The following is a 56752-nucleotide window of genomic DNA, read 5'->3' as shown; positions in this document are numbered from 1 at the left end:
GCACCCTGATCGAGCCGCTGTCCTGCGCCGTACGCGGCTTCGACGTGCTGCCGCGCCGCCTCGGTGACCACTACCTGATCTACGGCGCGGGCACCATGGGCCTGATGATGCTTCAGCTCGCCAAGGCGGCGGGCGCCGCTTCGCTGTCCGTCGTCGACATCAACAAGGACCGGCTGCGGATCGCCGAGCGGCTCGGCGCGGACGCCACCGGCGCGGACGCCGACGCCCTGGACCGGCCGCAGGGCTGGGAGACCGTGATCGACTGCACCGGCGTCATCCCGGTCATCGAGGACGGACTGACCCGGGTGCGCCGCGGCGGAACCTTCCAGCAGTTCGGCGTCGCCCCCTCGGCCGCGAAGGCGTCCTTCTCCCCGTTCAGCGTCTACAACGACGAGATCACCATCGTCGGTTCGATGGCCGTCCTGCACAGTTTCGGCCGTGCGGTGGACCTGATGGCGAAGGGCGTCATCGACGCCGACACCATGATCACGCACAGCTTCGGACTGGACGAGTTCCCCGCCGCGCTGCAGGCGTTCCGTGACGGCTCCGGCCGCAAGATCCAGATCCGCCCCGCCGGCTGAGACCGGCGCTCCCTCCCCCCACTCCCCTCCCCCGTCCCGTCGTACGGAAGCGAAAACCCTCATGCCGACAGTTGCCGGAGTGGACTCCTCGACCCAGTCCTGCAAGGTCGTCGTCTGCGACGCCGCCACCGGGAAGGTCCTGCACCAGGGCCGGGCGGCCCACCCCGACGGCACCGAAGTCGACCCCGAGTCCTGGTGGCGTGCGCTCCTCGAAGCGGGCGCCGGCCTGCTGGAGCATGTCGACGCGATCTCGGTCGCCGGCCAGCAGCACGGCCTGGTGGCACTCGACGCGGCCGGGCAGCCGGTCCGCGACGCCCTGCTGTGGAACGACACCCGCTCGGCGCAGGCCGCCGCCGACCTCGTCACCGAACTCGGCGGTGCGGAGAAGTGGGCGCGGGCCGTCGGCACCGTCCCGGTCGCGGCCATCACGGTCAGCAAGTTGCGCTGGCTGGCCGAGCACGAGCCCGCCGTCGCGGACCGCACCGACCGGGTGCTGCTGCCGCACGACTGGCTGACCTGGAGGCTGTGCGGTGGTTCGGCGGCCGGTGCCGAACCGGTCACCGACCGGGGAGACGCCTCCGGTACCGGCTACTGGTCACCGGCCGACGGCGCCTACCGCCATGACCTGCTGTCCCTCGCCTTCGGTGGCCGCACCCCCGAACTGCCGCGCGTCCTGGGCCCGTACGAGGCCGCGGGCCGCACCCCGGACGGGGTCCTGGTGGCCGCCGGGACCGGTGACAACATGGGCGCCGCACTCGGTCTCGGCATCGAGCCGGGCGACGTGGTCATCTCGCTGGGCACCAGCGGCACGGCCTTCGCACTGTCCGAGCACCCGGTGGGCGACGCCACCGGGGCCGTCGCCGGATTCGCCGACGCCACCGGCCGCTTTCTGCCGCTGGTGTGCACCCTGAACGCCGCCCGCGTCCTCAGCTCCACGGCACGCCTGCTCGGCACCGGACTCGCCGATATCGACCGGCTCGCGCGCGAGTCCGAGCCCGGCGCCGGCGGCCTGGTGTTCCTGCCGTATCTGGGCGGTGAGCGGACGCCCAACCTGCCGGAGGCCGCCGGCAGTCTGATGGGGATGCGCAAGACCAATATGCATCCGCCGCAGCTCGCACGGGCCGCGGTGGAAGGCATGCTGTGCAATATGGCGGACGCGCTCGACGAGCTGCGGGCGCAGGGCATCAGCGCCCGACGCGTCCTGATCATCGGCGGCGCGGCCAAGGCTCCGGTGGTCGGCGAGATCGCCGCCGAGATCTTCGGCACTCCGGTCACCGTGCCGGAGCCCGATGAGTACGTCGCGCTCGGCGCGGCCCGCCAGGCCGCCTGGGCGCTGGCCGGCACCCCGGAACCGCCCCAGTGGCCGGTCGCCTCGGCGGCCCGGCACGTTCCCGTCTCCGCCGACCACTCGGCCGGCCGCCGCATCCGCGCGGCGTACGCGGACGCGCGGGGTGCGGTGTACGGGGGCGCGTAGACGGCGGCTCACTGGTCGACCGGGGCTGGCCGGCGGTGGTCAGCCCGGGTAACTGCCGGGCGCGATCAGGGTGTTGTCGGGGTGTTGTAAGGCGACGCATCCTCCCGGGAGACGATGCTCAAGGTAACCAACGCACAAAAAAGTGCGTACTTGATCATGGTGCGTGGGCATACGAGCCTGGTCGGCATGGACATCACCACCACATCCAAGTCCCCCGTCACCCTCCTCGGTCTCGGCGCCATGGGCACCGCTCTCGCCCGCGCCTGGCTCGCCGCGGGACATCCGCTGACCGTCTGGAACCGCACACCGGAGAAGGCCGCACCGCTGGTGGGCGAGGGAGCCCGAGCGGCTGCCACCCCGGCCGAGGCGGTCGCCTCGGCCACCGGCCCCGTCGTCCTGTGCCTGCTGGACGATGCCTCCGTGGGTGAGGCGTTGGACGGCACGGACCTGAAGGGCAGGGCCGTGGTCAACCTGACCACGGCCACCCCCGCCCAGGCCCGGCGGCGCGCCCGCTGGGTCGAGGAGCGCGGGGCTCGTTTCCTGGACGGCGGGATCATGGCCGTTCCCCCGATGATCGGCCGACCGGAGACCGGCGGCTACACCTTCTACAGCGGTGACCGCGTCCTGTTCGAACGCCACCGCGAGGTGCTGGAAGCTGCCACCGGGGTGAAGTTCGTCGGTGAGGACCACGGTCATGCGGCGCTGCACGACATCGCCCTGCTGAGTGCGATGACCGGCATGTTCGCCGGCATCGCCCACGCCTTCGCACTGGTGCGCCCGGAACGGGACCTCGACGAGGCGGGGTTCGCCGCCCTGCTCGCGGACTGGCTCGGCGCCATGGCCGGCATGACCCATGGCATGGCCGCCCAACTGGTGAGCGGCGACTACACCGAGGGCGTCACCTCCAACCTCGCCATGATGGCGGCGGGCAACGACGCGCTCCTGGCCACGGCGGCGGAACAGTCCGTCGACCCTCGGCTGCTCACTCCCTACATGGAACTGATGCGCCGCCGGGTGGCACAGGGCCATGGCGACGAGGGCCTGGCGGGCACGGTCGACCTGCTCACCGGTGGGTGAGGGTCCGCACGGCGTGCGGCCGGCCTCCCCTGTCCTCCGTCGGAACTGAGGTGACACCGTCAGGAACTGAGGTGGTACTGCGCCCAGGGCTGCGCCGCGACGGGGGCCGGTACCGGCTCCTCGTAGGGAGGCGCGAAGTGCCCCCATGCGGCCAGCGCCTGATCCCAGTCCGTCGGCATCGCCGTCATTTCCGCCATGGACTCCGCCGTGGGATACCAGGCCGAGGGCACGGTCTGCGCCGACGACACCGCGCCCCAACTCCCCGGCTGCTGGGCGGGGATGGAGCACTCCGCCTCATGCGTCTCGTGGGTGCTCCGCCGGTGACGCCCCCCGTACCCCTCCTGCACCGGACCGGAGGGCAACCGTCCCTGAGCCGACAACTGCTGCGCACGCGTCACCAGCCGTGTCAGGTCGAGACCCAACTCCGCGGCCAGCTCCCGCAGATCCACGCCCGTCTGCCAACTCCCCACCAGGACCGCGTCCACCGCGGCGGACACCCCCTGCGGTTCGCCCGCGCCGACAGAAGCGCCGCCCGATGCCCCGGGTGCCGCCGACGCCGCCTCCGCCACGCACTCCGGCTCGCCGGTCTCCTCCTCGTCGGCGGACGTCTCTACGGACGCGGAGGCCGTCGCGGCGGCCAACAGATCATCCGCCACCGCCCGCGCGTCCTCCTTCCCCACCGTCCGACGCGCCACCCGCACCTCACGCTCACTCAACCCAAACAAATCAGCAACCGCCCCCGTACTCCCCACCGTCACCGCAAAAGCCGCCAACACCCGCAACCGATCCGCCTGCGCCTCATCCAACCGCGCCTGCGCCTCCCTCACCCGCTCATCCCCCACACAAAACGCCTCCGCCAAAACCGCATGACGACCCCACAACTCTCTCGGCTCCATACCCACACAACACCCCCCACCCCCCACACGAAACCCAGCCACCCACCAAACACCACGAACGCACCCATCCACCCACAACCCGACAATCACCCAACAACACCAATGGCCGCCACACCCGCACCACACCGCCCACCCACCACACGCCGGCGGTTCCGCACTCAAATATCCGATCGGGGGTCAAAAGCCCTTGCTGGTGAGGGAGTTGCGACCGATCAGAGCAAGGCGGCAGCGGACATGGCCGTCGTCAGCCGACCGTCGCCGGCTGTGCCTCCGGAGCGTGGACGAGGCTGGTCGGCAGGGCGACATACGCGGTGACCCCGGCGGTCTCGTCCGGCCCCTGGGTGGGGCAGAGTTCGACCTGGGCGCCGAGCCGGGTTGCCAGGGTGCCGACGACGTAGTGGCCGAGGGTGGGAGCGACCAGGAAGGGCTCGCGGCCCGCGAGCCGGGCGTTGGAGCGGGCCAGTTCCTCCGCGGTCATGCCGGAGCCGCGGTCCACGACGGCCAGGCAGTACTCGCCGCCGTCGCGCCAGCCGTAGATCTCGACCGGGCGCGAGGGCGGCGAGAAGACCAGCGCGTTCTCGATGAGTTCGGCGAGCAGATGGGAGAGTTCGGCGACGGCCTGGCCGCGGATCCGACCCTCCTGGACGTCGACCACGGCGACCCGCTGGTACTGCTCGACCTCGGCGATCGCCGACTGCACCACCTCGGCGGCCGTCACCAGGCCCGGCCAGGTGCGCGGCGACAGCTCCTCCCCCGCCAGCACGAGCAGCGATTCGGCGTTGCGGCGCATACGGGTGGCCAGGTGGTCCAGTTCGAAGAGCTCGCCGAGCGCGTCCGGGTCGATCTCCTGGCTCTCCAGGGTGGTGATCAGGCCGAGCTGGCGGGAGAGCAGCGCCTGGTTGCGGCGGCCGAGGCTGGCGAGCGACTCGGTGCTGTTGCGGCGGAGTACGGCCTGCTCGGCCGCCAGGCCGATCGCGGTGTTCTCGACGTTGTGCAGGGCGGTGGCCAGGCGGGTGAACTCGCGGGCGCCGTCCGGGATCCGGCGGGATGTTCCGGGCCCTGGGCCGAGTTCGTCGCCCGGGTCGGCCTCCTGGATCCGGGCCACCGCGGCGGGCAGACCGGCACGGGCCACCGAGTCGGCCTCGTCGGCGAGTGCCACGAGGGGCCGGGTGATGGAGCGGGAGGAGAGCACGGCGAGCGCGGTGGCGACGGCGAGAATCAGCACGCCGAGGCCGATGAAGCCGCCCAGCTGGCCGGTGGCCGCATCCCCGGCACGGTCCGCGCGGAGCCGTACGTCGCTGCCGATCTCCCTTTGCACATCGTGGAGTTGGTCGACGAGTGCGGTCATCGACGACCACCAGCCGCGGGGGTCCACGGTGAGCCGGCTGCCGTCGGCGCCGCGCTCGGCCTGCTTCTCGTACTGGGTCGCGCGCCGGGCTTCGGGGGTGGCGAAGGCGGCGCCCAGCGCGGACTGCTGGGCCGGGGTGGCGAGTTGGGTGTACTGGCGCAGGAAGGCGAGCCGGTCGGCCCGTACTTCGGTGAAGTCGAGGAACTCGTGTCCCTTGAAGCGGCCGGCCGCGAAGACCCCGTTGAGGGAGCCGCGTTCCAGGGCGACCGCCTCGGTGACACGGGCGAGGGCTTGCAGGGTGCCGAGCGCATCGGCGAGGGCGTGGTCGCCGCCCGCGGGTTCGGCGGCCGCGGCGTCGATCAGCCCGTTGATCGCCTTGGTGTACGCGGCCAGGGTCGGGATGCGCTGAGCGGAGCCGGCGTCCACCTGACGGCGTTCGACGGCCAGCGCGGTGACCGGGGTCAGCGCGGCTTCCAGAGCGGCAGCGGCGTCCGATTCCGCGCCGTCCGCGCCGAGCAGAGCGTCGAAGCCGGTACGGGCGGCGTCGGTGCGTGCGCGCTGGGCGGCGACGTCGTCGCGGTATGCCGTGGCGCCGCCGAGCAGCCCGTTGGTGAGGCCGCGCTCGCGCTGGAGCTCGCGCACCAGGTCCTGGGCCTTGAGGACCAGCTCGACCCGGTCGGCGGTCTCGCGCCCGGCGGACCAGTCGGCGGCCCGGTCGGCGACGCCGAGGCCGGTCACGACCAGCAGCAGACAGGTGGGGACGGCGAGCACGATGGCCATCCGGCCGCGGATGCTGTGCCAGCCGGGGAACGTGAGCGGATGCGGCAAAAGGCGTCGTTGGGTGCGCGTCACGCCAGATGACGATACGAACCGCCATGCCCGGCGCGGTTTCCCGCCGGTAAGGGGCGGGTTGCTCCCGGCTCACAGCGCACCGGGCGGGGTCGCGCAGCGCACGCCATATTTCCGTAACGCGGCGGACAGGGGCAGGGATCGGGACGGGGAAAGGGGGCGCGGTGGGAGCGGCGGCGGGTACTCCCAATGGCACCCCCTCGATGGACCGCCCCGGCGGGTTCCGGCAGCGTGGCCTGCGTCATGTTCTGACCATTTCGGGGCCCGGCGAGGAGCGGTCATGCGAGAACGCCTGGAGCTGAGACCACTGCCTGCGGCCGCCTTCGTGCAGCCCCACTGGCGGGCGTCCGGCCCCCTGCCATGGGTGACGGCGATCGCCCTCGCCTTCGCGGTCGTCCAGCTGGTCGTCGTCGTACCGGGGTCCGGTCTCAGCTGGGACGAGACGATCTACGTCAGCCAGGTCGGCGGCCACACGCCCCCGGCGTTCTTCAGCGCACCCCGCGCCCGCGGCATCTCCTACCTGGTCGCACCGGTGGTCGCCCTCACCAGCTCCACGACCGCACTGCGGATCTATCTCGCCGTGTTGTCCGCGGCGGCCCTCTTCGTCGCCTTGTGGATCTGGCGGAAGGTGCTTCCCACACCGGTTCTCGCCTGGTCGGGCGCGTTGTTCGCCGGACTGTGGCCCACCGTGTTCTACGGCCCGGCGGCGATGCCGAACCTCTGGTGCGCCCTGGGAGCCCTGGCCGCCGTCGGCTGCTTCGTGCGCGCCGTCCATGGGGCCGGCGACCGGGCGGCGGTGGCCGGGGTGGGCGTCGCCGTGGCCCTGGTCGCCGCGCTGCGCCCCGCCGACGGCGTCTGGCTGACGCTGCCGTTGCTGCTCGCGGTCGTCCTGGTGCCGCGCTGGCGCCGTCCCGCGGTGTTCGCCGTGCTGGTGGCCGGGCTGCTGGTCGGTGGTGCGCCGTGGATCGTCGAGGCGTACGCGCACCACGGGGGCCTGCTCGCCCGGCTGCACCGGGCCAGTGAGATCCAGGGCGGACTGGGCTGGCACATAGCCGTCGACGACCAGGCGAGGGCGCTGGCGGGGCGCACGCTGTGCCGGCCGTGCGGGAATCCGTGGCGGGTCCCGGCCACCGCGGCGTGGTGGGCCGCGGTGCCCGTTCTCGTCTTCGGCGGCATCGCGGTGGCACACCGCAGGCACCGGGGCGGCACCGTCCTCCTCACGGCCATGACCGCGATGTCGCTGGCCGTGCCGTATCTCTTTCTGATCGACTACGCCGCGCCCCGGTTCCTCCTCCCCGCCTACGCGCTGCTCGCCGTGCCCGTGGCCGACTGCATCGTCCATCTGCTCACCGGCGTACGCCGCGCGTTGCGGCTGGTCAGCGCGGTCGTGGTAACCCTGGCCGTGGTGGGCCACGTTGGCGTCCAGTACCAGATCCTGAGCCGGGTGACGGCCAACAGCCGCATCACGACCGCGCGCTACACAGAGATGGCCGGCGCACTGCACCGGCTCGGTGTGCGCCCGCCGTGCGTGGTCAGCGGTGACCGGGCCGTCCCGATCGCGTTCTACGCCGGGTGCGCCTCGCGCCAGACCGGGGGGCACGACGCCAGCAGTACCCCCGAAGTCTTCCAGGCGGGCATACGCCGGATGCCGACCGCCGTCATCGTGGCCGGCCGCAACCGGCCGCCCGGTTTCGCGCGTGACTGGCGATCCGTTCCCCTGCCGCATACGCACGGCGGCGAACCTCACCGGGTGTATCTGCCGCGCCGCTCCCACCCATCGGGCGCGCCCTGAGGCCGGGGCCACCGCCCACATCGCCCCAAGGAGTTCCCGATGGCCGCCGCCTTCCGTTACGACGACCTCAGCGCCCTGTTCATCAACTGCACGCTCAAGCGCTCCCCCGAAACCAGCAACACCGAGGGGCTCATCGACAAGAGCCGGGGCCTCATGGAGGGCAACGGAGTCGGCACCGAGCTCATCCGCGCCATCGACCACGACATCGCCACCGGGGTCTGGCCCGACATGACGGAGCACGGCTGGGCGTCCGACGCCTGGCCGGAGCTGTACGCGAAGGTGCGGGCCGCGGACATTCTCGTGCTCTGCGGCCCGATCTGGCTGGGCGACAACAGTTCCGTGATGAAGCAGGTCATCGAGCGGCTCTACGCCTGCTCCAGCATCCTCAACGACCGTGGCCAGTACGCCTATTACGGCAGGGCGGGCGGCTGTCTCATCACCGGTAACGAGGACGGCATCAAGCACTGCTCGATGAACGTGCTCTACAGCCTGCAGCACCTCGGGTACACCATCCCGCCGCAGGCCGACGCCGGCTGGATCGGCGAGGCCGGACCCGGGCCGTCGTACCTGGACCCGGGCTCGGGTGGTCCGGAGAACGACTTCACCAACCGCAACACGGCCTTCATGACCTGGAACCTGATGCATATCGCGGCCATGCTCAAGCAGGCGGGCGGCATCCCGGCGCACGGCAACCAGCGCACCGCGTGGGACGCCGGCTGCCGCTCGGACGCCGACAACCCCGAGCACCGCTGAGCGTCCCGCCGGGCCCGGGGCGCCGGCCTACGCGCCGAACGCGCCCTCCCCCGCCAAGGACTGCTCCGTCCAGATCACCTTGCCGCCGGCCATGTACCGCGTCCCCCAGCGCTCCGCCAGCTGCGCGACCAGGAACAGGCCCCGGCCGCCCTCGTCCGTCGTGGCGGCCTGCCTCAGGTGCGGTGACGTACTGCTGCGGTCGGAGACCTCGCAGATCAGCGAGCGGTCGCGGATCAGGCGTACGCGGATGGGGCCGGTGGCGTAGCGGATGGCGTTGGTGACCAGTTCGCTGAGGATGAGCTCGGTGGTGAACGCCTCGTCGGCCAGGTCCCACTCGCCGAGCTTGGCGACCGCCGCGGCTCGTATGTGGGCGACGGACGACGGGTCGGGCGGTACGTCCCAGTCGGCGACATGGGTGCTGTCCAGGACGCGGGTGCGGGCGACGAGCAGGGCGATGTCGTCGGCCGGGCGCTCGGGCAGCAGTGCGCCGAGCGCCTCCTCGCAGGTCTCGTCGGGTGTCCGGTCGGTGTGTCCGGCCAGTGTGCGGATCAGCAGGGCCATGCCCTCGTCGATGTCCCGGTCCCGGTCTTCGACCAGGCCGTCCGTGTAGAGCACCAGACGGCTGTCCTCGGGCAGGCTCATGTCCCAGGTCTCGAAGGGCAGACCGCCCAGCCCGAGGGGCGGGCCGCCGGGCACGTCGATGAAATCCGCGGTGCCGTCCGGCAGCTGCAGCACCGGCTGGATGTGGCCGGCGCGCGCCATGGTGCAGTGCCCGGACGCCGGATCGTAGATGGCGTAGAGGCAGGTGGCGCCGGTGACGCCACCCTCGGTGCCGCCGGCGGCCTCGTCCTGGTCCATGCGGGTGACCAGCTCGTCGAGGTGCCACAGCAGCTCGTCGGGCGGCAGGTCCAGGTTGGCGAAGTTGTGGACTGCGGTGCGCAGCCGTCCCATGGTGGCGGCGGCGTGCAGGCCGTGGCCGACGACATCGCCGACCACGAGTGCCACGCGGGCCCCGGGCAACGGGATGATGTCGAACCAGTCCCCGCCGACGCCGCCGAGCCCGCCGAGCCCGGCCTGCGCGGGCAGATAGCGGTACGCGGCTTCGACGGCGTTCTGCGCCGGCAGGCCGCGCGGCAGCAGGCTGCGCTGCAGGGTGACGGCCATGGTGTGCTCGCGCGTGTAGCGGCGGGCGTTGTCGACGCTGACCGCGGCGCGGGCGACCAGCTCCTCGGCGAGGGAGAGGTCCTCCTCCTCGAAGGGCTCGGGGGTGGCAGCGGAGCGCCAGAAGATCGCGACGCCGAGAATGACGCCGCGGGCGCGCAGCGGCACCGCGATCATGGAGTGCAGGCCGTCCGCGACCAGCCGCCTGGCCCGCTGGGGATCCTGCCGCTGCCAGCCGGAGAACGCCGCCAGATCCGTCTCCAGGACCGCTTGGCCCTCGGCGATTCCGGAGCCCACGGCGGTGGACGGCTCGAAGCGGATCAGTTTTCCGAGCGGGTAGAGGGCGAGGTGTTCCTGGTCTCCGGCGACGGCTGTGCGCCGCATCTCGATACCCGCGGTGGTCGGTTCCTCACCACGCAGCACCGCCTCGGACAGGTCGACGGAGACGATGTCGGCGAAGCGGGCAGCGGCGAACTGGGCGAGTTCCTCGCAGGTGCGCACCACGTCGAGGGTGGTGCCGATCTCCGTACCGGCGTCGTACAGCAGCTTCAGCCGGCCGCGCGCCACTGTGGCGCGGCCGGTGACGGCCTGCAGCTCGGTGGTGTCCCGGAGCGTGGTGACGCTGCCGGGCGGCCCGCCGTCCCGATCGGTCGACCGCTGGTTGACGGCGAGCAGCCGTTCGCCGACCGGGTGCACCTCGTCGGTGACCATCCGCCCGGAGATCAGCAGCCGGGCGGTCACCGGGTCGAGCCCGAGGTCGGCGACGGGGCGTCCTTCCACGTCGGCCGGGAGGTCGAGCAGCCTGCGCGCCTCGTCGTTGGCGAGCAGCAGCCGCTGGTCGTCGCCGACGATGATCACGCCCTCGCGTACGGCGTGCAGAACCGCGTCGTGATGCTCGTACATCCGGGTCATCTCGGCGGGGCCGAGGCCGTGGGTCTGGCGGCGCAGCCTTCTGCTGACCACCGCGGTTCCGCCGGTGGTGAGGAGCAGCACTCCGGCGGCGGCGCCGAACAGCAGCGGGAACTGGTCGTCGACGACGCCGCTCACCCGGGCGATGGTGATACCGGCGGAGACCAGCCCGATGACGTGGCCTTTGTTGTCGAAGACGGGGACGACGGCCTGGACCAGGGGTCCGATGGTGCCGACGATCTTCTCGGTGACGATTCCGCCGGCCAGTGCGGGGGCGGTGTTGCCGACGAACTTCTTGCCGATGCGGTCGGGCTTGGGGTGGGTGTAGCGGATGCCCTCGGTGTTCATCACGACGATGAAGTCGACCCCGGAGCGTTTGCGGGCGGCTTCGGCCAGCGGCTGCAGGATCACGGTCGGGTGCGGGCTCTTGAGAGCCCGCTCCATGCCGGGGGCGTTGGCGAACGTCTCGGCCACGGCGACCGATCTGTTGGTGGCCTCGCGTTCCGCGTCGGTCCGGGACTGCAGCACGAGCGCGGTCATCGCGGCGGCGACGAGCAGGACCACGATCGCCACCTGCAGGAGAAAGACCTGACCTGCGACAGTTCGCATCCTCAGAACCGAACGCGGGCGGCCGTAGCGTCCGGCCATGTCCTCTTTCTACACCTCCCGCATACGGTGGGCGAGCCGCACGATGCGGAGCGCGGCGGCCGCCGGGAACCCAGGTCGATCTACGGTTCGATGGTCCCGTAGTCCTGGCCAGGACACCAGAGGGCGGACAGACCCGCGGGTAGGTTCTGTGGCCGTGTGCGGGGTCGGTGCCGTCGCGTCGTTCCTGACTGCGCCGCCATGGCGTGTCCCATACGTACAGCCTGCGACGTATTCAGGCTATTCGGGGCCGGTGATGCGGGCATGGGCGCGTGTAACTCTTGCCACAGGTTTAAAAGCCGTGATGACGGACGGCAGCTGATCGAGGGAATGCGGCCTCCGGCTCAATGTTCCTGGTCAGGCCGTTGCGGCGGCGGATCGGAGGCGGCGCGGGGGCGGCGGCGGGGCGGCGGATGGGGGCCAGCGGGCCGACGAGCCGATATGAGACGTTCGTGGGATGCACGTGATGCACGTATCGGATGAGATCCGCCCCGAGGAGATCCGCGCCCAGGCGGCCGCGCTCATCGACCAGCACGCGCTCGGGGTATGGACGCCGAACGGTGCCGACCGGCGTGCCGCCGTGGCGCTGTTCGACTTCCTGGAAACGGGCCGGCCGCTCTCGGCCGAGCAGATACGGTCCGCTCTCTCCCCCGCGGCGTCGGTGTCCGGCGCGAACGCGGACCTGCTCCGGCTGCTGCACGGGACCGCCGGTCTCCTGGACGCGCCGCAGGCCGCCGACAGCCGCGACGGACGGGACGCCGTCGACCATGTCTGCCTGCTGCTGGACGCTCTCGCGCTGTCCCGGCCTGCCGCCGAGTAGTCGGGACGCGCGACATGCAACGGCACGGGGCCCGTCTCTCGATGAGACGGGCCCCGTGCCGTTGCGTTCCGGCGGGCGTCAGGCGGAAGCCGTCGCCACCTCGGCGGCGGGCTCGGCCTCGGGGGCCTGCTCGTCCTCGGGAACCGAGATCACCCAGTGCGTCTGCTGCCGGGGGCGGAGGTAGCCCGCCCAGTACCCGGCGGCCACCGCGACGATGACGCCGGTGATGACCAGGCTCTTGGTGCTCTGCTGGGAGAGCACCCAGGCCAGCGCCACGACGAGCAGCGCCGGGACCGCCGGCCACAGCGGCATCCGCCAGGCCAGGCGGTGCTTGTGGGCCCCGCGGCGCGAGACCAGCGCACCCAGCGCGACGAAGACGTACATCGCGGCGACGGCGACGCCGGTGACCTCGCTGAGCGTGTCGAGGTTGACGAAGCACAGCACCGCGCCGGGGACGCCGACGGCCAGGGTGGCCGCCCAGGGGGAGCCGAAGCGCCGGCCGACATGGGACAGGACGCGGTTGACGGGGGTCGGCCAGGCGGCGTCGCGTGCCGAGGCGAAGAGCACGCGGGAGTTCTGGATCACCATGACGATCGCGGCGTTGATGATCGCCAGGGCGATGCAGAGGCTGACGAAGGTGCCGACGGCGGAGTTGCTCCACGCCTGGACCATGCCGGCGACGTCACCGGCGCCGAGCGTCGCCAGGTCCGGTGCGCCGAGGGTGATCGCGATCACCGGGACGAGGACGACGGCGGCGCCGATGCCCAGCGTCCACAGCACGGTGCGGGAGACGTTGCGGCGCGGGTTGTCCATCTCCTCGGCGAGGTACACGGCCGTCGAGAAGCCCTGGAGGATGAAGAGCGCGGTGGCCAGTCCGGTCACGATCAGCCCGGCGGTGATGGCCGTGGTGTGGCCGTGCCCGGCGTCCATCACGGGGTGGACGAGCACGGAGGCGGACCGGTTGGTGTGGCTGAAGCCGAGGAAGGTGACGACGGCGCAGGCCACAACCTCAAGCACCAGGAAGATGCCGGTGATCCAGGCGTTGGCACGCAGGTCGAGCAGGCCCATGGCGGTGGCCAGCAGCATGACCGCGGCGGCGGTGTACTGCGGGTCGAGTTGCAGGATCGGGGTCAGATAGTCGGCGGTGCCGAGGGCGATGATCGGCGGGACGATCATGACGACGATCAGCGAGAGGATGAAGACCAGCCATCCGGCGAGCCGTCCCATGAGCGTGCCGACCATGGCGTATTCGCCGCCGGAGCTCGGTATGAGCGTGCCGAGTTCCGAGTAGGTGAAGGCGACGCCGATACAGAGCAGGGCCGCCACCGCGATGGTGAGCGCCGTTCCGGTGCCCAGGCTGGCGAACGAGTCCGGCACGATCACGAACAGGGACGATGCCGGGGTCAGGCAGGACAGCGTGAGCAGCGTTCCTCCGACGACACCGATCGAACGCGTGAGTTTGGGGGCGTCCCCCTCCGTCGCGCTGCGGGTCTCCCGCTCAGGAGCTGCGGAGGTAACGGTCGTGTCGGGCATATCAGTTATCCATGTCCCATCGGTGCTGGCGGGCAGGAAGGGGGCACCTTCGAGGTGAATGCCGTAAGGCGGTGCAGACCGATGGACGTTCGGCGCCGCTTCGGTGACCGAATACAACCCCCGCCCAAGACCCCCGTCAAGAACCCGTCAACACTTTGAGACAACGAAATCCGTCGCGAGATGGACGATGCTTGGCGCTATCCATCTCATCGTGGCCAGCGATTACGCGGATTTCGCGGTCTCGCGAGAGGTGCGGATTCTTCCGTCGGCCGACACGGAAAACGGTCACTCCACCGGCACCGGATCAGTGGATCAGCGGCTCAGGTCGGGCCCGGAGTCCGGTCAGGCGTCGTCGGCGCTGACCCGGGCGATGAGCAGCGCAACATCGTCGTGGCCGTGCGGTGAGCGCAGCGCGCTCAGGAGCCGGTCGCAGAGCTCCTCCAGCGGCCTCTCGGGCTCGGCGAGCAGGCTGAGCAGGGAGTCCAGGCGGGTGTCGATGGGCTGGTCGCGGGTCTCGATCAGCCCGTCGGTGTAGAGCACCAGCTGGTCGCCGTCGCGCAGCGGCACCGTGGTCTGCTCGAAGCGCACGCCGCCGACCCCGAGGGGCGCGCCGGTGGGCAGATCGAGCAGTTCGGGAGCCTTGCCCGGCCGGACGACGACGGGCGGCATATGGCCGGCGACGGCGATCCGGCACTCCTCGCGGTGCGGGTCGTACACCGCGTACAGGCAGGTGGCGAAGGCCGGGTCGAGGCCCGCGGCGATGTGGTCGAGGTGCCGGAGGACCTCGTCGGGATCCAGGTCGAGTTCGGCCAGGGCGCGGGTGGTGGTGCGCAGCTGGCCCATGGTGGCGGCCGCGTTGATGCCGCTGCCCATGACGTCGCCCACCACCAGGGCAGTCTTGTCACCGGCCACCGGGATGGCGTCGAACCAGTCGCCGCCGACCTCGCTGGCCGCCAGCGCGGGCTGGTAGCGGTAGGCGATCTCCATGCCGGTGGGCTGGCGCGGCCGGTGGTTCATCAGGTGGCGCTGGAGGGTCAGGGCGGTGCGGCGTTCGCTCTGGTACGAGCGGGCGTTGTCGATGCACACCGCGGCGCGGGCGGCCAGCTCGACGGCGAGCGCGACATCGTCCTCGTCGAACGGCAGCGGATTGCGTACGCGGTACAGCGACAGGGCACCGAGGACCTCACCGCGGGCGATCAGCGGCACCGCCAGATAGGAGTGCAGTCCGGCCCGCCCGAGCAGCGCGGCACCGTCCGGATCGGCGGCGATACGCGGCAGGTCCTTGTCGGTCACATGGGCCACCAGGACCGGGCGGGCGTCGGTCACACACCGGGTGATCAGCCGGTCGGCGTCGTACGAGGCGATCTGCCCGGTGGGGTCGGCGGCGCGCACGGCGTCGGTGGCGTAGGCGGCGGAGACGGCCAGCGCCCGGAAGCGGGCCGGTCCGCCGGGGACGCGGGGAGCGGGACGCCGGCCCTCCAGGACGGCGTCGAGCACATCCACCGCGGCCAGGTCGGCCAGCTCGGGCACGATCACGTCGGCGAGTTCGTGGGCCGTCTGGTCGACGTCGAGAGTGGTGCCGACAGTCGCGGAGGCGTCGGCGATGACGGCGAGGCGCCGGCGGGCACGGGCGGCTTCGGTGGCGGCCCGGTGCTGCTCGGTGACGTCGACGACGGAGGTCGCCAGGCCCAGGACCCGGGCGTTGGCGTCCTCCAGACGGTAGTACGACACCGACCAGGCGTGATCGGTGTGGGGGTCGTCGGCGGTGCGGCCGACGGTGAACTGGGCGAGCCGCGGCGTTCCGCTGGCGAGGACGTCGCGCATCGTGGCCACGATGGTCTCGGTGTCCAGGAACTGCAGGGCGTCGGCGACATGGCGGCCGATGTGCTGTTCGGCGGGCATGTCGTTGATGCGTTCCAGCGCCGGGTTGACCATGACGAAGCGCAGGTCGGTGTCGAGGACGGCGAGCCCGATCGGCGACTGGGCCACCAGCCGCACCGACAGCGCCAGATCCCGCTCCACCCGGCGCAGAACCGCCTGGTCGGTGGCGATGCCCAGGGCGAAGGAGTCGCCGTGCTCGTCCTGGAGCCGCATATTGCGGAACTCCACCAGACGGGTGCTGCCGTCCTTGTGCACGACGGGAAAGACCCCGGCCCAGCTCTTGCCGCTCGCCATCACCTGGGCGAACAGCTGGAAAATCAGCTCCAGGTTCTCCGGTGCCACGAGCAGGTGCGCGGCGGACTGGCCCAGCGCCTCCTCGGCGGTCCAGCCGAACAGTTCCTCGGCCTGCGGGCTCCACAGCGTGATCCGCCCGCGCGCGTCGAGCATCACCGCGGCGACGCCCAACACGTCCAGCAGGCCGCCAGGCTCGGAGGGGCCCGCCCCGACCGCGGCGACGTCGTCCGGGAACGCGTCGGTCGCACCCATCCAGCACTCCTTCCGCCGGCCACCTGGACCGGCAGCCGTGGTGCTTCCGTGCACCGGCCGTCTCTCGCCGTGCTTCAGCTGCCCTCCATCATCTCTCCAGACGGGACGGGCCCGCAGGGAGAGCCGGATCCCCAGGAGATCAATTCCCGGGGCGGGAGCTTGAAAAATGAAGGATTTCACGACGGGCGCCAGCCGTCACGCCATATGACGGAGCGAGGGCGGTACGACGCAGCGCGCCCGCGCTGTGAAGGCGATGGGCGAGCAGAGGGAAGAGCGGAGGGAGGGGCTCTGATCGGCGATCCCTGATCGCCGAGACCGCGGACGACAAGCCCCGCCTCGGACCGGCCCTAGTCTCCCCACTCCTCCGGCCCGCCGCCGAGCCAGTCGATGAGGTCGGTCTCCTCGACCTCCACCTCGTCCAGCGGCACATGCTCCGTCAGCCGGGTGTGCCGCAGGAACTTCACCAGGTCCTCGATCCGGTGGGCGACTCCCAGGGTCCGGTCGCCGACCGTCACGCGCCGCGCCCCGTCCGGGTCCGGCGGGTGCACGGTCACCCGTGGTGGCTTCTCGTCCATTCCCCCAGGTTGCGGCCGGGAACGACGGGGCGCATATCGCGGGCCGCTTCACGCCGCGTCGGCCCACCCGGCCGCCCGGTTCCGTCCCACCCAGCCGAACATCAGCAGCGCGGCCACCGCGGCGAAGGCGCACCAGGTGGAGAGGAACTCCAGCCGCCACAGCGATGCGCAGATCACCGCCCCCGCGCCGACCAGGCCGCCCAGCAGCCGGAGCAGCGGATCGCCGCCGAGCAGCAGGGCTCCGACGGTGGCGGCGAGATAGCCGGCGACGAGCGGCGGCGCGTACGGCAGCGCAAGCAGGTAACCGACGGTGTGGCCCCGGATTTCGGCCGTCGCGGGGCGGTCGGCCAGGCCGTACGCGAGGGCCGCCGCGGTGGCGAGACCCGCGGCGGCGGGGATCAGCAGCCGGCGCCGGGCGGCCGGTGGGGCCGCGAGGAGCACGCCCAGGGGCACCCATACGGCGAGCAGGGGCAGGGCGACGACCGCCCAGGCCGTGGTGGCCGGACCGGTGCCGCCGCCGGTACGCCAGACGGCGGACTCGATGATCTGGTGGATCCCGAGGAGCAGCGGCAGCGCGGCCAGCGGCAGATCGGATACGCGGCGCAGTCGTACGAGGCAGGCCACTCCGACGGCGGCGATTCCGGCGCCCGCCGCCAGGTCCGCCGTCGCGCTCCAGCACATCACGTCCCCCAGAGGCAGGCCGGACAACCAGCACGCCGGGCAAGCAGCACGCCGGACGGCCAGCGGGCCGGCCAGCAGCAGTCCGGGCAAGCGACGACGGGCCGCCGCGGATGGTGCGCCGCGGCGGCCCGTCTCAACTACTGGCTGTTAGAAGCCGAAAAGGCCACCGCCCCAGCCGAAGGGCCAGCCCCAGCCCCATCCACCGCCGCCCCAGCCCCAGCCGTGACCGTGACCGTGACCCCAGCCGCCGTGGCCCCAGTGGCCGTGGTGACGGTGGTGACGGCCGTGACCGTGACCGTGACCATGGCCATGACGGCCGTGGCCGTCGTCGGCCACGACGACCTTGGCCGTCGGCGCGACGGGTGCGGCCTGGGCCGCGCCGCCGAGCGGGACGATGGCGACGGCGGCAAGCGCCACGGTGGCCAGCGAACGTCCTATGATCTTGCGCATTGCGTTCTCTCCTGGTTGGCAGGGATCGGACATGGGATCGATACCGCGGAAACCAGGGCATTTTGCAGCCAATAGGGATATTCGCTCTTCCGTGCTGATATTGCTCCGACCGCAGCAGCCGCGCAGGACAGGGACGCCCGCCCGTGCCGTTCCGCAGCCCGCCGCCGAACCGGAGATTCCGCTGGTCAGAGGCGGATGATGACCAGCGCCGTGTCATCGGTGGCGCCGCCGGGCGGGATCAGCTCCGACAGCAGCGCATCGGCGAGCGCTTCGGGCGCGGCGCCCTGGTGCCGGGTGAGGGAATCCGCGAGGCGGGCCAGCCCGACGTCGATGTCCTCGCGGCGGCGTTCGATCAGCCCGTCCGTGTAGAGGACCAGGACGGTGCCGTCGGTGAACGGGGTGTGCGCCTCGGGCCGGGCCACATGATCGGGCCGGGCGCCCAGCGGCGGGTCGGTCGCCCGGTCCAGGAACTCCACGCTGCCACCCGGGCGCAGCAGGGCCGGCGGCGGATGGCCGGCGCTGCTGTAGGTGAGGGTGTGCGCGGCCCAGTCGATGACCACCTGCACGGCGGTGGTGGATTCGGCGCCGTCCACGGAGCCGGCGTACCGGCCGAGCACTTCCAGCGCTCGGGCGGGCCCACCGACGACGAGGGTCGCGGCGCTCAGCGCACTGCGGAGCTGGCCCATGACGCAGGCGGCCGCCAGCCCATGCCCGACGACGTCGCCGACGGCCACCGCCATCCGGTCCCCGGGCAGGTCGTCCAGTGCGTACCAGTCACCGCAGACGTTCAGCGCCCCGACGGCGGGCTGGTAGCGGACCGCCGCCCGGTGGTGCCCCACGGGCCGGGGCGCGGGCAGCATCGCGTCCTGGAGGGCCAGCGCCACCTGACGTTCCCTGGCATGGGCGGCGCGCAGCCGTTCGTTGACCGCCTGGAGCTCCTGGGCCCGGGTGTAGAGCTCGGCCTCCAGCCGCTCGCGGTTGCCGCCGGCCTCGCGGCGCGCCCTGATGAGCTCGGTGACCTCCTCGACCCGGTGGATGACCAGCTGCACCTTCCCGTCGGGGCCGAGCACGGGGGCGTTGACCGGGCTCCAGTAGCGCTCCTCGAACACGCCCGGCCGGCCGGGCGGCTCCACGTCGTAACGCTGGAGCGCCATGGTGTCGGTCGTGCCGGTGGACACCACCCGCCGGAGGGAGGCGAGGAGGTTGCGGGAGCCGGTCGCCTCCGGATCGCCGGGATTGTCGGGGAAGACGTCGATGAGATAGCGGCCGACCAGATGCTCCCGCTCGCGCCCGGAAACCCGCAGGAGCGCCTCGTTGACGTCGACGATCACGAACTGCGGGGTGAGCAGCAGCACGGCTCCCGGCAGGTCCTGGAAGACCGCCGCGTAGTCGATCCGGGGTTCGCTCACGGCAAGCTGCCTGCCTCGACGTCGGCGCCCTGGTCCGGTGCGCCGCATGCCGGCGGCCGGTCCGGGCCGGTCCCTTGACCAGGCGGTACGGGCGCGGCCGCGCGGCCGGCCCTGCGGTCAGTATGCGGCCTCCGAGCGGCCGCCGCCGCGCCCTGCCGGGCGCCCGCGGCGTTCGTCTGGCCGTGCCGCTCAGCGTTTGCGGGCCCGGCTCGGCTGGACCCTGGACGGCTCCCCCGGCATCTTCGGATGGTCGGGCGGGTACGGCAGATCGCCCAGTCCTTCGTCCGCCGCCTGCCGGTCGGCGAGTTCGAGGACGGATTCCAGACCGAAGGCGTGCTCGCCCATGTCCGCGTGCACATCGCCGAGTTCGGCGAACCGCGGCGGGACGGTGCGCAGGTCGAAGTCCTCGGGCGCGGCGTCGGACAGCTCCTCCCAGCGCAGCGGGGTGGAGACGGTGGCACGGGGCCGGGCGCGCAGCGAGTAGGCCGAGGCGATGGTCCGGTCCCGGGCCATCTGGTTGTAGTCCACAAAGACCTTGGCGCCGCGCTCCTCCTTCCACCAGGCCGAGGTCACCAGCTCCGGCATCCGGCGTTCCATGGCCCTGGCCAGCGCGATCGCGGCCCGTCTGACCTCGGTGAACGTCCATTGGGGCCGGATCGGGACGTAGATGTGCACCCCGCGGCCGCCGGACGTCTTGGGCCAGCCGCTCAGCCCGTGCTCGGCCAGCAGCTCGCGCAGCGCCTGCGCGACCGTGACGGCGTCGGCGAAATCCGTGCCGGGCTGCGGGTCGAGGTCGATCCGCAGTTCGTCGGGGTGTTCGGTATCGCCCCGCCGGACCGGCCAGGGGTGGAAGGTCAGACAGCCGAGGTTGGCCGCCCAGATGACCGCGGCCGGTTCGGTGGGGCATATCTCGTCGGCGAAACGTCCGCTGGGGAAGGCGATACGGGCGGTGGGCAGCCAGTCCGGCAGCCCCTTCGGCGCGCGCTTCTGATAGAAGAACTCGCCCTCCACCCCGTCGGGAAAGCGCTGCATGGTGGTGGGCCGGTCCCGCAGACCACGCAGCACCCCGTCCGCCACGGCGAGGTAGTACTCGGCGACGTCCAGCTTGGTGAATCCGCGCTCCGGGTAGTACGTCTTGTCCGGATGCGACACCCGCACCGTGCGCCCGGCGACGTCCAGCTCGACAGCTCCTGCGGCCATGCGTCCACGCTAGGTTCGGTGGGGCTCCGGCGCGCGGCGGGGAGCGACAGGGGCGGACCCTCGGGGTCTTCGAACCCCGGGCACACCAAGCCCCTGGCGCGCGCGAAGCGCCGCGAGCGCGCAGGATCGGGAGCATGGATCTGCCTGTCATGCCACCGGTCTCCCCCATGCTCGCCAAGCTGGTGACCGACATCCCCGCGGGCATGCAGTACGAGGCCAAGTGGGACGGGTTCCGGGTGATCGTCTTCCGGGACGGCGAGGACATCGAGATCGGCAGCCGTACGACGAAGTCCCTCACCCGCTACTTTCCCGAGGTGGTCGCCGCCGCGCGCGCCCAGCTGCCGCCGCGGTGCGTCGTCGACGGCGAGATCGTCATCGCCCATGACGGGCGGCTGCACTTCGAGGAGCTGCTGGAACGCATTCATCCGGCGGACTCCCGGGTCCGGATGCTCGCCGAGCGGACGCCCGCCTCGCTGATCGCCTTCGATCTGCTGGCCCTCGGCTCCGAATCGCTGATGGACGCGCCGCAGTCGGCCCGGCGGGAAGCGCTGGTGGAGGCGCTCCGCGCGGCCCGGGCCCCGGTTTACACCGCGCCCGCCACCACCGATCAGGAGCTGGCCCGGACCTGGTTCACACAGTTCGAGGGGGCGGGCCTGGACGGCGTGGTCGCCAAGCCACTGGATCTGCCCTACCGGCTCGGCGACCGGGCGATGTTCAAGATCAAGCACGCTCGCACGGCGGACTGTGTCGTCGCGGGCTACCGGCTGCACAAGAGCGGACCGGTCGTCGGATCCCTGCTCCTCGGGCTGCACGACAGTGCCGGGCAACTCCAGCATGTCGGGGTGTGCGCCTCGTTCCCCATGGCGAAGCGGCGCAAGCTCGTCGAGGAACTGGAGCCGCTGCGGATGGACGATGTCTCGGACCACCCCTGGGGCGACTGGACCGACGAGGCGGCACACGCGTCGCAGCGGATGCCCGGGGGGCCCAGCCGGTGGAGCGGCGGCAAGGACCTGTCGTGGGTGCCGCTGCGCCCGGAGTGGGTGTGCGAGGTCGCCTACGACCACATGGAGGGCAGCAGATTCCGTCATACGGCCCAGTTCCGCCACTGGCGCCCGGACCGGTCACCGGAGAGCTGCACCTACGCCCAGCTGGAGGAGCCGGTCGGCTACGACCTGGGAGAACTGCTCGGCGGCTGACGGCGCGCACCGCCGCATCACCGCGCCTCGCCCTCCTCGGGCGGCCAGCGGCGCCGGCTCTCCCCCGGCGCGAGGCGGTCCACCACCTCGGCCAGTTCCAGGCACGCCTGCTCGATCCGCCGCCGGATGGTGTTCTGCTCGGTGACGATGGCCGACAGCAGCAGCGCGGTCAGTGCCGCGGACCCGTTCAGGGCCTGGAGGTTGACCATGGCGGAGAGGAGGGACTGGCCTCCGAACGGCCCGCTCTGCTCGGTCGCCGCGGTGATCGCGAAGAGGGACAGCACCAGCACACAGGGCGCCGCGCCGATGAGCTGGAAGCGCAGTGCCGCCCACACGATCAGCGGAAAGACCAGGAACAGCACGGAAAGCTCGCTCCTGGTCACCAGCAGCGAGACCACGACACAGGCGGCCGCCAGCGCCGCCGCCTCCAACCACCGGGAGGGACGGACGTCCTGCGGCCACCGCACCGTACGGAGCGCGAGCAGCAGCGGGGCGACCACCAGCACGCCCATCGCGTCGCCCACCCACCACGCCGCCCAGGTCGGCCAGAAACCGCCCGGCGGCAGGTGGCCGGTGATCCACAGGGTGCAGCTGGCCACCGTGGCGCTGATCAGCATTCCGCCGAAGGCGCCGAGGGCCACCAGCGCCACACCGTCGCGCAGCCGGTCCATCTCGACGCGGAAGCCGACCCGGCGCAGCATCAGGTAGGAGAGCACCGGCGCGAGGGTGTTCCCCGCCATGATCCCCAGGGCGCCGGGGTCGACCGGGCTGAGCGAGGCGATGACCAGGAGCGTGCCGACGACGATTCCCGGCCAGGTCCAGAAGCCCACGAGGAACAGGCAGCTCAGCGCGATGCCGGTCGGCGGCCACAGAGGCGTGACCACCGCACCCCCGATCACCACGTGCTGCAGCAGGCCGACCCGTGCGGACGCGAAGTAGACGGCGGCGAAGGCGAGGATCGTGAGCCCTGCTGTAGCGAGACGCCGGAACTCCTCGGTGCGCACCACATCAGCCATCAGACAACGCCGATGTCCCGGTGCCGTTCACGACACGCGCGCCCGCGTCCGCGCTTCACCCGTGCCTGTCCTCCGCGGCGTCGTGGCACAGCACGATCACCGCGGCGTCGTCCTGGTGGCCGGTGAACTCGGCGACGCTCATCACCCCGGCGGCCACGTCGGCCGGTTCTGCGCCGACGGTGTCACTGACCAGCCGGGCCACCTTCGCCAGGCCCACCTCGATCGGGAACGACGGGCCTTCGACCACCCCGTCGGTGAGCAGCACGAACACCCCGGCCTTGGTGAGCCTGCGGCGGGTCACCGGGTACGACTCCGCCGGCATGATGCCCAGCGGCAGGCCGCCGGCGTCCTCGGCGAGGCCGAACCGGCCGTCGGCGGTGGCCCAGAGCCCGGGTACGTGGCCGGCGCGGGCGCTGGTCAGCTCCCAGGTGACCGGGTCGAAGCGGAGGAACGTACAGGTCGCGAAGAGGCCGCAGTCCACGGAGAGGAGCAGGTCGTTGGCCCTGCTGAGCACCTCGCCCGGGTCGGCGGCGCCGGTGGCCACGGCGCGCAGGGCGAGCCGGATCTGCCCCATGAAGGCGGCCGCCTCGACGTCGTGGCCCTGGACATCGCCGATGCAGTACGCGAGCGAGCCGTCCGCCAGCGGGAAGCCGTCGAACCAGTCGCCGCCGATGTCCAGACCGTGCCGGGCGGGTGCGTAGGTCGCGGCGGCCCGCAGTCCGGGCGCTTCCGGCAGGGTCGCGGGAAGCATCTCGCGCTGCAACGCCTCGGCGAGTTCCACCCGTGCCTGCTGGAGCTCAGCTCCTTCCCTCGCTTGAGCGGTCAACCGCCCGAGCGTGGACAGCAGGTCGTCTGCGCTCGCCGACCGCGGGGGACGACGCCGAAGCATGGACCGCTCCAAAGTGCATCGGTTCATGGGCCACTGCGGGGTACGCTCCGCGCGGCATTCCGTCCTGGCCTCCTGACCTGGGCATCCGGCCCTTTTCCGCATTCATCATATTTCCGCGGTTTGCCTTTCGCTTGATGAAGGCAAGCGCTTGATGAAGGCAAGCGGACCGCCCCGCTCAGGCGCAGCTCCAGCAGCCGGACCAACATGCGGTGCGGACCGGGTGGCCCCTCATGTCGTGCACGGCGCGATGCTTGCGGCGGTGGTCGGTGGCGGCGCTTGCCCGGAAGAGGTGCGCGGCGCACAGGATGACGGTGAGCGCGGCGAGTTCCTCGGGCTCGGCGCTGCCCCGGTCGATACGCAGCGGGACACCCGGCGGGTCGGGAGAGGCGGAGGTGCTCATGTGTGGGGTCCATGGGCTTGTCGGGCGGGGGCGGGTCCTCGCGGGGAGGGTGACGGGGGCTCAGGACGGGCGGCCTCGCCGGTGTTCGCGCAGGCCACAGGGCCGACGATAGGAGCGCGGCCGGGCGGTGTCGCGTGCTGCCGGGTCCGCCTGGGCCATCCGTGGCGGGGCCCGGGGCCGATCGGCGGACCTCTCGGCGCACTCACGCGTGACATCGGGCCGCGGGGCGCCGTGTCGGCCCCGGCCAATGCCGTACGTACGTAAACCATCCCTCAGGTATGTGCGACGCAGCCCAGGTATGTGCGACGAACGGCTACCGGATGACACAGCTAGGGATGGCAGGACGATGACACGTGATCGGACCGGCGGGAGCCGAGATCTCACGGGGGACGCAGGGCGCAGGGGATTCCTCAGGTGCGCGGCGGGCATCGCGGGGGTGGCGGCCGCGGGTGGGGTCGGCGGGGACGCGTACGCCGCTCAGCCGGAAACGAGCGGCGACAGAAGGCGGGACGACGGAAAGGTCCGGCCCAAGCGGGTCCCCTTCCACGGGGAGCATCAGGCCGGCGTCGTGACGAAGCAGCAGCGCCACGCCTCCTTCCTCTCGTTCGATGTACTGGCGGAGGACCGCAAGGAGCTCAAGGAGCTGTTCAAGGAGATCACGTCGCGGTCCCGCAAGATGGTGAGCGGCGTGGCCAAGTCCAGGCACCAGGAGGACGGGCCCACCACCGACCTGCTCACCATCACGCTGGGCGTGGGGGCGTCGCTCTTCGACGACCGCTTCGACCTCTCCGCGCACCGGCCCCGGCACCTGAAGGCGATGCCGCAGTTCCCCAACGACCGGCTGACTCCTTCGCTCTGCCACGGCGACCTGTCGCTGCAGATCTGCGCGAACTATCCGGACGCCGTGGTGCATGTCGTCCGCGACCTGGCGCGGACGACCGACGGCATGCTCCGGCCGCGCTGGCGACGGAACGCTTACATCAATCCGTCGCGGCCCTCGGGGCCGGGACGGGTCTTCCTCGGCTTCAAGGACGGGCTCCAGAACCCGGACACCGGCTCGTCCGAGGAGATGGACCGGCTGATGTGGGTGACGCCGCCGTGCGGGGAGCCGAAGTGGGCGCTGGGCGGCTGCTATCAGGTGGTGCGGCTGATCCGGTTCGACGTCGAGAAGTGGGACCAGCTCCCGATCTCCGACCAGGAGAAGATCTTCGGGCGGCACAAGTCGAGCGGGGCGCCCCTGAGCGGCACGAAGGAATCGGACACGCCGGACTTCAGCAACGACCCGCACGGGGAGAAGATCCCGCTCAACGCGCATATCCGCCTCGCCAACCCGCGCACCCAAGAGACCGACAACTCCCGCCTCTACCGGCGGAGTTACAACTTCGACAACGGGTTCGACGAAGAGGGGCGGATGAACCTGGGGCTGGTGTTCTGCGCCTACCAGCAGGACGTGGAGCGGCAGTTCGCCACCGTGCAGCGGCGGCTGGAGGACGAGCCGCTGTCCGAATTCGTCACACCGTTCGGCGGCGGCTATTTCTACGTACTGCCCGGGGTGGAGGACGAGCACGACTATCTCGGGAGGTCGCTGCTGCGGAAGCGGTGACCTGAGGCGGCGGGGGTTCGCGTCCCCTAGGGGTTGTTCGAACAGATCCCCTAGGGGACGCGAAGGCCCCTTGCAGGCCACAACGCGGGGGCGCTGGGCGATATTCCCGCTGGCGATATGCCCGCCGGATGATCCGTCTCCGGGTGAGCCGTCTCAGGCGAGACGTCTCCGGGCGAGCCGTCTCCAGTGAGATGTCTCCGGGTGAGCCGTCCCCGGTGATCCGTCTCCGCGTGACTGCGTCTCCGGGTGATCCGACCGCGCAAGTCGGGTCACGGACGCGGCCGGTGGCGCGTGGTCTGTGCCACGCGCCACCGGCCAGAGGGATACGCGGTCGCTCCCCGGGGCGCCGGGGTGTCTCACCGGGCGGGTGCGGCCGCCGGTCGGTCGGTGGGTTTGCCCACGGGTTCGGTGGATGTCCTGCCGACGGGGGCGAAGCGGGCGGCGTCGGGCGGTGCACCGTGCTCCTGCGGGGGCGCGGTCCAGCGGCCGAGCACCATCTCCGCGGTGATCCCCGGGCCGAACCCGGCGATCAGGCCGGTGCCCGGGGCGGAGATCTTGCCCTCCTCGAAGAGCCGGTTCAGCGCGTCGAAGACCACCGCACTGGCGATATTGCCGTTTTCGGTGAGCGTCGCCCGGCTGAACCGGAAGGTCTCCGGTGGGAGGGACAGGAACCGGGAGAGGTCGTCGAGGATGCGCGGCCCGCCGGCGTGCACGATGTAGAAGTCCAGGTCCGTGACGTCCCAGCGGTGCTGTTCGGCGAGTGTGCGCAGGGCCGGGGCGAGCATTTCCATCGTGCCGGGCACGCGTTTGTCCAGAAGGAAGTGGAAGCCGGTGTCGCGGACCGCGTAGGAGATCCAGTCCTCGGTGTCCGGCACCAGATGGGAGCCGTTGCGCTCCAGCCATATGCCGCTGCCGCCCTTGCCGCGCACCACGGCCGCGGCTATCGCATCGCCGAACAGCCCGTTGGACAGCAGCGATCCCACGCCCAGGTCGGTGGGCTGGTAGCACAGCGAACAGAACTCGCAGGCCACGATGAGCACATTGGCCTCGGGGTAGGCGCGGCAGAAGTCATGCGCCCGGTTGATCGCGGCGCCGCCCGCGGCGCAGCCGAGCTGGGCGATCGGCAGTTGCCGGGTGTCGGTGCGGAAGCCCAGCTCGTTGATCATCCATGCGGTCATCGACGGCATCATGAAGCCGGTGCAGGAGACGTAGATCAGCAGATCGATCTCCTCGGCGGTGACTTCGCCGTGTGCCAGCGCTCTGCGCACCACGTCCGGCACCCGCTCCTTGGCCTCCGCGGTGTAGAGGGCGTTGCGTTTCTCGAAGCCGGGGTGGCGCAGCGTCGCGTCGATGGGCTGGACGAGATGGCGGGTGCGCACTCCGGTGTTCTCGATGAGCCGCAGAACCAGGCCGAGTTGCTGGTGTTGCCCATGCAGCGAGCGAGCGAGTTCCAGCGTCTCTTCGAGGGTGATGATGTGTTCGGGCACGGCGATGGCCGGTCTGCACAACGTTGTCATGGCTGGTTCCCTCCAAGGGTCCAGTCGGCGTACGTCGTCGGATGCGCAGGCCTCACCAGGCAACAGGCAGGGCCAGCGGATAGCGCCAGATCGAGCCGGTGTTCCAGTCGATCTCGTCCTCGGGTACGGCGAGGCGCAGCCGCGGGAAGCGGTCGAGGAGCGTGCCGATGGCGACCTGGAGTTCCATCCGGGCCAGGTGGGAGCCGAGGCAGTGATGGGTGCCGTAGCCGAACGTCATGTGGTGCGGGCTGCCGCGTTCGAGGTCCAGTTCGCCGGGCCGCTCCCACATCTGGGGGTCGCGGTTGGCGGCGAGGTAGGAAACGTGGATCACGTCTCCCTCCCGGACGGTCACGCCGTCGATCTCGACGTCCTCGGTGGCCACCCGGGCGATGCCCACGCCCTGCCGGAAGGGGATGTAGCGCAGCAGCTCTTCGAGAGCGGTGGGGAGCAGTTCGGGGTCGGTGCGCAGCTTGGCGAGCTGTTCCGGGTGCGTCAGCAGCGTGTAGGTGATGTTGCTGAGCTGGTAGGTGGTGGTGTCGTGGCCCGTGACGAGCAGCACCATGCCCAGGACGGCCAGCTCCTGCGGGTCGAGGAGCTCGTCGCCGTCCCTGGCGGTGGCCAGGCTGCTCAGCAGGTCCTCGCCCGGATCGCGCCGCCGCCGGGCGGTGAGATCGGTGAAGTAGGCGCGGAGCTGTTTCTTGGCCTCGTCGGCCGCTTCGCGGTCCGGTACGCCGATCGCCATCATGTCCATGGCCCAGCCGCGCAACTGCCGACGGTCGTTCGGCGGGATGTCCAGCAGCTCACAGATGGTGGTGAGGGGCAGCCGCGAGGAGAGGAACTGGATGAGGTCGGCGGGGGCGCCGTGCTCGGTCATCTCGTCGAAGAAGCCGTCCACGATTCTCTGGGTGGTGGCGCGCAACTGCTCCACCTGGCGGTTGGTGAAGCCCTTGGCCACGAGGCGGCGCAGCCGGTTGTGTTCCGGTGGGTCCATGAGATTGATCGCCTCCACCTGGGCGATCGGGGCGGGTGTCATCCGGGGTAGGTCACGTCCGATGCCCGCGGCACGGCTGAACCGGCGGTCCGTGGTGACGAACCGGACGTCGTCGTACCTGGTCACCAGCCATGCTTCGCCCTCGCCGTGCGGCATGCGGATACGGGCGATGGGCGCCTCGTCCAGCAGCCGCTGTAGCAGCGGGTCGAATTCCAGGGCGTTGGTGTGGGCGAAGGGGCACTGCCAGACCTTGGTGTCAGGGCTCACGGGCATACTCCAACCTCAGGGGGACATGGAGATGTAGACCCCGAGACGGGTACGCCATGCGCGGCGCGCCGCGTTTTCGCCCGACTGGACCCTCGATCGAACCCGAATGGCCCCGTTTGGCGTGCGCGGAGCCCCGGGTCACCTCGTCGGTCGAGGCGGCCCGGGGCTCCGGCCTGTGCGCGGTGTGCGGTCGGTTCGGTCCCTTCGGTCGCGCGGTCCGTGCTGTCGGCTCAGTCCCTTCGGGTCGCGCGGTCAGTGCTGTCGGTTCAGCCGCAGTTTCCGTTCGCCGGCTTTTCGGCGAAACGGTCGGCGAGCCAGTTGGCTGCCGGCACGGAGCCCGCTATCGCGCCGGCGACGTGTTCACCGAGCGGGAGCGAGGTCCACCGGACGTCGGCGCCGATGCCGCACCAGTCGGCGCGCAGCTGCTTGCCGACCGAGTAGGGGATCAGTTCGTCGGCGGTCCCGTGGTAGAGGTACACCGGCGCGTCGGGCTTGCGGGTGCCGAGGTGGGAGGCGCGCAGCTGCTGCTGCCAGTCCGCCTCGTGGAGCGGGTTCCTGACCGTGACGTCGGAGATCTTCTGGAAGGCTCCCGCGACGCCGTCGATGGCCACGCAGTTCGTCTTCATGAATCCGACGAAGCGGCGGCCCTTGTCGTTGAGGTACTTGTCCAGGTCCAGTTCGGGGAAGGCCGCGTTCTGGCCGATGGCGGCCATCAGGATCAGGCCCGCGCCCGCGTTGCCGTTGTTGAAGTCGGCGGTCTTCAGCAGGTCGGCGGGGACGCCGCCGGTCGCGGTGCCCTTGACCTTGAGCTCGGGGGCGTACGCCGCGTGCAGCTCGGCAGCCCAGCTGCTGGCCTGGCCGCCCTGGGAGTAGCCCATGATGCCGACCGGGGAGTCCTCGGTGACGCCGGCCGCGGCGGCTTCGGGCAGCCGCTGCGCGGCGCGGGCGGCGTCCAGGACGGCCTGCCCCTCGGCGCGTCCCACGGTGTAGGTGTGGTCTCCGGGGGTGCCCAGCCCTTCGTAGTCGGTGACCGCGACCGCCCAGCCGCGGTTGGTGAGCTGCTGGATGAGGTTGGCTTCCATCGTCGTGCCCTTGGGGAAGCCGGCCGAGGGCGCGCAGGAGTCGCCGAGGCCGACCGTTCCGACGGCGTAGGTGATCAGGGGGCGCGGTCCCCGCTTGCCGTCCTTGGGGACGATGACCGTTCCGGAGACGGTGTTGGGGGTGCCTTTGGCGGTGGTGGAGCGGTAGGTGATGTGCCAGGCGCGGGTGTTGGTGGGCTGGCCCGGGAGCGGGTGGAAGGACGTCGGGGCGGACGTCACGATGTCGCCGGGGCTGCCGTGCGCGGTCGGCCCGGCCGGCGCGGCGCCCGCGCGGGTGAGGCCGAGCGACAGGGACAGGGCGGCGACGGCGGTGAGTGCGGTGATTGCGGCGGAGCGACGGTGCATGCGGCTCTCCCAACTGACGCATGTGCTGGGGTGGTTGGGGCGACCGTAGTGACTCGCGAGTAAGGAAGGGGCTGACCGGGACGCTCAGCTTTGTTGACCCGGTGTCTCATTGCCCCGCGGTCTCATCGGCCCGCGGTCTCATCGGCCCGACGGCTCATGGCGGTCGTCGACGCCGTTCCCGGTCAGCCGGTACGCGCCCGGCGTCGTCCCCGTCCAGCGGCGGAAGGCCCGGTGGAAGGCGGTGTCCTCGGAGAAGCCGATCCGCGCCGCCAGTTCGGCGATCGGCTCCTGCCCCGCGGCCAGCGAGGAGATCGCCGCGTCCCGGCGTACCGTGTCCTTCAGCCGCTGGTACGAGGTGCCCTCGGCCTGCAGCCGGCGCCGTAGCGTCGCCGGGCTCACCGCCAGCCGGGCCGCGACCTCGGCCACCTCCGGCAGCCGCGCCGGCGGCTCCGCCCGCAGCGCCTGCACGAGGGCGCGCCGCACCTGCTCGGCGACGGTCGTGCCGTAGTCGCGCCGGCTCAACAGATCCGCCGGTGCCCGCCACAGCATCGCGGTCAGCGCGGCCTCGTCCCGTACGACCGGCGCGGCCAGCCAGCGCGCGTCCCAGCCTGCGGCGGTGCGCTCCGCGCCGAAGTGCACCGGGCAGCCGAAGAGGACGTCGTACTCGTGGGCGTGGGCCGGCGCCGGGTAGGCGAAGCGGGCCCAGCGCAGCGGGATGCGCCGTCCGATCAGCCAGCTGGAGAGCCGGTGCCAGATGATCAGGATGCACTCGGAGAGGAAGTTCCCCTCGTCGTACGGACGCAGATCGTTGCGCACCGAGAAGACCGCCTCGTCGGAGCCGTCCTCGGCGGCGACGGTGTCGAGCGCCATCTCGGGGCCGCCGGGAAACAGTCCGTAGAAGCGCGCCGCCCGGTGGAGCGCCGCTCCCAGGTCCTGGCAGCCGAGGCAGGCGTGGCACATCATCGCGAACGTGCCGCGGCGGCTGGGTGTGGGGCCGAGGCCCAGGAATTCGTCGTCGGTGGCGTGGTGGAGGGCCTTGACCAGGCGGGTGAACTGCTCGGGGGTGACCCGCGCGCGGTCGTCGCCGAGCAGCAGCGGCGGGATCCGCGCGGTCTGGAGCAGCGGCACGGTGTCGATCCCGAGCCGCCGCGCACCGCTCAGCGCGGCCCGCACATGGTGCATCGCGATCGTCAGCCGATTCATGCCCCGACACGGTAGCCGCCGTGAGCGAAGAGGTCAGCGAGGGTGACGGTTCTCGTCATCCTCGGGGGTCAGGGTGTGTCTCTAGCGTCGTACGGGCAAGTACGGGCGGGTACGGGCGACAGGCCTTCCAGGGCCGGCCCGCGATCCGTCGAACGCACCCCGTTCTTGGCATTCCGTGACAGTTCTTGGCAGCCGTTGGCTCTCCGGGAGGCACGATGCACAACAGGCCCGACACCCTCGCCGTGTTCACCGAATGGACGGCGGAGCGGTTCCACGATCTTCCCGCGTTGCGCTTCCGAGAGGGCGAGGGGTGGGGCGACCGCACGTACGGCCAACTCCGGGACGCTGTAAGGGCGGTGGGGCGCGGGCTGATCGGCGGGCTGGGGGTGCGGGCGGGCGACCGGGTGGCGATTCTCTCCGAGACCCGCCCGGAGTGGACGTATGCGCACTTCGGGGTGCTCGCGACGGGCGCTGCCGTGGTGCCGGTCTATCCGACGGCGGGGGACGGGGAACTCGCCTGGGTGCTGGCGGACTCCGGCGCGTGTGCCGTCATCTGCGAGGGGCGGGAGCAGGCGGCCCGGGTCGCGCGCATCCGCTCCGAGCTGCCCGCCCTGCGGCATATCGCCCTGCTGACCGAGACGGGGAACGGGGCGGAGCAGGCGGACGGGGCCGGGGACGGGTACCTCGCGCTGGACGCCCTCCCCTCCCCCGCCGCGCTGCCGGAACTCCGGGCCCGCTCGGCGGCGGTCACCGGCGCCGATCTCGCGGCCATCGTCTACACCTCGGGCACCACCGGCCCGCCCAAGGGCTGCCGGCTCACCCACGGCAACTTCGCCGCCGTGCAGGACAGCACCGCGCACCTCATCGCGGGCGGCCCCGGCGATGTCACCTATCTCTATCTCCCGCTCGCCCATCTCCTCGCCCAGCTCATCGAGTTGAAGGCGCTGCTGCTCGGCGGCACGCTCTGCTACTTCGGCGGGAAGATCGAGAACGTGGTCGCCGAGCTGGCGGAGGCCCGTCCGACACATCTGCCGTCCGTGCCCCGCCTCTTCGAGAAGGTGTATGCCACGGTCCGCTCGCTGGCCGAGTCGCAGGAGGGCGGCCTGGACCGCTTCGAGGCGGCAGTACGGACCGGCGTCGAGGTCGCCGAGCTGCGAGACCGCGGCGAGGAGCCGGGCGGGGAGCTGCTGGAGCGCTGGCGGGCCGCCGACGGGACGCTGTTCTCGCTGGTCCGGGCGGCTTTCGGGGGACGGCTGAGGTGGGCACTGACCGGCGCGGCGCCGATCGCCCCGCAGACCCTGGACTTTCTGCGGGCCTGCGGTATCGCCGTCCATGAGGGGTACGGCATGACGGAGTCGGCGGGTGTCATCTCGCTCAACCATCCGGGCGCGGTGCGGTACGGGACGGTGGGGCGGCCGGTCGCGGGCTGCGAGGTACGGATCGCGGAGGACGGTGAGGTGCTGGCCCGCGGCACCAACATCTTCGCCGGCTACCACGCGAACCCGGCAGCGGACGCGGAGGCGCTGGACGCCGACGGCTGGCTGCACACCGGCGACCTGGGCGCGCTCGACGCCGACGGTTTCCTGTCCATCACCGGCCGCAAGAAGGAGCTGATCATCACCTCCAGCGGCAAGAACCTCACTCCGTCGACGGTGGAGTTCGCCATCCAGCAGTCGCGCTATGTCTCCCGCGCGGTGATGATCGGTGACCGCCGCCCGTACCCGGTCGCGCTGATCACCCTGGACCCCGAGGAGATCGCGACGTGGGCCGCCCGCACGGGCACGCGGCTCGGCGACGTCCCGGCCCGCCACCCGGCGGTCCGCGCGCTGGTGCAGGAGGCGGTGGATGCGGCCAACGAGCGGGCGGCCCGCCCGGCCCGGATCCGCGCCTTCGCGATTCTGGCGGAGGATCTCGCGGTCGAATCCGGGGAGCTCACACCGACGCTGAAGGTGCGACGGGCGGCGGTGGCGGAGCGCTACGCGAAGGAGATCGAGGCGCTGTATTCCTCATGAGCACTGCGCACCATGGGGTTGCTCGCCGTGGGAGGCGGCCTCAGCAGATCCGCGGCAGTTGCTCTCCCATCGGCAGGTCCACCACCCGGGTGCCGCCGAGCGGAGTGCGCGCCACCACCATCCCCGGGTGGTCCCCGACGACCTCGCCGATCGCCGCGGCCCCGGCGCCCAGGGGGTGGGCGCGCATCGCGTCCAGCACGGCGTCGGCGTGGTCGCGGGGCACGAAGGCGACGAGTTTGCCCTCGTTGGCGACGTACATCGGGTCCAGGCCGAGGATGGCGCAGGCGTTGGCGACGGTGGGCGGGACGGGGACGGCACGTTCCTGGATGACGACGCCGGTGCCGGAGGCGGTCGCGATCTCGTTGAGGGCGGCGGCGAGGCCACCCCGGGTGGGGTCGCGCAGTACGTGCAGGTCGGGGGTGACGGCGAGCAGGGTTTCGACGAGGCCGCCGAGCGCCGCGCAGTCGCTCTCGATCTCCACGCCGAATTCCAGGCCCTCCCGCACACTCATGATCGCCACGCCGTGGACGCCGATGGGGCCGCTGACGAGCACCACATCGCCGGGGGCCACGCGCTGCGGGCGCAGATCGACCCCGTCCGGAATCAGGCCGATGCCCGCGGTGTTGATGTAGATGCCGTCGCCGTGGCCGGCCTCCACCACTTTGGTGTCGCCGGTCGCCACCTCGACGCCGGCGGTTCGCGCGGCCGCGCCCATCGCCTCGGCGACCGCGGCGACCACCGGCATCTCGACGCCCTCCTCCAGGATGAATCCGCAGGAGAGGTAGGCGGCCCGTGCGCCGCTCATGGCGAGGTCGTTCACGGTGCCGTTGACCGCGAGGTCGCCGATGCTGCCGCCGGGGAAGAACAGCGGCCGGACGACGAAGGAGTCGGTGGAGAAGGCGAGGCGCGCGCCGCCGAGGGAGAGTGCCGCGGAGTCTCCGAGCTGGGCGAGGAGTTCGCCGCCGAAGGCGGGGGCGAAGATCTGCTGGACGAGTTCGGCGGAGAGCGCGCCGCCTCCGCCGTGTCCCATGACCACCCGGGGCTGGTCGCGCAGCGGGGCGGGGCAGGTCCAGCCGGAGATGTCCAGGGGCGCGCCAGGGGATGGGACGGTGGTGTCAGGCAACGGGGCTCGCCTCCAGCGGGGTGGGTGTGACGCCGAGTCGGCGGTAGAGGTAGTAGGCGGCGCAGGCGCCCTCGCTGGAGACCATGGTGGCGCCGAGCGGGGTGCGCGGGGTGCAGGTGGTGCCGAACGCCTCGCACTCGTGGGGCTTGAGGAGTCCCTGGAGGACTTCTCCGCTGCGGCAGGCGGCGGGCTCGCGGGTGGTGATGCCGTCCACCGAGAAGCGGTGTTCGGCGTCGTAGTCGCGGTAGCGGGGGGACAGCCGCCAGCCGCTGGCGGGGATGGTGCCGATGCCGCGCCAGGAGCGGTCGGTGACCTCGAAGACGTCCTGGAGCATGGCCTGGGCCGCGGGGTTGCCCTCGGCGCGTACGGCGCGCGGATAGGCGTTGTCCACGGTGTGGTCGCCGCGTTCCAGCTGGCGGACGGCGCGGCGGATGCCCTCCAGGATGTCCAGCGGTTCGAAGCCGGTGACGACGATCGGGACCTGGAAGCGTTCGGCCAGTGCGGGGTACTCCCCCGTGCCCATCACGCTGCACACGTGTCCGGCGGCGAGGAACCCCTGCACCCGGCAGCTCGGCGAGCTCATGATCGCCTCGATGGCCGGCGGTACGCGGACGTGCGAGACCAGCAGGCTGAAGTTGGGGATGCCCAGCCTGCGGGCCTGATAGACCGTCATGGCGTTGGGTGGTGCGGTGGTTTCGAAGCCGATGCCGAAGAACACGACCTCGCGGTGCGGGTTCTGCTGGGCGATCTTCAGCGCGTCGAGCGGGGAGTAGACGACGCGTACGTCGCCGCCTTCGCTGCGTACCCGGAACAGGTCGCGGTCGCTGCCGGGGACGCGGAGCATGTCGCCGAAGGAACAGAAGATCACGTCGGGCCGGGCGGCGATCTCCAGGGCCTTGTCGATGACTTCGAGCGGTGTCACACAGACCGGGCAGCCGGGGCCATGGATCAACTCGACCTGTTCCGGGAGGAGTTGGTCGATGCCGTGCCGGATGATGGTGTGGGTCTGGCCGCCGCAGACCTCCATCAGGGCCCAGGGCCGGGTCACCGTCGCCCGGATGTCGTCGAGCAGGCGGCGGGCCAGCTCGGGGTCCTGGAATTCGTCGATGTACTTCACTGCCGCGCCTCCCGCGCTCCGTCGCTCTCCCCCACTCTCAACTTCGTTCGAGCGGGGGCACCCCCATCGGCTTCCGGTGTGCCGTTCGCCTCCGCGGCCGCCGCCCAGGGGTCGCCGAACTCCTCCTGGAGCAGGCCGAGTTCCTCGAAGAGGGCGAGGGTCTGCCGGGCCGATTCCTCGTCCAGCCGTTGCAGCGCGAAGCCCACATGGACGATCGCGTACTCGCCCACCGCCAGGTCGGGGACGTATTCCAGGCAGACGTCCTTGACCACGCCGCCGAAGTCGACGGTGGCCATACGGGTGCCGTCCCGTTCCTCGATCTCCAGAACCTTGCCGGGTACCGCCAGGCACATGGGCCTCTCCTCATCGTGGGTGCGTTGCGTCGCCTCGCCGTGCCGGCCGACGTCACTGTCGCTCAGGGCGCGGCTCCCGCCCGGCGCGCCGCCACCACGATCTGGCCGAGCGCCAGTCCCCCGTCGTTGGGCGGGACCCGGCGGTGGCGCAGCACGGTGTGGCCGTCCTCCCGCAGCAGGCGGGCGGTGTCCCGGGCCAGCAGGGTGTTGGCGAAGACGCCGCCGGTCAGGGCGACGGTGCGCAGGCCGGTGCGCTCCCTGGCCCGGGCACAGAGCCGTCGGACGAGGCCGGCGACCGCGGTGTGGAAGCGGGCCGCGATCAGGGCCGGGTCGGTGCCCGTGCGGAGGTCCGCCACGATGGCGGCGAGCACCGGGGCCGGGTCGGCGACGAGGTCGGCGGTCCCCGTGGCGGGCGGTGCGGACCGCAGGGCGAAGGTGTAGCCGGGGCCGGGGTCGGGGCCCGCGGTGAGCGCCGCGGCTTCGAGGGCGAGTGCGGCCTGCGCCTCGTATCCGGCGTGGTGGCAGATCCCGGCGAGCGAGGAGACGGCGTCGAAGAGGCGGCCCATGCTGGAGGTGGGGACGCAGTGCAGGCCGCGGTCCAACTGCCGTGCCAGCAGCCGCTGTTCGTCCGGCCGGCAGGCCGCCGTCGGGGGCAGGTCGTCGGCCCAGTCGAGGCCGGCGGCGCGCAGCTGCGCGAGCGCCATCCGGTAGGGGCGCCGGACCGTGGTGTCGCCGCCGGGCAGCGGGACGTAGGCGAGCTGGCCGAAGCGGTGGTAGCCGGTGTAGTCGGCGAGCAGGATCTCACCGCCCCAGACTGCGCCGTCGTCCCCGTATCCGGTGCCGTCGAAGGCGACGCCGATGACCGGGCGGGCGCCGTCCAGGCCGTGTTCGGCCATGGCGGCGGCGATATGCGCATGGTGGTGCTGGACCCGGACGAGCGGTCTGCCGTCCGTGTGGCGCTGCGCCCACCGGCCGGAGTGGTAGCCGGGATGCCGGTCGGCGGCGAGGAGTCGGGGGCGTACTCCGGTGACCGTCTCCAGATGTGCCTCGGCCCGCTCGAAGGCGGTCTGGGTGGCCAGGTCGTCCATGTCGCCGATGTGCGCGGACAGCCAGGCGCGGTGGCCTTCGGCCAGGCAGAGCACGTTCTTCAGGTCGCCGCCGACCGCGAGTGCGGGCCGTACCGGCACCGGGAGCGGGACCGGGAACGGGGCGTAGCCGCGGGACCTGCGCACGAACAGCGGCTCCCCGTCGCAGATACGGACCACGGAGTCGTCGCACGGCACCTGGATCCGGCGATCGTGGGCGAGCCACGCGTCGGCCAGGTGCGCCAGGCGCCGCAGGGCTTCGTCGTCATCGGTGACGATCGGTTCGCCCGCGACATTGCCGCTGGTCATGACGAGCAGTCGGGGGCCACGGGGGTCTCCGGGCAGCCCGAGCAGCAGGTGGTGCAGCGGGGTGTACGGGAGCATGACGCCGAGGTCGGGGCTGCCGGGGGCGACGGCGGGGGACGGTTCCGGCGCTCCATGGGCCGGGGCGGGGTGCGGCTTACGGCGCAGCAGGACGATGGGCCGTACCGCACCGGTGAGCAGCGCACGTTCCTCGGGGCTGATGTCCACCAGGTGCTGAACATCAGTGAGGTGACGGGCCATCAGAGCGAAGGGTTTGTCGCCGCGGCCCTTGCGGCGGCGCAGCAGAGCGACAGCGGCGTCGTCGGAGGCGTCGCAGACGAGGTGGTAGCCGCCGAGGCCCTTGACGGCCACGATCGCTCCGGCGGCGAGCAGCCGGCGGGTCTCGGCGACGGGATCGGGGCCGGTCACCGGACGCGGCGGGCGGGTGCGGTCGGCCGGGTCCGCGGTGAGCAGGCGCAGCCGGGGGCCGCAGTCGTGGCAGGCGATGGGCTGGGCGTGGAACCGCCGGTCGGTCGGGTCGGCGTACTCCCGGGCGCAGTCGGGGCACATCGGGAAGCGCGCCATGGTCGTCTGGGCGCGGTCGTAGGGCAGCCCGGTGACGAGGGTGAAGCGCGGCCCGCAGTGCGTACAGGTGAGGAACGGGTGCCGGTGGCGGCGGTCGGCCGGGTCGGTCAGCTCGGCCAGGCAGGCGTCACAGGTGGCGGCATCCGGGGCGACCAGGGTGCGGGCCGGGCCGTCGGCCCGGGAGGGCAGGATGGTGAAGCCGCGGCCGCCCGTGGCGGCGATGTCCTGCGCCTCGACGGCCTCCACCACGGCCAGCGGTGGCGCGTCCCCGCTGATCCGGGCGCGGAAGCGGGCCAGAGCCGCGGGCGTGCCCTCGACCTCGGCGCTGACTCCCTCGGCGGTGTTGGTGACATGGCCGGTCAGGCCCAGTTCGGTGGCCAGGGCATGCACGAACGGGCGGAATCCCACGCCCTGGACGACCCCGCGCACGGTGAACCGGCAACGCGCGGCGGCCGTCGCGGGAGCGGGGGCGGTGCCGGTACCGGGGGCCGTGTCGACCTGCCCGGTGGTCATGAGCTGCTCGACGCCACGGTGCCGGGGTGCGGGTGGCTGTGACCGGTGCCGTGTCCGTGGTCCGCGTCGTGGCCATGGCCCGCGTCGCCGCCGTGACCATGACCGTCGTGGGACTGCCTGGCCATGACCGGGACATGACGCGGAGCGCCGTCGCGGGCCGCCAGTGCCCGGTCCAGCAGGACGCCGTCCCCCTCGCCCCGGCGCGCCGAGGTGCGGACGATCTCCACGCCGGGGTTGACCCGTTCGACGTTGGCGCGGAACGCCTCGGCGTCGAAACCGACGGCCTCCGCGATATCGGTCTTCGTCACCACGACCAGATGGGCCAGCCCGAAGGCGGTCGGGTACTTCAGCGGTTTGTCCTCCCCCTCGGTCACCGAGGCGAGCACGATCCGCAGTGTCTCCCCCAGGTCGTAGGAGGCCGGGCAGACGAGATTGCCCACGTTCTCGACGAACAGCAGCCGGGTGTCCGGCGGGAGCCAGCCGTCGAGGTGCCCGCCCAGCATGTGCGCTTCGAGGTGGCACAGTCCGTCGGTGAGGACCTGCTTGACGGGCGCACCGGAGCGGGCGAGCCGTACCGCGTCGTTCTCGGTGGCGAGGTCGGCGGTCAGCGCCGCCACCGGCACGCCCCGGCGCCGGGCGAGCGTGAGTTCCCGCTCCAGCAGGGCGGTCTTGCCACTGCCCGGACTGGACAGCAGGTTGATGACGGCGGTGCCGCGGGCCGCCAGATCCTCGCGGAGCGCATGGGCGCAGGCGTCGTTCTTGGCGAGGACCGCCTGTTGCAGGTCGACGACGCGGCACATGGTTCAGCGCTCCTCGGTGCTCGGTACGGGCGTGGGTGCGGGTCTCGTCGCGGGCTTTGCGGGCTTGGGAGACCGGCGTGCGGGTGCCGGGTTGTCGTGCCAGCACACGCTGGCGATCTGCAGTTCACGGCCGGACAGCAGCTCCGCCGTCGCACCGCCGCACCGCGGGCAGCTCAGCTGTGGCGGCATGCCCACCTGCCAGGTGTCGGCGCAGGGGCCGCAGCGGGCGCGGGCCGGGACGGGTTCGGTGATGAGTTCGGCGCCCTCCAACAGCGTTCCCGCGCAGGCGAGTTCGAAGGAGAAGGCCAGGGCTTCGGGGACCACTCCGGCCAGTTCGCCGACCTGGAGCCGGACGCTGCTGACCGCCGTCGCCCCGGGGGGCGGGGCCGCGCGTTCGACCTGGTCCACGACCGCCAGCGCGATGGACATCTCGTGCATCGGTCTCCGTCCGGGTGGGGGTTGGCCGGGTACCGCCCGGTTTCCCGAACCGGGTGCCGCTCGCTTCGTCGGACGGGTTCATTAGACTGCGCGCCCGTAGGGCACCCGGGGTGCCTCGCCGGGGCGGCGGCGCCGCGTACACCGTTCGGTGCAGCGTCGCCCCCTCCCAGCGGTCACATGGCCCGCATACGGAGGTAGCGCCTCAGGTCGGGCAGCAGGGACTTGAGGGTGAGGGCGAGGGCGGCGGTGGCCGCCCCGCCCAGGGCGAGTTTCAGCATGATGTGGGGTTCCTCTCGGTGGTGTGCGACCGGGCGTCGGCGCCCTGCGCCGGCGCCGCTTCGAGCAGTTCCAGGATCATCCGTACGGCTTCGTCGACCGCGGCGCCGACCGGCTCGCTCAGCCCGATGCCCTCCTCGACATCGGCGGGTTCGCAGCCGACGACCAGTACCCGCTCCGGGCGGCTGCCGCCGGTGCCCGCGCTGAGCGTGTCGAGCAGGGCGAGCACGGTGTCCGGGGTCATGTGGTGGCCGTCGAGCGGGGGGCTCTGCGGGCAGGCGGGGGCGGCCGGCTCGGTGGCGTCGAGGAGGTACACGGTGCCCGGTTCGCCGCCCCGCGCGGAGGCGTCGACCAGCAGCACCGTGTGGTAGCCGTCGAGCATCTGGTACGCGAGGTGCACTCCGCGTACGCCGACGTCGACGATCTCGGTTCCGGGCGGCACGGGCAGGTCGGCGAGCCGGCGGACGACTTCGACGCCGAAGCCGTCGTCGCCGAGGAAGACATTGCCGACACCGGCGATCAGCGTCCTGGCGGGCGGCCTGACGGGCGCTTCGCCGTGCCGCTCGTCGCACTGCTCGTCGTACGGTTCGGCGGGCCGTCCGGGGTCGGCTAGGGGGGCGTCGGTGCTCACACGTCCTCCAGGGGGGCGACTTCGTCGGGTTGGAAGTACAGGAACCGGCCCTGTTCGCGCCGGATGTCGGCGCCCGGATCGCCCTCCACGGTCACCGCGAGGTGCACCCCGCCGTCCACGTCGTGCAGTACGGCCTCGACCTGGGCGCTGCGCCCCTGGAGGAAGAGGTCCTGGGCGTCCGTACGGCGCCGGCCCGGCCGCAGCAGGACCCGGCTGCCGGCGCCCACCGTCCGGCCGTCCACCGTGACGCGGTCGTGCACGGGATCCACGCTGCGGTCGCTTTCGGGGTCCCACCAGGGTGTTTCCGGGCGGAAGCCGGGCACTTCGGGGGCGTCCGCACCGGCCGGCGCGGTCGGCCCGGTGACCTCGCGCAGCGCCCGTACCGCGCCGTGCAGCCGCTCCAGCACTTCGGGCGGCATCGAGTCGGCGAGGTCGATGACCTCGGCGGCCCGCGGGTCGGTGCCGCGGGCCTCGCGCTTCTCCTGGTCGGTGAGGGCCGCGGTGCGCAGGGCGAGGATCTCGTCGATCTCCAGGGCGTCGTAGAGCGCGCCGGGGCTCTCGGGGGCGATGGCCGGGTGGTCCTCCAGGATGATCGGGGAGGACAGCAGGACATCGGCGCGGCCCGACTCGCCGGCGAGGACCGGCCAGGCGTGCTCGTTGCGGCAGCCCGCGACGGCGCCCCTGGCCCACTCGGGCGGGTCGGTCATGGACAGGAACGCGCCGGTGTCGAGCCCGAGGAGGAGGTGCGCGGCGACCAGGGCACGGGGCAGCGCGGCGTCCCGGTCGGCGGTGGCGTCCGGTGTCCAGGTGCTGGTGTTCTCGACGGTGGCGGTCAGCCGCATCGCCGCGTAGGGGCCGTCGAGTTCGCTCGCGGTCAGCCGTACCAGGCCGTTGATCTCCTCGCGGCGGCGCACCAGCCGGCCGACGGGCCGGCCGTCCGTGTCGTGCACCGGCTCGGTCTCCTCCCGCGCGGGCCGGGAGAACGGGACGGTGACCCCGTCGCCGCACAGCTCCGCCACCTCGGCGACGAACGTGACCCGCTCCTCGGTCCCCTCGTCCCACGGGACGAGCACCCGGTCGGGCAGTTCGAGCTCCTCGACGTTCTCGAACCCGCCGTCGGGACCGAGGCGTTGGACGGTGCGCCGCTGGGCGTGCAGAAACCGCAGCTCGACGGAGAGCCGGGCGCCCGATCTGGGCTCCATGAGGCATTCGGTGCGCTGGAAGGAGTGCTCCGCGCTCTCCGCGCCCCAGCGGGGCGGTACCAGCACTCCGAACTGCCAGCGCAGTCGGTTCTTGGCCGCGGACGCCCGGTACGGGTAGAGCACATAGCCCTCGAACAGCACGGCGTCCGCCACCTGCCGGGCGGTGGCGAACCGCGCTGCCATCTCGTCGGGCAGGACGGAGGTGGTCATGGCGCGGTCCTCTCGCCGACGGCCATGGGAGTGCGTTCCGAGGCGGCCAGCAGTTCCTCCACGGTGGCTTCCCAGGACGGCAGCGCGCGCCGGGAGCGGAAGGCCAGCAGCGCGTCGAGGGTCTCGCGCGGCAGCCGGACCCAGCCGCAGCCCGGGAAGTGCGTTTCGGTCATCTCCCGCCAGACGGCCACCGGCATGCGGAAGGGCGCCTCCTTGTCCCAGGGCACCGGTGCGACGCGGAAGCCGCCGGGGCCCGCGAACACGGTGCCGGAGAACAGCAGGAGCAGCGGTACCTCGCCGTCGCGCAGCGCGTGGAAGTAGCGGCTTGCGGCGACTTCCATGTCGTAGGTGCAGGGGACGGGGAGGTCCACCTCCGTCTCGCCGGTGAATCCGGGGACGACGAGCGAGACCTCGGCGAACTGGAGGGGATGGAGGGTGCTGCCCCAGCGGGAGCGTTCACCGAAGAGGTCGGTGAGGGCCGCGGCCTCCTCGGGCGCATAGCCGCGGCGGGCCGGTTCGATGCGGAGCTGGCAGCGCAGCGCGAGGGCGTGCACCCGGGCGGCGTCGGCGGCCGTGATGCGCAGCCGGAAGACGAGGGTGGGCCCGGCGGCGTAGCGGTCGGCGCGTACACCGGTGCAGGTGAAGGAGAGTTCGGTCATGGCCGGTCGTCCTCCTTCGGCGCGCGGGCCCGCCGGTCGATCCCGGCGAAGAAGTCGGCGAGCGCGGCGCGGGCCTCGGCGCCGCCGTCGAACCCCTGCCACAACTGGCGCATCCGGCCGACCAGTTCGTAGCAGAGGTCGACGGGCACCAGGTAGCAGTCGATACGGCCCTCGGAACGGCGCAGCAGCAGCGCTTCCACGTCGGGTTCGAGGAGGCCGGCGAGGCGGCTGGCGCCGAGGACGGACTGCCAGGCCGCCGGGTCGAGTTCGCTCTCGGTGGCGCCGGCCGGGCTGGGGTAGAGCGCGACCAGGCGGTCCTGGGCGGTGTCGCGGAGGAAGAAGGCGACGCCGACGGGGATCTGGAGGAGGTCCCAGGCCGCGTCGTCGAGGGTGTGGCGGGGGTCGGTGAGACAGCGGTCGGGGACGGTGCGGTACTGCCCGGCGCCGGGCTGGTCGAAGAGCAGCGCGCAGGGGGTGCAGGCGCAGGTCAGTGTGCGTTGGGCGGTGTCGACGAGGTGGCGGTGGTTGCGTTCGGTGAGTACCGCGCCGCAGAGTTCGCAGCGCTCGGGGGCCGGTGGCCGTGGTGTGCGGAATCGGCGCAGGCCGCGCGGGGCGGCATGGGGGTCCTCCCTGGTCGAGCTGAGTCGAGAGCTTGGGGGAGGTCCGGTGCGCGCGGGCGCCGTCTGACGGCCCGTCACGGGTGGCCGGCGGCGGTCGGCGGGCGGCTGGAGATCTGCAGCAGCGCCGGTTCGGACTTCGCTCCCCCGGACTCCATCCGCACCGAGGTGACCTCGGGCGCGAAGCAGGACAGGGCGGCCTCGACGGCCTGTTGGGCGGCCTGCGCCGTGCTCGGACAGCCGCAGCCGCCCGATCCGGAGGGTCGCAGTTGGAGCACTCCGGACTTCTCGTCGAACCCCGTCATCTCCACGGGGTGCTGACGCCGGATGCTCTCCAGGGCGCGGGCGACGCGGGCCGTGGTGTTCTCGGGATGCAGATCGTGCAGGAGCAGCAGGCTCGCCACCAGCTCGTCGCCGAGGAGCGCCGCGCGCGGGCCGTCGTCGCCCGCGTGGGCCGTACCGCGGTCGAGGAGGCGCATGATCCGGCCGAGGCCCGCACCGTAGAAGTCCATCAGGGCGCGGACGAGTTCCTCGGCGGCCAGGGCGGATTCGGTGTCGCCGCGCCCGCCGAGCCGGTCCAGGACGTCCTCGACACGCCGGCCGGTGGCCTCGGCGTTCGGCGCGGCGGTGTCCACCGGGGCGCTCATCCGCCCAGTCCGCTCAGTCCGGTGGGCACATGCATCTTCTGTACGGATTTGCCGCCGACGTACATGTGGACGCCGCAGGGCAGGCAGGGGTCGAAGCTGCGGACGGTGCGCATGATGTCGATGCCCTTGAAGTTGTCCGGGGTGTTCTCCTCGAAGATCGGGGTGTTCTGGACCGCGTCCTCGTACGGGCCCGGCGTGCCGTAGGAGTCGCGGGTGGAGGCGTTCCACGGCGTCGGCGGGTACGGATGGTAGTTGGCGATCTTCCCGTCCCTGATGACCATGTGGTGCGAGAGGACGCCGCGTACCGCCTCGGTGAAACCGCAGCCGATGGACTCGTCCGGGACCTCGAACTTCTCCCAGGTCTGGGTGCGTCCCGCGCGGACCTCTTCGAGTCCCTGCTCGGCGAAATGCAGCGCCATGGCGGCCGCGTACGCCTGGAAGTAGGTGCGGGCGCGGTTGCGCTCCAGCGCGTTGCTCCACTTCGGGATCTGCCATTCGAAGCGGGTCTCGGGCTTGGTCATGCTGCGCGGCAGGTCGATGACGACGCTCCGGCCGGTGGCCTTGACGTAGGGCGTGTCGACGAGTCCCGACAGGGCGGTGGACCACAGGCGGGCGATCGGGCCGCCGCCGGTGTCCAGGGCCAGGTGCTCCTTGCCGTCGAACCAGCGCGGGGACATCACCCAGCTGTACTTGTCGTTGAAGTCCCGCTTCTGCGGGGCGGGGATGGTGTGCTGGTTCCAGGGGTGGCGCGGGTCGACGGGGTTGCCGAGCGGGTCGTGGCTGACGAACTGCTCCTGGCCCTCCCAGTCGTCGTAGTAGGAGCTGCCGAGCAGGATCCGGATGCCGAGGTTGATCTGGGTGAGGTCGTTGGTGAGCAGTTCGCCGTCGACGACGATGCCGGGGGTGACGAACATCTTCCGCCCCCAGTCCGTCATGTTGCGATAGGTGAAGTCGCAGTGGTCCGGGTCGTTGAGCGCACCCCAGCAGCCGAGCAGGACACGCCGGCGGCCGACCTCCTCGTAGCCGGGCAGCGCCTCGTAGAAGAAGTCGAAGAGGTCGTCGTGGAGCGGGACGACGCGCTTCATGAACTCGACGTAGCGCATCAGCCGGGTGAGGTAGTCGGTGAACAGCTGGACGCTGGCGACGGTGCCGACGCCGCCCGGGTAGAGGGTGGAGGGGTGCACATGGCGGCCCTCCATGAGACAGAACATCTCCCGCGTGTAGCGGCTGACCTGGAGCGCCTCGCGGTAGAACTCGCCCTCGATGGGGTTGAGGGCGGTCATGATGTCGGCGATGGTGCGGTAGCCGTGGTCGCCGGCGTGCGGCGCTTCGGTGCGCTGCGCCTGTTCCCAGACACCGGGGTTGGTCTCGCGGACCATCTTCTCGCAGTAGTCGACCCCGACCAGGTTCTCCTGGAAGATGTTGTGGTCGAACATGTACTCGGCGGACTCGCCGAGGTTGATGATCCACTCCCCCAGGTGCGGGGGCTTCACGCCGTACGCCATGTTCTGCGCGTACACCGAGCAGGTGGCGTGGTTGTCGCCGCAGATGCCGCAGATGCGGCTGGTGATGAAGTGTGCGTCGCGCGGGTCCTTGCCACGCATGAAGACGCTGTAGCCGCGGAAGACCGAGGAGGTGCTGTAGCACTCCGCGACCCGCTTCTGCTTGAAGTCGATCTTTGTGTGGATGCCGAGGCTGCCCACGATCCGGGTGATCGGATCCCAGGACATCTCCGTCAGACCGCTGCCGTCACCGGCCGCCTTCGTCTTCGGTGCCATCGTGTGTGCCGTTGCCCTTCATTGCGCGCGTGGGGGGTGGGGTGGGTCACCAGGGGGACGGATAACCGGACGTCAGCTGCTCGCCGCGGTGGCGCCATTTGGGCTCGTGGTCCACGGTCCTCGCCGTGATCCCCCGCAGCCGGCGGATGACCTTGCCGTAGGTGGCGCTGGCGGTGACGGAGACCTTCGCGCCGGGCGGCTCGTCCATGAACGGCATGAACTTGTCGGGGAAGCCGGGCATGGTGCAGGCGATACAGATACCGCCGACGTTCGGACAGCCGCCGATGCCGTTCATCCAGCCCCGCTTGGGCACATTGCATTTGACCACGGGACCCCAGCATCCGAGCTTCACCGAGCAGGTGGGCGCGTCGTAGGTGGTCGCGAACTGGCCCTGTTCGTAGAAGCCGGCCCGGTCGCAGCCCTCGTGCACGGTGCTCCCGAACAGCCAGGTCGGCCGCAGCTGGTCATCGAGCGGGATCATCGGAGCCGCGCCCACCGCTTGGTAGAGCAGATAGGTGAGGGTCTCCGCGAAGTTGTCAGGCTTGATCGGGCAGCCGGGCACACACACGATGGGGATGTCGGCCTTGGACGTCCAGTCCCAGCCCAGATAGTCGGGCACGCCCATCGCACCGGTCGGATTGCCGGCCATCGCGTGGATGCCGCCGTACGTGGCACAGGTGCCGATCGCGACGACGGCGAGCGCCTTGTCGGCGAGGCGGTCGATCCACTCGCTGGTGGTGATCGGCTGTCCGGTCTCGGGATCGTCCCCGAAACCGCACCAGTAGCCTTCCGGTTTGATCGCCTCGTTGGGGATGGACCCCTCGATGACCAGCACGAACGGGTCGAGCTCGCCGCGTTCGCCTTTGAAGAACCACTCGATGAACGTGTCCGCGCCCTGTACCGGTCCGCTGTCGAAGTCGATCAGCGGCCAGTGGATGGCGACCTTGGGCAGCCCCGGCAGCGCGCTGGTCGCGATCTCCTCGATGCTCGGCTGACTCGCGGCGGTGAGCGAGACAGAGTCGCCGTCGCAGCTCAGGCCCGCATTGATCCAGAGGACATGGATCGGGGACTCGTCCCCGGCTGACGGCGCGTCGGCGGCACCCCGGCTGCCGGTCTCGGTCGTCGGTGCTGCACCCATAGGGAGGTCTCCTCGGGGAGGTATGTAACGAAGGCACACATCACGGCTTTCGTTTCCCCTTGGTAGCACCCTTACGAACGGCCGACGCCGTCAGCGAGGGCCGAACCGGTGACGAACTGTGGCAGCGGGGTCAGGGCACCACCGCGGTGCGCCCGCCCCGAACCCCCGCCGCCGGCCCCGCATACGTCAGCCCAGCGAGCCGGCCTCCACCGTCGTCACCGTGAACCGGCCGCCGCACACCCGAAGTCCCCGGCTGCCGGTGGTCATCGCGTCCTTCGAACCGGGCGGGTAGACGTAGACGAGCTGGGACGCGGTCCAGCACGGGGTGTCGGAGACGCCGTCATTGACCGTGTGCAGTACGGCGTGCGCGCTCTGGCCGGGCTTCAGACGGATGGCGCCGCCGGCCGCGCCCTCGCGGGTGGCGGGCTTCCCGATGGTCGAGCCGTCACGCTGGATCAGCGACACGCCGGGGAAGCCGCGCAGCGAACAGGCCGTCTTGCCCTTGTTGGTGAACACCAGCGGGTAGCGGATGTTGCCGGCACCGATGTCCTCCGGGCCCAGACGCAGCGACATATTGGCGGCCGTACAGCGGTCCGACGCCGTCATCGGTGACGTGTTGGCCTCGGCGGAACTCGGCCGACTGGGGCTGGCCTTGCCGCCGTTGGGCCTCGCCCCGCCCGTGGACGGCTGCCCGGCGCCTTCGGAGGCGGGCCCCCCGCCGCCGCTTGGGTGGGTCTTGCTCTCGGGCGACTTCGGGCCGTGGCTGCCGCCTTCCCCTGACGTGGCGGAGGCGTTGGCCGACGAGGGGCCGGAGGCACTGCCCGGTCCGTCCTGGCAGGCGGTGAGCGTGAGCGCCGCGACGGCGATCAGCGATCCGGCGGCGACACGCCCCCAGCTAACGCTGGGAGGTGCCCCCTGACCGCGCTGTCCAAGGGTCTTGATGGTGAGCGACATGAGTCTCCCCCTCGTCTGGTGGGTGGTGCGTACTCCTTCCGTGGGTACGCACGGTCCGTCCGTTTGCTCTTCCAGCGTGACCCAGGGCACTGCTGGTCCGCTAACGGGGCGCTAACGCACTACTAACGAGCCGCGGCACCGGGCCTGAGGGTGGCCTCGGCCGTCTGCGGGCCGCCTTCCTGACCAGCCGGTACTCCGGGCGCGCCGTCAGAATCGCAGAATTTCCGGTGTTCCGGACGCACCACGACGGGGTTCGGCCGTCCGGCCCATCCGCCCCAGTAGCCCCAACAGCCTCAGCGGCTGCCGTCCCCGCCCCTGGTGGGCGCCGATGTCCGGCCGTCGGGAACGTCGGTGCGGATGGTGTTGTTGTGCACCACAGTGCTGTTGTGAACCAAGGTGTTGGTGGCGGCCCCACACACGGCCGAGATCACGCCATACGGCGCGGACTTGTTCCGGTCATCGACGGCGCTCCGGCGTGTCGCACCGACCCGCCACGATCGCTACGACACACCGCGATCGGCACGACATCCCCGCGGTCAGATGCGACACGCCTGCGGTCAACGCTGTCCTCGCTCGAAGTACGCCCGCAGGTCGTCGTCGAGCGGCGGTACGTCGAAGGGGCGGCCGCCGGAGCGCAGCGAGCGGGTGGCCGCCTCGCCCGCCGCCACACTCATCCGGGCCGAGACCGGGGAGGTGTCCGTGGCGCCGCCCTCGCGTACGAACCGGACGAACTCCTCGACGATCCGTGTGTCGCTGCCGCCGTGCGAACCGGCCGCGCCCGGCACCCGGTGGTTCGCGTCGCCGTCCGGCCGGTATCCGGAGGGGCCGGTGTTCCACACCCGGACGGTGTCGCCGGGGCCGTCACCGAAGTTCTCCAGCCGCCCTTCGGTGCCGATCACCGTGTAGTTGCGCCAGTAGTCGGGCGTGAAGTGGCACTGCTGGTAGGCGGCGATCACCCCGTTGTCGAGCTGCATGTTCATCACGGAGGCGTCCTCGACGTCCACCACGTCGTGCAGCTCGCGGCGGGCGGTGGGCGGCCACTCGAACTCGCGCAACCAGCCGTCCGGGCGCGGGGTGCCCGGGGCGCGGCGCGGCAGGTCACCGTAGACGAGAAGGTCGCCGAGGGCGTTGACACGCCGGGTGTGGCCGCCGGCCAGCAGATGGATCACGTCGATGTCGTGTGCGGCCTTCTGCAGCAGGAGACCGGTGGTGCGGCGGCGGTCCGCGTGCCAGTCCTTGAAGTAGTAGTCGCCGCCGTACGACACGAAGTGACGGGCCCACACCATCCTCGGCTCGCCGATGTCGCCACGCGCGATGAGCCGGTGCATCAGCCGGACCACGCCCATGTGCCGCATGTTGTGGCCGACGTACAGGCGGGTGCCGGTCTTGTGCGCGGTACGCAGGATGGTGTCGCAGCTCTCGGCGGTGATGCCGAGCGGCTTTTCGACGTAGACGGGCTTGCCCGCCCGCAGGGCGTCGCAGGCGATCGCCTCGTGCGTGTCGTCCGGCGTGGCGACGAGGACCGCGTCGATCGTGTCGTCCTCCAGCAGGCGCTGGTAGGTGCCGGTGGCGAGCCGCGCGCCGAACCGTTCGGCTTCCCGGTGGCGGACTTCGGGATCGAGGTCGGCGACGGCCACGACGGCGGAGCCGCGGCCGGGCCGGTGGGCGGCGGTGGCCAGGTTGCGGCGCAGCCCGAGCCCGATGACGCCGATGTTGAGATCGTCTTCCACGGTGTCTCCTGCCGTCATGGCCGATGGCGGGCACATCCTTGAGCACACGGGGGCGGCCGGCAAGGCTTGTGGGAACAAGTGCAAGCGCTCTCCACGAAAGTGCAACGGGTGAGGGCGCGGCCACCACCCCGATTACCGCCGCTCCCCCGCATTCGACAGGATGGGCGGCATGACCGAGATCCACACTCCCCGTCTCCTCCTCCGCCGCTGGCACGACGACGACCTCGCCCCCATGGCGGACATCAACGCGGACCCACTGGTGATGCGCTGGGTCGGCGATGGCTCCGTGCTCGACCTGGACCAGACCGCGGAGGCCATCGAGGGGTGGGAGGAGGAGTGGGACGACGAGGGCTTCGGCCGCTTCGCCGTCGAACTCCTCGCCTCGGGCGAACTGGCCGGGTTCGTGGGCCTCTCCGTACCCGCCGACTTGCCGGAGGCCCAGCACGAGGTGGAGATCAGCTGGCGGCTCGGCCGCCAGTACTGGGGCCAGGGCTACGCCTCCGAAGCCGCGCAGGCGGTGCTGGAGTTCGCGTTGCAGGACCGCGGCCTCGACCGGGTCATCGCCATCAACCGGCTGGGCAACGAGGCGTCGGAGAACGTGCTGCGCAAGCTCGGTATGGACGTCGAGCGGGAGACGACCCACCCGGAGCACGGCTATGCGCTGACGGTGCACAGCATCGACCTGACGGAGTATCAGGGCTGAGGAATTGTCAGGGGTGAGCAGTTGCCACGGGTGACGGAGCATCAGGGGTGGGGGGAGCCGGCTCCCTTCGCCCCCGGCCGGCTCCCGTCCCTCCCCTCTGAGCCGCCCGCTACGGTGAGACCGCCAGGGCGCGCCGGTGGTCGTGCACCTCGCGGTCGACGTCCTCCTCCAGGAGATCGCCGTTGAGGGCGATCGCGGCGGCCGAGCCCTGCCCCGCCGCAGTGATCACCTGGGCGCGCGGGTCCGCGACATTGCCCGCCGCCCAGACGCCGGGCACGCTGGTGCGACCGCTCGCATCGGTGACCACGAAACCGGCCGCGTCCTTCTCGCAGCCGAGACCGGTCAGCAGCGCGTCGTTGGGGATGAATCGCGGCGGTACGAAGACCGCGGCACGCGGGACCACGCGGCCGTCCGCCATGCCGACACCGGCCAGCCGGTCGTCGTCCCCGACCACCAGCCCGCCGACCTGCCCCTCGACGACCCGTATGCCGCGGGCCGCCAACTGCTCGCGGGCGTCCGCCGAGACATCCGCGCCATGCGCGAAGTACACGACGTCGTGGGACCACTGCCGCAGCAGCAGCGCCTGATGAAGGGCGAGCGGCTGGTCGGCGATGACGCCGATCGGCTGGTCGGCGACCTCGTAGCCATGGCAGTACGGGCAGTGCAGGACGTCCCTGCCCCAGCGCTCGCGTACGCCGGGGATGGCGGGCAGCTCATCGCGCAACCCGGTGGCCATCACGATGCGGCGCGCCCGGAGGGCACGGCCACCGGCGAGCCGGACGACAAAGCCGCGCACAGTGCCGGCGAGGCGCTCGATGCGCTCGACGCTTTCGACCCGGCCGTCGATGAGGTCGCCGCCGTATCGCTCGATCTCGGCGCGACCCGCGGCCCGGAGGTCGGCGGGCGGCATCCCGTCCCGGGAGAGAAAGCCGTGCATATGAACCGCGGGAGCGTTGCGCGGCTCACCGCTGTCCAACAGCGCGACCCTCCGTCGCGCGCGGGCCAGCACCAGGGCGGCGTTGAGCCCGGCCGCGCCGCCTCCGACGATCACCACGTCGAGGTTGTCACTGCCGGCGTTGCTCCCGCTGACGCGGTTACCACTGAAGTCGTCGCTGCCGACGTTGTTGCTGCTGACGTTGTTGCTGTGCTGGGTCATGGTGGGCACCTCCGAGGCAGAGACTGCGCTCAGAGGCTCCTCGACGGCACCGAAACAGCGAAATCCTCTCGCTGCCGGATGTCAGCCCGTGGGACCGGACGGGTGGGGCAGGTCCAGGTCGAGGACCTCGGTGACAGCCTCTGCGACGGATATCGGGGCTGCGTGGGGCGGTCGATGAGGCTCACGGCGGCATCGCCGAGCCGCCGGCCATAGGCGCCTCGTATGGTGCCGCGGACCGTGGCGGCCGTTCCAGACGCACGCTCTGCCGTCCCCGGGCGTCGCCGGGCAGCTCACGGACCGAGCCTGCGGCCGATGGCCGGAGGCACTCAGGACCAGGGTGTAACTCCCAGGCGGAAAGGGCGAAGCCGCATGCGGGGCGTGGTCCGGTGCCGCGCCGGTGAGGAATTCCGAGCCGACGGAGGTGGCGACGAGCGCATAGCGGCCGTCGTCGTCTGCCAGCGTGACTCCGGCCTGGCGGCGCTGACGGCCTGTCAGGGTGACGTTCGCACGGGGCACCGGCGCGCCCACCGAGTCCAGGACGCGCCCCCGGACCCCTGCCGGCGTGTCGCCCCCGTTCCGCATACCGCTTCAAGGCACCCCGCCCGCACGACAAGAGGCGCGTCGCACCCACGACGCCTCCGACTTGCACTCCGTCCCGGTCCGCGACCGACCGCCGCTGTCCGCGGCTGGCCGAGACCCGACCAAGAGACCGACCGTACGGTATGGTTTTTGCGCTCCTAGCCCACCCTCAGCTCTCGCGAGCGGCTCACGCCACCTCTTCCCCGGCCAGGGCCCTCGCCTGGATTTCGGCGTCGAGTTTCGCACCTCGCTCCGGGTCCAGGTCGAGTCTGGCAAGGAGGGCGGGCACCGCGATGCTGGGCAGGATGTGCTGGAAGAAGACGGCCAGCCGGTCGCAGAGGTCGGCGTGGTTGGTAAGAACCTTCGACATTATCTGCAGTCCGGCGAAAGCACCGCAGACCATCTCGGCGGTCTCCCGCACATCAACACTGTCCAGGACTTCGCCGCGCTCCCTCGCCTCGGTCAGCAAACCCTCGACAAACGCGCTCCACGACGTCATCGACTGGTTGCGGTCAACGCGGTCGGAGCCCTGCTCAACCGAGAGGCGCGCCGCACCACGCTGGAGCGGATCAGTGCGCAGCCGGAACGACAGGATCTGTCCGGCGTCCACGAGCTCCTGCAGTTTGATCTTCTGCGGGTCCACCGCGATATCGATCACCTGCTGCTCGAGCACGGCGAGGGCGAGCTGCTCCTTGGAAGCAAAGTGGAAGTACAAGGCGCCCTTGGTTACGCCGGCGCGTTCCAGGACTCCGGCGATCGTCGCGCGATCGTAGCCGAGCTCGTCGAACACCGACGCGGCCGCCTCCAAGATCACTCGCCGGGTCCTGATCGCGCGGTCCTGTTGCGCCACAGAGCGCCTCCTGCCTTTCCGAATCTTCAACTTCAGCAACAGCTGGTCACAGTTCAGCTCTCCTGAAGATCAGCCACTTACCCTCTTCGCCACCCCGGCATTGAAAATAAAACCGGATGGTACGTATCTTAACAGCGTTCAGCCTCATCCTAGATATGCCTGGGGGCAGCCATGAGCGACACCATGCACGCCGGCGGAACGGTTCGTCACAGCGCCACGGGCCCGCACCAGCCGGTGCCGAGCCAGCACGTCCCGTTCCGAACTGGCCAAAGCGCCGGCGTACCCCGGGAGTTCGCACATCGCCGTGCTATGGAAGACGTCTTGATCATGTCGTGGAGTCGGCTGGATGACGACCATTTCTCGCTGGCCGCCCAGTGGCCCTACGACCACCAGTACTTCACCCCGAGTCATGGCCGCCATCACCCCCTGCTCGCCGGCGAGACCATCCGCCAGGCCGGGCTGCTCCTCTCGCACGCCGAGCTGGGCGTGCCACTCGGCCACCACTTCATCCTCGCGGACCTGGTCTACACAACAGACCCTGAGCGGCTGACCGTTGGGACCGGCCCCGCGGCGCTGACCATCGACGTCAGGTGCAGCAACACGCGGATGCGGGCCGGCGCGATGACCAGCAGCCGCTTCGACATGACCATCCGCAGGGACGGACGGATCGTCGCGACCGGCAACTCCAGCGTCACCGTCACCGCACCCGCCGTCTACCGCCGGATCCGCGGCGAGCGGCTGTCGGCCCGCCATGTCGATCGGCCTCTGCCGGCTCCCGTCTCGCCCCGGCTGACCGGCAGCACCCACCCCGACGAGGTGCTGCTCACCCCCACCGACCAGCCCGATCGGTGGCTGCTGCGCCTGGCGACCGGCCATGCGTCGGTCGTGAACCCGGCGAACGATCACATCCCGGGAATGGCGCTGCTCGACGCGGCACATCAGGCCGCCCGCGTCATCACCGCGCCCGACAACTTCGTTCCCTACGCCTTCCGTACCGAATTCCAGCGCTACGCCGAGCACGACATCCCGTGCGTCATAGAAGCGCGCCGCGTTCCATCGGCGATTCCCCACACCACCACGGTCAAGGTCACCGGCCTCCAGGGGGGAGAGCCGGTCTTCGCGTCCACCCTCACGGCGCTGGACGAGCGCCCATGAGGCGAATCGCGCGGCCCCTAAAGGCGCAGAGGCGCGGCACGCACGACACCTCGTGCGGGTAATGGAGTCCTGGTTCGTCGTGTTGAGGTGAGTTGAGGGGGCTCAGGGGCTCTGGTCGGGAGCATTCCAGAAGTGGTGGACGGCGCACGAGCGCCAGGGGCGCCAGGCGTCCGCATGCGCCGTCGAGGATCCGGCGCGGCGCATTCCCGCGAGGACGGCCACTCGCCCGTCAGCAGGACGTCGGGGTCGACGCCGGGGTCGCTGAGGGCCCGCGTCCGGATGTAGCCGGCCGTCCACGGGCCGCTGCCGCGCAGTCCGAGAAGCGTGCGTTCCGCCTGGTCACGGTCGGTTCCGGAAGCCAGGGCGACGGTGCCGTCGGCGAGCGCGGCGCTGAGCGTGCGCAACGGTCGCGCGACGCGATCCGGGCATGCCGTGTCTGGTGAGCGACGTCTGGGCCAGATCCTCGACGCACGGAAAGAGATGGGTGAGCGCGCCGGGCCGGCCTGGGCACGGCTCCCCGTAGGCGGCGATCAGCAGGCTGCCGAGCTTGCGGCCGGCGGCCGGCGATAATTGCTGGCCGAGTACGGCGCGGACGGCGACGAGGGGCGTACCGACAGCTTCCGGGCGCGGAGCGATCCGTACGGCCACTCAGGCGGACGGCATCGGCCAGTCGTCCATGTTGCCGCCGCGCCATTCGACGAGCTGGGGGTCGTCGAGCCTGATGTCCTCGGCCGGCCCGGCGACTCCCGCGCGGCGCAGGAACTCGGCGACATCGCCACGGCCGTGGGCGAGGCCGACGATCTGCCCGCGCACGGTCACCCGGCGCCCGCCGGACGGCGTCGGCGGATGCACGATGACGGGCGGGTGCTCGCTCATGGATCCAGCGTGCGCCGGGCGCCGCGGCCGCGCACCTCGGCAGCCCGATCTCACCCGACCGGGCGCCGCGCGGGGCCCTGCCGCCCGCCCCTCGGCTTGGTCCGCCCGGCCCTCGCCCTGGGTCGGCGGCCCGCGACGTCAGCGGGGGTCGCCGAACCAGGTGCGCAGGGAGTCCGCGAGGTCGTCGCCGTCCGGGGTCCAGGCAACGTAGCCGTCGGGCCGCACCAGCAGGGCGTCGTACGGCAGGGACGGCTGCGGCTCGGCGCGTACCGTGCGCACCACGTGCGACCAGCCGTCGGCCGCCGCCGCGGTCGCCTCGTGTCCGGCGCCGAGGAGCAGCAGGGTGGGGCGGCCGTCCCGCAGCAGCCCGACCACGTCCGTCGGCCCTTCGTCGTCCGTGGTCAGCGGTACGTTGTCGAGGAACCGGCCCTCCCAGGCCGACGCCCGGCCCGAGCGGGACGGGTGGACGGTGTCCTGAGCACTGATGAGGCCGCCGACCAGGTGGCTGCCCTGTTCCAGGGTGATCAGCTCGCCGACGAGTTCGCGCAGCGGGTCGAGGTCCGACTCGGGCCGCATCAGGACGAGTTGGGCGCGGGTGTTGTCGACGACCCGCTGCGCGGCGGGCCTGCGCTCGTCCTCGTACGTGTCGAGCAGACCGGCCCCCGCCGTGCCGCGCAGCGCGTGGGCCAGCTTCCAGGCGAGGTTGAGGACGTCGAGCAGTCCGGTGCTCAGGCCCTGGCCGCCGATGGGGAAGTGGACGTGCGCGGCGTCGCCCGCGAGGAAGACGCGCCCCTGCCGGTAGCGGTGCACGAGCCGGGTGAAGTCGCTGAACCGGCTGAGGCTTTGCGCGTCAGCGAGCGGAATGTCCCTGCCGGCGATCCACGAGAGCTCGTCCTGCAGCTCCTGCCGGGTCAGCGGGGAGTGCCGGTCGGGATGGGCGCCGGCGTAGTTGAGGGTACGGACGAGGTGGTGGCCGTCCCGCTGCTCGCGGCCGACGATCCAGCCGCGGGGCGTGCGCTGCCAGCCCTGGGGAACGGAGCCCGGCTCGGTGGGGCGCACGACGCCCATCATCGCGGAGACGGTCGGCGGGTGTATGTCGGCGGAGAAGCCGAGCCGTTCGCGGACGGTGCTGCGGGCCCCGTCCGCGCCGACGAGGTATTCGGCCCGGAAGCGCCGGACCCCGTCGGGCCCTTCGGCCACGGCCTCGGCATACCCCTCGGTCTGGTCCACCTCCGTGACCTCGTATTCCCGCAGTACGCGGGCGCCTCTTTTCCTGGCCTGCGTCTCGAATTCGCTTTCCAGATCGGCCTGGGAACGCTTGAGAAGGGGTGTGGGTTCGGCAGCCGGGGTGGTGATGGTGAGCACGGGAAAGCCACCGAAGTGAAAGGGGGTGGCCACGGTCCCGGTCCCGGACGAAAGGGGTGGGTGGTCCAAGTACCCGCGCCTGACCAGGGACTGCACGGTGCGCGCGTGCAGTGTCCCGGCCTTCGGATGCCGGTCGGTCGTGCCCTTGGTTTCGAGTACGACGGTGTCGACGCCGTACCCGGCCAATTCCGCTGCCATCAGCATGCCGACCGGGCCGCCCCCGGCGATGACCACCTGCGCTTCTTCGCGCATTGAGTCCCCCTCAAATGCCATGTGTTCCAGCGCTATTCGCTTGACGTGCCGTATCAACTTGCCATATCGGCTTGCTGATTCAAACTGCCGGCGTTCGCCTCCGGGCGCGTACGGCGCGTAGCCCGCACGCAGCCGTCCGAGCGCTTTGTGGGCAGAGGAAAGCCCCGGCCAGACGGGGGGAACTGGCCGGGGCGGCTTGCGGGGAGCGCCTTCATCGGCGCTCACACCATTGAACGGTAAACATTGGATGGACGTTCCATGAAGAGATCGTGACGATCGTCACAGTGTTCTCTCCTGTCACAGTGTTCTCGGCTGCTCGTCGTCAGCGCGAACAAGCCGGCGCCGCGACTGCAGTGCGGCAGTCGCGGCGCCGGTGATCCGGGTCGGTCGCGGTGCGGGACCGCGGGCCGGCTCAGCTTTCGGTGGTGGTTCCGGAGAGGCGTTCCACGCCGCGCAGGAGGGCGGAGTGGTCGAGGCCGCCGTCGCCTTGTGCGCGCAGGGAGGCGACGAGGCCGGCGACGACGGCGCCGACGGGCAG

General features: G+C 71.6%; 49 protein-coding genes and 1 pseudogene (1 of these 50 cut by a window edge). 11 read left to right on the top strand and 39 right to left on the bottom strand.

Going from position 1 to position 56752, the window contains the following annotated elements; translation table 11 throughout:
* From FCH28_RS29410 to FCH28_RS29400, 3 genes are all read left to right on the top strand, one after another.
* On the top strand, positions 1-581 hold the 3' portion of the coding sequence (locus FCH28_RS29410) for a zinc-dependent alcohol dehydrogenase family protein (RefSeq protein WP_136743227.1). The gene continues 418 nt to the left of window position 1, outside the view; only the last 581 of its 999 coding nucleotides appear in the window; its start codon lies off the left edge, out of view; its stop codon occupies positions 579-581.
* A gap of 61 nt (positions 582-642) precedes the next feature.
* On the top strand, positions 643-2055 hold the full coding sequence (xylB, locus tag FCH28_RS29405) for a xylulokinase (protein WP_136743226.1): 1413 nt from the start codon (positions 643-645) through the stop codon (positions 2053-2055).
* A gap of 186 nt (positions 2056-2241) precedes the next feature.
* Positions 2242-3132 (top strand): NAD(P)-dependent oxidoreductase, encoded by an 891-nt coding sequence (locus FCH28_RS29400; RefSeq protein WP_136743418.1) that lies wholly within the window; start codon positions 2242-2244, stop codon positions 3130-3132.
* Between the two features lie 59 nt (positions 3133-3191).
* Here the strand turns inward: FCH28_RS29400 and FCH28_RS29395 are convergent, their stop codons facing one another.
* The gene (locus FCH28_RS29395) at positions 3192-3788 is read right to left on the bottom strand and encodes a hypothetical protein (RefSeq protein ID WP_246103344.1); all 597 of its coding nucleotides are present in this window, start codon (positions 3786-3788) and stop codon (positions 3192-3194) included.
* A gap of 484 nt (positions 3789-4272) precedes the next feature.
* On the bottom strand, positions 4273-6228 hold the full coding sequence (locus tag FCH28_RS29390; protein ID WP_136743225.1) for a sensor histidine kinase: 1956 nt from the start codon (positions 6226-6228) through the stop codon (positions 4273-4275).
* 277 nt (positions 6229-6505) lie between these two features.
* Between FCH28_RS29390 and FCH28_RS29385 the strand changes: the two genes are divergently transcribed.
* Both FCH28_RS29385 and FCH28_RS29380 read left to right on the top strand, forming a co-directional pair.
* Positions 6506-8017: a hypothetical protein gene (locus FCH28_RS29385; RefSeq protein ID WP_136743224.1), complete on the top strand. Its 1512-nt coding sequence runs from the start codon at positions 6506-6508 to the stop codon at positions 8015-8017.
* A 39-nt stretch (positions 8018-8056) separates the two neighbouring features.
* Positions 8057-8770, top strand: a complete 714-nt coding sequence (locus FCH28_RS29380) for a flavodoxin family protein (protein WP_136743223.1) — start codon at positions 8057-8059, stop codon at positions 8768-8770.
* A gap of 27 nt (positions 8771-8797) precedes the next feature.
* Here the strand turns inward: FCH28_RS29380 and FCH28_RS29375 are convergent, their stop codons facing one another.
* Positions 8798-11488 carry a SpoIIE family protein phosphatase gene (locus tag FCH28_RS29375; RefSeq protein WP_136743222.1) on the bottom strand — a complete coding sequence of 897 codons (2691 nt, stop codon included), beginning with the start codon at positions 11486-11488 and terminating at the stop codon, positions 8798-8800.
* Between the two features lie 463 nt (positions 11489-11951).
* On the opposite strand from FCH28_RS29375, the gene FCH28_RS29370 reads away from it, so the two are divergent.
* Positions 11952-12305 carry a hypothetical protein gene (locus FCH28_RS29370; protein WP_136743221.1) on the top strand — a complete coding sequence of 118 codons (354 nt, stop codon included), beginning with the start codon at positions 11952-11954 and terminating at the stop codon, positions 12303-12305.
* 78 nt (positions 12306-12383) lie between these two features.
* Here the strand turns inward: FCH28_RS29370 and FCH28_RS29365 are convergent, their stop codons facing one another.
* The 7 genes from FCH28_RS29365 to ligD form a co-directional block, all read right to left on the bottom strand.
* The gene (locus tag FCH28_RS29365) at positions 12384-13838 is read right to left on the bottom strand and encodes an APC family permease (protein WP_246103343.1); all 1455 of its coding nucleotides are present in this window, start codon (positions 13836-13838) and stop codon (positions 12384-12386) included.
* 342 nt (positions 13839-14180) lie between these two features.
* The gene (locus FCH28_RS29360; protein WP_136743220.1) at positions 14181-16265 is read right to left on the bottom strand and encodes a SpoIIE family protein phosphatase; all 2085 of its coding nucleotides are present in this window, start codon (positions 16263-16265) and stop codon (positions 14181-14183) included.
* Positions 16266-16612: 347 nt separating this feature from the next.
* Positions 16613-16840, bottom strand: coding sequence for a hypothetical protein (locus tag FCH28_RS29355; protein WP_136743219.1), 228 nt, complete (start codon positions 16838-16840; stop codon positions 16613-16615).
* Positions 16841-16888: 48 nt separating this feature from the next.
* Positions 16889-17521, bottom strand: coding sequence for a DUF6629 family protein (locus FCH28_RS29350; protein WP_136743415.1), 633 nt, complete (start codon positions 17519-17521; stop codon positions 16889-16891).
* 147 nt (positions 17522-17668) lie between these two features.
* A complete protein-coding gene (locus FCH28_RS29345) occupies positions 17669-17971 on the bottom strand; it encodes a hypothetical protein (RefSeq protein ID WP_136743218.1) in 303 nt (100 codons plus the stop codon).
* A 185-nt stretch (positions 17972-18156) separates the two neighbouring features.
* Complete coding sequence (locus tag FCH28_RS29340) at positions 18157-19380, bottom strand: PP2C family protein-serine/threonine phosphatase (protein WP_136743217.1); 1224 nt, start codon at positions 19378-19380, stop codon at positions 18157-18159.
* Positions 19381-19569: 189 nt separating this feature from the next.
* Entirely contained in the window at positions 19570-20580 is a 1011-nt protein-coding gene (ligD, locus tag FCH28_RS29335) for a non-homologous end-joining DNA ligase (protein ID WP_136743216.1), read from the bottom strand.
* Positions 20581-20714: 134 nt separating this feature from the next.
* On the opposite strand from ligD, the gene FCH28_RS29330 reads away from it, so the two are divergent.
* Complete coding sequence (locus FCH28_RS29330; RefSeq protein WP_136743215.1) at positions 20715-21776, top strand: ATP-dependent DNA ligase; 1062 nt, start codon at positions 20715-20717, stop codon at positions 21774-21776.
* Positions 21777-21793: 17 nt separating this feature from the next.
* Here FCH28_RS29330 and FCH28_RS29325 read toward each other — a convergent pair whose 3' ends face one another.
* The 3 genes from FCH28_RS29325 to FCH28_RS29315 form a co-directional block, all read right to left on the bottom strand.
* Positions 21794-22783, bottom strand: coding sequence for an MASE1 domain-containing protein (locus FCH28_RS29325; RefSeq protein WP_187363962.1), 990 nt, complete (start codon positions 22781-22783; stop codon positions 21794-21796).
* Between the two features lie 64 nt (positions 22784-22847).
* Entirely contained in the window at positions 22848-23681 is an 834-nt protein-coding gene (locus FCH28_RS29320; protein WP_136743213.1) for a PP2C family protein-serine/threonine phosphatase, read from the bottom strand.
* 175 nt (positions 23682-23856) lie between these two features.
* Complete coding sequence (locus FCH28_RS29315) at positions 23857-24081, bottom strand: acyl-CoA carboxylase subunit epsilon (protein ID WP_136743212.1); 225 nt, start codon at positions 24079-24081, stop codon at positions 23857-23859.
* Positions 24082-24649: 568 nt separating this feature from the next.
* Here FCH28_RS29315 and FCH28_RS29310 point away from each other — a divergent pair.
* Complete coding sequence (locus tag FCH28_RS29310) at positions 24650-25684, top strand: Dyp-type peroxidase (protein ID WP_246103341.1); 1035 nt, start codon at positions 24650-24652, stop codon at positions 25682-25684.
* Between the two features lie 356 nt (positions 25685-26040).
* Here the strand turns inward: FCH28_RS29310 and FCH28_RS29305 are convergent, their stop codons facing one another.
* The 4 genes from FCH28_RS29305 to FCH28_RS29290 form a co-directional block, all read right to left on the bottom strand.
* Entirely contained in the window at positions 26041-27201 is a 1161-nt protein-coding gene (locus FCH28_RS29305) for a type III polyketide synthase (RefSeq protein ID WP_136743210.1), read from the bottom strand.
* A gap of 52 nt (positions 27202-27253) precedes the next feature.
* Positions 27254-28465 (bottom strand): cytochrome P450, encoded by a 1212-nt coding sequence (locus FCH28_RS29300; protein WP_136743209.1) that lies wholly within the window; start codon positions 28463-28465, stop codon positions 27254-27256.
* A gap of 260 nt (positions 28466-28725) precedes the next feature.
* Entirely contained in the window at positions 28726-29904 is a 1179-nt protein-coding gene (locus tag FCH28_RS29295; RefSeq protein ID WP_136743208.1) for a lipase family protein, read from the bottom strand.
* 138 nt (positions 29905-30042) lie between these two features.
* On the bottom strand, positions 30043-31107 hold the full coding sequence (locus FCH28_RS29290) for an AraC family transcriptional regulator (protein WP_136743207.1): 1065 nt from the start codon (positions 31105-31107) through the stop codon (positions 30043-30045).
* Positions 31108-31322: 215 nt separating this feature from the next.
* Between FCH28_RS29290 and FCH28_RS29285 the strand changes: the two genes are divergently transcribed.
* On the top strand, positions 31323-33119 hold the full coding sequence (locus FCH28_RS29285; protein ID WP_136743206.1) for an AMP-dependent synthetase/ligase: 1797 nt from the start codon (positions 31323-31325) through the stop codon (positions 33117-33119).
* 40 nt (positions 33120-33159) lie between these two features.
* Here FCH28_RS29285 and hypE read toward each other — a convergent pair whose 3' ends face one another.
* The 16 genes from hypE to FCH28_RS29210 form a co-directional block, all read right to left on the bottom strand.
* Positions 33160-34242 (bottom strand): hydrogenase expression/formation protein HypE, encoded by a 1083-nt coding sequence (hypE, locus tag FCH28_RS29280; protein WP_136743205.1) that lies wholly within the window; start codon positions 34240-34242, stop codon positions 33160-33162.
* Positions 34235-35359 (bottom strand): hydrogenase formation protein HypD, encoded by a 1125-nt coding sequence (gene hypD / locus FCH28_RS29275; protein ID WP_136743204.1) that lies wholly within the window; start codon positions 35357-35359, stop codon positions 34235-34237. Before hypD ends, hypE begins: the two co-directional genes overlap by 8 nt.
* The gene (locus FCH28_RS29270) at positions 35356-35712 is read right to left on the bottom strand and encodes a HypC/HybG/HupF family hydrogenase formation chaperone (RefSeq protein WP_246103339.1); all 357 of its coding nucleotides are present in this window, start codon (positions 35710-35712) and stop codon (positions 35356-35358) included. The genes hypD and FCH28_RS29270 overlap by 4 nt, the downstream gene beginning before the upstream one ends.
* A 62-nt stretch (positions 35713-35774) precedes the next feature.
* Positions 35775-38198, bottom strand: coding sequence for a carbamoyltransferase HypF (hypF, locus tag FCH28_RS29265; RefSeq protein ID WP_136743203.1), 2424 nt, complete (start codon positions 38196-38198; stop codon positions 35775-35777).
* Entirely contained in the window at positions 38195-38998 is an 804-nt protein-coding gene (gene hypB, locus FCH28_RS29260; RefSeq protein WP_136743202.1) for a hydrogenase nickel incorporation protein HypB, read from the bottom strand. Before hypB ends, hypF begins: the two co-directional genes overlap by 4 nt.
* Before the next feature lie 3 nt (positions 38999-39001).
* Positions 39002-39436 carry a hydrogenase maturation nickel metallochaperone HypA/HybF gene (locus FCH28_RS29255; protein WP_136743201.1) on the bottom strand — a complete coding sequence of 145 codons (435 nt, stop codon included), beginning with the start codon at positions 39434-39436 and terminating at the stop codon, positions 39002-39004.
* Between the two features lie 173 nt (positions 39437-39609).
* On the bottom strand, positions 39610-39714 hold the full coding sequence (locus FCH28_RS40135) for a DUF6893 family small protein (protein WP_425472021.1): 105 nt from the start codon (positions 39712-39714) through the stop codon (positions 39610-39612).
* Positions 39708-40235: a hydrogenase maturation protease gene (locus FCH28_RS29250; protein ID WP_246103385.1), complete on the bottom strand. Its 528-nt coding sequence runs from the start codon at positions 40233-40235 to the stop codon at positions 39708-39710. The genes FCH28_RS40135 and FCH28_RS29250 overlap by 7 nt, the downstream gene beginning before the upstream one ends.
* 104 nt (positions 40236-40339) lie before the next feature.
* A complete protein-coding gene (locus FCH28_RS29245) occupies positions 40340-41755 on the bottom strand; it encodes a hypothetical protein (RefSeq protein ID WP_136743199.1) in 1416 nt (471 codons plus the stop codon).
* Positions 41752-42414 carry a DUF6084 family protein gene (locus tag FCH28_RS29240; RefSeq protein ID WP_136743198.1) on the bottom strand — a complete coding sequence of 221 codons (663 nt, stop codon included), beginning with the start codon at positions 42412-42414 and terminating at the stop codon, positions 41752-41754. Before FCH28_RS29240 ends, FCH28_RS29245 begins: the two co-directional genes overlap by 4 nt.
* Positions 42411-43016, bottom strand: coding sequence for a DUF5947 family protein (locus FCH28_RS29235; RefSeq protein ID WP_136743414.1), 606 nt, complete (start codon positions 43014-43016; stop codon positions 42411-42413). Before FCH28_RS29235 ends, FCH28_RS29240 begins: the two co-directional genes overlap by 4 nt.
* 92 nt (positions 43017-43108) lie before the next feature.
* Positions 43109-43678 carry a hypothetical protein gene (locus FCH28_RS29230; protein ID WP_136743197.1) on the bottom strand — a complete coding sequence of 190 codons (570 nt, stop codon included), beginning with the start codon at positions 43676-43678 and terminating at the stop codon, positions 43109-43111.
* Positions 43675-45456, bottom strand: coding sequence for a nickel-dependent hydrogenase large subunit (locus FCH28_RS29225; protein WP_136743196.1), 1782 nt, complete (start codon positions 45454-45456; stop codon positions 43675-43677). Before FCH28_RS29225 ends, FCH28_RS29230 begins: the two co-directional genes overlap by 4 nt.
* Positions 45457-45502: 46 nt before the next feature.
* Complete coding sequence (locus FCH28_RS29220) at positions 45503-46594, bottom strand: NADH-quinone oxidoreductase subunit B family protein (protein ID WP_136743195.1); 1092 nt, start codon at positions 46592-46594, stop codon at positions 45503-45505.
* A 186-nt stretch (positions 46595-46780) separates the two neighbouring features.
* Positions 46781-47548, bottom strand: a complete 768-nt coding sequence (locus FCH28_RS29215) for a DUF4232 domain-containing protein (RefSeq protein ID WP_136743194.1) — start codon at positions 47546-47548, stop codon at positions 46781-46783.
* Between the two features lie 557 nt (positions 47549-48105).
* Positions 48106-49278, bottom strand: a complete 1173-nt coding sequence (locus FCH28_RS29210) for a Gfo/Idh/MocA family protein (RefSeq protein ID WP_425472020.1) — start codon at positions 49276-49278, stop codon at positions 48106-48108.
* A 169-nt stretch (positions 49279-49447) separates the two neighbouring features.
* Between FCH28_RS29210 and FCH28_RS29205 the strand changes: the two genes are divergently transcribed.
* On the top strand, positions 49448-49981 hold the full coding sequence (locus tag FCH28_RS29205; protein ID WP_136743192.1) for a GNAT family N-acetyltransferase: 534 nt from the start codon (positions 49448-49450) through the stop codon (positions 49979-49981).
* A 109-nt stretch (positions 49982-50090) separates the two neighbouring features.
* Here FCH28_RS29205 and FCH28_RS29200 read toward each other — a convergent pair whose 3' ends face one another.
* The 3 genes from FCH28_RS29200 to FCH28_RS29190 form a co-directional block, all read right to left on the bottom strand.
* Entirely contained in the window at positions 50091-51137 is a 1047-nt protein-coding gene (locus tag FCH28_RS29200) for an NAD(P)/FAD-dependent oxidoreductase (protein ID WP_136743191.1), read from the bottom strand.
* 81 nt (positions 51138-51218) lie between these two features.
* Complete coding sequence (locus FCH28_RS39950) at positions 51219-51719, bottom strand: carboxypeptidase-like regulatory domain-containing protein (protein WP_136743190.1); 501 nt, start codon at positions 51717-51719, stop codon at positions 51219-51221.
* 184 nt (positions 51720-51903) lie between these two features.
* Entirely contained in the window at positions 51904-52566 is a 663-nt protein-coding gene (locus FCH28_RS29190) for a ScbR family autoregulator-binding transcription factor (RefSeq protein WP_136743189.1), read from the bottom strand.
* A 171-nt stretch (positions 52567-52737) separates the two neighbouring features.
* Between FCH28_RS29190 and FCH28_RS29185 the strand changes: the two genes are divergently transcribed.
* Complete coding sequence (locus FCH28_RS29185) at positions 52738-53721, top strand: ScbA/BarX family gamma-butyrolactone biosynthesis protein (protein ID WP_136743188.1); 984 nt, start codon at positions 52738-52740, stop codon at positions 53719-53721.
* A gap of 648 nt (positions 53722-54369) precedes the next feature.
* On the opposite strand, the gene FCH28_RS29175 is transcribed toward FCH28_RS29185, so the two are convergent.
* The 3 genes and pseudogenes from FCH28_RS29175 to FCH28_RS29165 form a co-directional block, all read right to left on the bottom strand.
* Complete coding sequence (locus FCH28_RS29175; RefSeq protein WP_136743187.1) at positions 54370-54597, bottom strand: hypothetical protein; 228 nt, start codon at positions 54595-54597, stop codon at positions 54370-54372.
* 138 nt (positions 54598-54735) lie between these two features.
* Complete coding sequence (locus FCH28_RS29170; protein ID WP_136743186.1) at positions 54736-56214, bottom strand: FAD-dependent monooxygenase; 1479 nt, start codon at positions 56212-56214, stop codon at positions 54736-54738.
* A 412-nt stretch (positions 56215-56626) separates the two neighbouring features.
* A pseudogene (locus FCH28_RS29165) lies at positions 56627-56752 on the bottom strand (2-hydroxy-3-oxopropionate reductase); the annotation flags it as partial.

This window comes from Streptomyces piniterrae, assembly GCF_005048155.1.
GTDB classification, from domain to species: domain Bacteria; phylum Actinomycetota; class Actinomycetes; order Streptomycetales; family Streptomycetaceae; genus Streptomyces; species Streptomyces piniterrae.
Note: the sequence above shows the minus strand (reverse complement) of the source record. Positions and strands in the feature narration are given on the sequence as shown.

Excerpts from the sequence above, each read along its gene's own strand:
- xylB (WP_136743226.1), top strand. The coding sequence starts at position 643 with ATGCCGACAGTTGCCGGAGTGGACTCCTCGACCCAGTCCTGCAAGGTC.
- FCH28_RS29305 (WP_136743210.1), bottom strand. The coding sequence starts at position 27,201 with ATGACAACGTTGTGCAGACCGGCCATCGCCGTGCCCGAACACATCATC.
- FCH28_RS29315 (WP_136743212.1), bottom strand. The coding sequence starts at position 24,081 with ATGAGCACCTCCGCCTCTCCCGACCCGCCGGGTGTCCCGCTGCGTATC.
- FCH28_RS29350 (WP_136743415.1), bottom strand. The coding sequence starts at position 17,521 with ATGTGCTGGAGCGCGACGGCGGACCTGGCGGCGGGCGCCGGAATCGCC.
- FCH28_RS29285 (WP_136743206.1), top strand. The coding sequence starts at position 31,323 with ATGCACAACAGGCCCGACACCCTCGCCGTGTTCACCGAATGGACGGCG.
- FCH28_RS29220 (WP_136743195.1), bottom strand. The coding sequence starts at position 46,594 with ATGGGTGCAGCACCGACGACCGAGACCGGCAGCCGGGGTGCCGCCGAC.
- FCH28_RS29295 (WP_136743208.1), bottom strand. The coding sequence starts at position 29,904 with ATGCACCGTCGCTCCGCCGCAATCACCGCACTCACCGCCGTCGCCGCC.
- FCH28_RS29240 (WP_136743198.1), bottom strand. The coding sequence starts at position 42,414 with ATGACCGAACTCTCCTTCACCTGCACCGGTGTACGCGCCGACCGCTAC.
- FCH28_RS29270 (WP_246103339.1), bottom strand. The coding sequence starts at position 35,712 with ATGTGCCTGGCGGTACCCGGCAAGGTTCTGGAGATCGAGGAACGGGAC.
- FCH28_RS29245 (WP_136743199.1), bottom strand. The coding sequence starts at position 41,755 with ATGACCACCTCCGTCCTGCCCGACGAGATGGCAGCGCGGTTCGCCACC.
- FCH28_RS29320 (WP_136743213.1), bottom strand. The coding sequence starts at position 23,681 with ATGCTTCGGCGTCGTCCCCCGCGGTCGGCGAGCGCAGACGACCTGCTG.
- FCH28_RS29205 (WP_136743192.1), top strand. The coding sequence starts at position 49,448 with ATGACCGAGATCCACACTCCCCGTCTCCTCCTCCGCCGCTGGCACGAC.
- FCH28_RS29200 (WP_136743191.1), bottom strand. The coding sequence starts at position 51,137 with ATGACCCAGCACAGCAACAACGTCAGCAGCAACAACGTCGGCAGCGAC.
- FCH28_RS29230 (WP_136743197.1), bottom strand. The coding sequence starts at position 43,678 with ATGAGCGCCCCGGTGGACACCGCCGCGCCGAACGCCGAGGCCACCGGC.
- FCH28_RS29215 (WP_136743194.1), bottom strand. The coding sequence starts at position 47,548 with ATGTCGCTCACCATCAAGACCCTTGGACAGCGCGGTCAGGGGGCACCT.
- hypF (WP_136743203.1), bottom strand. The coding sequence starts at position 38,198 with ATGACCACCGGGCAGGTCGACACGGCCCCCGGTACCGGCACCGCCCCC.
- FCH28_RS29330 (WP_136743215.1), top strand. The coding sequence starts at position 20,715 with ATGGATCTGCCTGTCATGCCACCGGTCTCCCCCATGCTCGCCAAGCTG.
- FCH28_RS29225 (WP_136743196.1), bottom strand. The coding sequence starts at position 45,456 with ATGGCACCGAAGACGAAGGCGGCCGGTGACGGCAGCGGTCTGACGGAG.
- FCH28_RS39950 (WP_136743190.1), bottom strand. The coding sequence starts at position 51,719 with ATGCGGAACGGGGGCGACACGCCGGCAGGGGTCCGGGGGCGCGTCCTG.
- FCH28_RS29400 (WP_136743418.1), top strand. The coding sequence starts at position 2,242 with ATGGACATCACCACCACATCCAAGTCCCCCGTCACCCTCCTCGGTCTC.
- FCH28_RS29370 (WP_136743221.1), top strand. The coding sequence starts at position 11,952 with ATGCACGTATCGGATGAGATCCGCCCCGAGGAGATCCGCGCCCAGGCG.
- FCH28_RS29360 (WP_136743220.1), bottom strand. The coding sequence starts at position 16,265 with ATGGGTGCGACCGACGCGTTCCCGGACGACGTCGCCGCGGTCGGGGCG.
- FCH28_RS29375 (WP_136743222.1), bottom strand. The coding sequence starts at position 11,488 with ATGGCCGGACGCTACGGCCGCCCGCGTTCGGTTCTGAGGATGCGAACT.
- FCH28_RS29300 (WP_136743209.1), bottom strand. The coding sequence starts at position 28,465 with ATGCCCGTGAGCCCTGACACCAAGGTCTGGCAGTGCCCCTTCGCCCAC.
- FCH28_RS29290 (WP_136743207.1), bottom strand. The coding sequence starts at position 31,107 with ATGAATCGGCTGACGATCGCGATGCACCATGTGCGGGCCGCGCTGAGC.
- ligD (WP_136743216.1), bottom strand. The coding sequence starts at position 20,580 with ATGGCCGCAGGAGCTGTCGAGCTGGACGTCGCCGGGCGCACGGTGCGG.
- FCH28_RS29185 (WP_136743188.1), top strand. The coding sequence starts at position 52,738 with ATGAGCGACACCATGCACGCCGGCGGAACGGTTCGTCACAGCGCCACG.
- hypB (WP_136743202.1), bottom strand. The coding sequence starts at position 38,998 with ATGTGCCGCGTCGTCGACCTGCAACAGGCGGTCCTCGCCAAGAACGAC.
- FCH28_RS29365 (WP_246103343.1), bottom strand. The coding sequence starts at position 13,838 with ATGCCCGACACGACCGTTACCTCCGCAGCTCCTGAGCGGGAGACCCGC.
- FCH28_RS29175 (WP_136743187.1), bottom strand. The coding sequence starts at position 54,597 with ATGAGCGAGCACCCGCCCGTCATCGTGCATCCGCCGACGCCGTCCGGC.
- FCH28_RS29170 (WP_136743186.1), bottom strand. The coding sequence starts at position 56,214 with ATGCGCGAAGAAGCGCAGGTGGTCATCGCCGGGGGCGGCCCGGTCGGC.
- FCH28_RS29255 (WP_136743201.1), bottom strand. The coding sequence starts at position 39,436 with ATGCACGAGATGTCCATCGCGCTGGCGGTCGTGGACCAGGTCGAACGC.
- FCH28_RS40135 (WP_425472021.1), bottom strand. The coding sequence starts at position 39,714 with ATGCTGAAACTCGCCCTGGGCGGGGCGGCCACCGCCGCCCTCGCCCTC.
- FCH28_RS29345 (WP_136743218.1), bottom strand. The coding sequence starts at position 17,971 with ATGCGCAAGATCATAGGACGTTCGCTGGCCACCGTGGCGCTTGCCGCC.
- FCH28_RS29355 (WP_136743219.1), bottom strand. The coding sequence starts at position 16,840 with ATGGACGAGAAGCCACCACGGGTGACCGTGCACCCGCCGGACCCGGAC.
- FCH28_RS29385 (WP_136743224.1), top strand. The coding sequence starts at position 6,506 with ATGCGAGAACGCCTGGAGCTGAGACCACTGCCTGCGGCCGCCTTCGTG.
- FCH28_RS29380 (WP_136743223.1), top strand. The coding sequence starts at position 8,057 with ATGGCCGCCGCCTTCCGTTACGACGACCTCAGCGCCCTGTTCATCAAC.